The organism is Streptomyces sp. GbtcB6, from assembly GCF_019091475.1.
Lineage (GTDB): Bacteria > Actinomycetota > Actinomycetes > Streptomycetales > Streptomycetaceae > Streptomyces > Streptomyces hyaluromycini.
This window is the reverse complement of the sequence record NZ_JAGXJL010000028.1, coordinates 1-56,814: the sequence shown is the minus strand read 5'-3', so window position 1 is coordinate 56,814 and position 56,814 is coordinate 1. Positions and strand designations below refer to the sequence as shown.

53 protein-coding genes and 1 pseudogene (1 of these 54 only partly in view) are annotated in these 56,814 nt (G+C 72.2%); 29 read left to right on the top strand and 25 right to left on the bottom strand.

What is annotated here, in order from left to right:
- The 7 genes from KVT45_RS36200 to KVT45_RS36175 all read left to right on the top strand — a co-directional run.
- On the top strand, positions 1–492 hold the final stretch of the coding sequence (locus KVT45_RS36200) for an ABC transporter substrate-binding protein (protein WP_217553407.1). Its footprint begins 531 nt before the window's first position; 492 of the gene's 1,023 nt are visible here — the last part of the coding sequence; its start codon lies off the left edge, out of view; its stop codon occupies positions 490–492.
- Positions 493–539: 47 nt separating this feature from the next.
- Complete coding sequence (locus tag KVT45_RS36195) at positions 540–1,286, top strand: GNAT family N-acetyltransferase (protein WP_217553406.1); 747 nt, start codon at positions 540–542, stop codon at positions 1,284–1,286.
- A gap of 43 nt (positions 1,287–1,329) precedes the next feature.
- Positions 1,330–1,425 carry a putative leader peptide gene (locus tag KVT45_RS58510; RefSeq protein ID WP_350785419.1) on the top strand — a complete coding sequence of 32 codons (96 nt, stop codon included), beginning with the start codon at positions 1,330–1,332 and terminating at the stop codon, positions 1,423–1,425.
- A 67-nt stretch (positions 1,426–1,492) separates the two neighbouring features.
- A complete protein-coding gene (locus KVT45_RS36190; RefSeq protein ID WP_217553405.1) occupies positions 1,493–2,707 on the top strand; it encodes an LLM class flavin-dependent oxidoreductase in 1,215 nt (404 codons plus the stop codon).
- A gap of 21 nt (positions 2,708–2,728) precedes the next feature.
- The gene (locus KVT45_RS36185; protein WP_217553404.1) at positions 2,729–4,102 is read left to right on the top strand and encodes an NtaA/DmoA family FMN-dependent monooxygenase; all 1,374 of its coding nucleotides are present in this window, start codon (positions 2,729–2,731) and stop codon (positions 4,100–4,102) included.
- A complete protein-coding gene (locus tag KVT45_RS36180) occupies positions 4,099–5,181 on the top strand; it encodes an LLM class flavin-dependent oxidoreductase (protein WP_217553403.1) in 1,083 nt (360 codons plus the stop codon). Before KVT45_RS36185 ends, KVT45_RS36180 begins: the two co-directional genes overlap by 4 nt.
- Positions 5,174–6,298 (top strand): MsnO8 family LLM class oxidoreductase, encoded by a 1,125-nt coding sequence (locus KVT45_RS36175; RefSeq protein WP_217553402.1) that lies wholly within the window; start codon positions 5,174–5,176, stop codon positions 6,296–6,298. Before KVT45_RS36180 ends, KVT45_RS36175 begins: the two co-directional genes overlap by 8 nt.
- Positions 6,299–6,301: 3 nt before the next feature.
- Here the strand turns inward: KVT45_RS36175 and KVT45_RS36170 are convergent, their stop codons facing one another.
- The 5 genes from KVT45_RS36170 to KVT45_RS36150 form a co-directional block, all read right to left on the bottom strand.
- Positions 6,302–7,372, bottom strand: coding sequence for a phosphotransferase (locus KVT45_RS36170; RefSeq protein ID WP_217553401.1), 1,071 nt, complete (start codon positions 7,370–7,372; stop codon positions 6,302–6,304).
- Entirely contained in the window at positions 7,369–8,130 is a 762-nt protein-coding gene (locus KVT45_RS36165; protein WP_217553400.1) for an ABC transporter ATP-binding protein, read from the bottom strand. Before KVT45_RS36165 ends, KVT45_RS36170 begins: the two co-directional genes overlap by 4 nt.
- Positions 8,127–8,879, bottom strand: a complete 753-nt coding sequence (locus KVT45_RS36160; protein ID WP_308310966.1) for an ABC transporter permease — start codon at positions 8,877–8,879, stop codon at positions 8,127–8,129. Before KVT45_RS36160 ends, KVT45_RS36165 begins: the two co-directional genes overlap by 4 nt.
- A gap of 5 nt (positions 8,880–8,884) precedes the next feature.
- Positions 8,885–9,922: an ABC transporter substrate-binding protein gene (locus KVT45_RS36155; RefSeq protein ID WP_217553398.1), complete on the bottom strand. Its 1,038-nt coding sequence runs from the start codon at positions 9,920–9,922 to the stop codon at positions 8,885–8,887.
- Between the two features lie 117 nt (positions 9,923–10,039).
- Positions 10,040–10,960, bottom strand: a complete 921-nt coding sequence (locus KVT45_RS36150; RefSeq protein ID WP_217553397.1) for an ABC transporter substrate-binding protein — start codon at positions 10,958–10,960, stop codon at positions 10,040–10,042.
- Between the two features lie 403 nt (positions 10,961–11,363).
- Here KVT45_RS36150 and KVT45_RS36145 point away from each other — a divergent pair, with 403 nt between their 5' ends.
- Positions 11,364–12,236 (top strand): sulfurtransferase, encoded by an 873-nt coding sequence (locus KVT45_RS36145; RefSeq protein ID WP_217553396.1) that lies wholly within the window; start codon positions 11,364–11,366, stop codon positions 12,234–12,236.
- Between the two features lie 251 nt (positions 12,237–12,487).
- Here the strand turns inward: KVT45_RS36145 and KVT45_RS36140 are convergent, their stop codons facing one another.
- On the bottom strand, positions 12,488–12,934 hold the full coding sequence (locus tag KVT45_RS36140) for a DUF1772 domain-containing protein (protein WP_217553474.1): 447 nt from the start codon (positions 12,932–12,934) through the stop codon (positions 12,488–12,490).
- A 91-nt stretch (positions 12,935–13,025) separates the two neighbouring features.
- On the opposite strand from KVT45_RS36140, the gene KVT45_RS36135 reads away from it, so the two are divergent.
- Positions 13,026–13,604 carry a TetR/AcrR family transcriptional regulator gene (locus KVT45_RS36135; protein ID WP_217553395.1) on the top strand — a complete coding sequence of 193 codons (579 nt, stop codon included), beginning with the start codon at positions 13,026–13,028 and terminating at the stop codon, positions 13,602–13,604.
- A gap of 226 nt (positions 13,605–13,830) precedes the next feature.
- On the opposite strand, the gene KVT45_RS36130 is transcribed toward KVT45_RS36135, so the two are convergent.
- The gene (locus tag KVT45_RS36130; RefSeq protein WP_217553394.1) at positions 13,831–14,910 is read right to left on the bottom strand and encodes a M12 family metallopeptidase; all 1,080 of its coding nucleotides are present in this window, start codon (positions 14,908–14,910) and stop codon (positions 13,831–13,833) included.
- Positions 14,911–15,004: 94 nt separating this feature from the next.
- On the opposite strand from KVT45_RS36130, the gene KVT45_RS36125 reads away from it, so the two are divergent.
- The gene (locus tag KVT45_RS36125) at positions 15,005–16,741 is read left to right on the top strand and encodes a LuxR C-terminal-related transcriptional regulator (protein WP_217553393.1); all 1,737 of its coding nucleotides are present in this window, start codon (positions 15,005–15,007) and stop codon (positions 16,739–16,741) included.
- A gap of 90 nt (positions 16,742–16,831) precedes the next feature.
- On the opposite strand, the gene KVT45_RS36120 is transcribed toward KVT45_RS36125, so the two are convergent.
- The gene (locus KVT45_RS36120) at positions 16,832–19,396 is read right to left on the bottom strand and encodes a CHAT domain-containing protein (RefSeq protein WP_217553473.1); all 2,565 of its coding nucleotides are present in this window, start codon (positions 19,394–19,396) and stop codon (positions 16,832–16,834) included.
- A gap of 149 nt (positions 19,397–19,545) precedes the next feature.
- Here KVT45_RS36120 and KVT45_RS36115 point away from each other — a divergent pair, with 149 nt between their 5' ends.
- From KVT45_RS36115 to KVT45_RS36105, 3 genes are read left to right on the top strand one after another with little or no spacing between them, the layout of a single operon-like run.
- Positions 19,546–20,988, top strand: a complete 1,443-nt coding sequence (locus KVT45_RS36115; RefSeq protein WP_217553392.1) for a S8/S53 family peptidase — start codon at positions 19,546–19,548, stop codon at positions 20,986–20,988.
- Between the two features lie 47 nt (positions 20,989–21,035).
- On the top strand, positions 21,036–21,635 hold the full coding sequence (locus KVT45_RS36110) for an RNA polymerase sigma factor (protein ID WP_217553391.1): 600 nt from the start codon (positions 21,036–21,038) through the stop codon (positions 21,633–21,635).
- Positions 21,632–22,111 carry a hypothetical protein gene (locus tag KVT45_RS36105; RefSeq protein ID WP_217553390.1) on the top strand — a complete coding sequence of 160 codons (480 nt, stop codon included), beginning with the start codon at positions 21,632–21,634 and terminating at the stop codon, positions 22,109–22,111. Before KVT45_RS36110 ends, KVT45_RS36105 begins: the two co-directional genes overlap by 4 nt.
- A 168-nt stretch (positions 22,112–22,279) precedes the next feature.
- Here the strand turns inward: KVT45_RS36105 and KVT45_RS36100 are convergent, their stop codons facing one another.
- The 4 genes from KVT45_RS36100 to KVT45_RS36085 all read right to left on the bottom strand — a co-directional run bounded on the left by KVT45_RS36100 (position 22,280) and on the right by KVT45_RS36085 (position 27,062).
- On the bottom strand, positions 22,280–23,554 hold the full coding sequence (locus KVT45_RS36100) for a cytochrome P450 (protein WP_217553389.1): 1,275 nt from the start codon (positions 23,552–23,554) through the stop codon (positions 22,280–22,282).
- Between the two features lie 58 nt (positions 23,555–23,612).
- A complete protein-coding gene (locus tag KVT45_RS36095) occupies positions 23,613–24,404 on the bottom strand; it encodes an N-formylglutamate amidohydrolase (protein ID WP_217553388.1) in 792 nt (263 codons plus the stop codon).
- Positions 24,405–24,549: 145 nt separating this feature from the next.
- Entirely contained in the window at positions 24,550–25,701 is a 1,152-nt protein-coding gene (locus KVT45_RS36090) for a homoserine O-acetyltransferase (protein WP_217553472.1), read from the bottom strand.
- Positions 25,698–27,062: a bifunctional o-acetylhomoserine/o-acetylserine sulfhydrylase gene (locus KVT45_RS36085; RefSeq protein WP_217553387.1), complete on the bottom strand. Its 1,365-nt coding sequence runs from the start codon at positions 27,060–27,062 to the stop codon at positions 25,698–25,700. The genes KVT45_RS36090 and KVT45_RS36085 overlap by 4 nt, the downstream gene beginning before the upstream one ends.
- 620 nt (positions 27,063–27,682) lie before the next feature.
- Between KVT45_RS36085 and KVT45_RS36080 the strand changes: the two genes are divergently transcribed.
- Entirely contained in the window at positions 27,683–28,207 is a 525-nt protein-coding gene (locus KVT45_RS36080) for a hypothetical protein (protein ID WP_217553386.1), read from the top strand.
- Here the strand turns inward: KVT45_RS36080 and KVT45_RS36075 are convergent.
- The 4 genes from KVT45_RS36075 to KVT45_RS36060 form a co-directional block, all read right to left on the bottom strand.
- Positions 28,174–28,518 carry a hypothetical protein gene (locus tag KVT45_RS36075; RefSeq protein WP_217553385.1) on the bottom strand — a complete coding sequence of 115 codons (345 nt, stop codon included), beginning with the start codon at positions 28,516–28,518 and terminating at the stop codon, positions 28,174–28,176. The genes KVT45_RS36080 and KVT45_RS36075 overlap by 34 nt on opposite strands.
- Positions 28,519–28,552: 34 nt before the next feature.
- Entirely contained in the window at positions 28,553–29,017 is a 465-nt protein-coding gene (locus KVT45_RS36070; protein ID WP_308310965.1) for a hypothetical protein, read from the bottom strand.
- A gap of 273 nt (positions 29,018–29,290) precedes the next feature.
- Entirely contained in the window at positions 29,291–29,605 is a 315-nt protein-coding gene (locus KVT45_RS36065; protein ID WP_217553383.1) for a hypothetical protein, read from the bottom strand.
- A 336-nt stretch (positions 29,606–29,941) separates the two neighbouring features.
- A complete protein-coding gene (locus tag KVT45_RS36060) occupies positions 29,942–32,158 on the bottom strand; it encodes an NADP-dependent isocitrate dehydrogenase (RefSeq protein WP_217553382.1) in 2,217 nt (738 codons plus the stop codon).
- A 225-nt stretch (positions 32,159–32,383) separates the two neighbouring features.
- Here KVT45_RS36060 and KVT45_RS36055 point away from each other — a divergent pair, with 225 nt between their 5' ends.
- Positions 32,384–33,967 (top strand): M1 family metallopeptidase, encoded by a 1,584-nt coding sequence (locus KVT45_RS36055; protein WP_217553381.1) that lies wholly within the window; start codon positions 32,384–32,386, stop codon positions 33,965–33,967.
- Between the two features lie 203 nt (positions 33,968–34,170).
- Here the strand turns inward: KVT45_RS36055 and KVT45_RS36050 are convergent, their stop codons facing one another.
- The gene (locus tag KVT45_RS36050; RefSeq protein ID WP_217553380.1) at positions 34,171–35,262 is read right to left on the bottom strand and encodes a mechanosensitive ion channel family protein; all 1,092 of its coding nucleotides are present in this window, start codon (positions 35,260–35,262) and stop codon (positions 34,171–34,173) included.
- A gap of 140 nt (positions 35,263–35,402) precedes the next feature.
- Between KVT45_RS36050 and KVT45_RS36045 the strand changes: the two genes are divergently transcribed.
- The 3 genes and pseudogenes from KVT45_RS36045 to KVT45_RS36035 all read left to right on the top strand — a co-directional run.
- Positions 35,403–36,854 carry an FGGY family carbohydrate kinase gene (locus KVT45_RS36045; protein WP_217553379.1) on the top strand — a complete coding sequence of 484 codons (1,452 nt, stop codon included), beginning with the start codon at positions 35,403–35,405 and terminating at the stop codon, positions 36,852–36,854.
- Positions 36,851–38,233, top strand: a complete 1,383-nt coding sequence (locus tag KVT45_RS36040; protein WP_217553378.1) for an FAD-dependent oxidoreductase — start codon at positions 36,851–36,853, stop codon at positions 38,231–38,233. Before KVT45_RS36045 ends, KVT45_RS36040 begins: the two co-directional genes overlap by 4 nt.
- Positions 38,230–39,243: pseudogene (locus tag KVT45_RS36035) on the top strand (FAD-dependent oxidoreductase); the annotation flags it as partial. The gene KVT45_RS36040 and the pseudogene KVT45_RS36035, both read left to right, overlap by 4 nt.
- 1 nt (position 39,244) lies before the next feature.
- Here KVT45_RS36035 and KVT45_RS36030 read toward each other — a convergent pair.
- Both KVT45_RS36030 and KVT45_RS36025 read right to left on the bottom strand, forming a co-directional pair.
- Positions 39,245–40,009, bottom strand: a complete 765-nt coding sequence (locus KVT45_RS36030) for a crotonase/enoyl-CoA hydratase family protein (RefSeq protein WP_217553376.1) — start codon at positions 40,007–40,009, stop codon at positions 39,245–39,247.
- A 31-nt stretch (positions 40,010–40,040) separates the two neighbouring features.
- Positions 40,041–41,024, bottom strand: coding sequence for a lysylphosphatidylglycerol synthase transmembrane domain-containing protein (locus KVT45_RS36025; RefSeq protein ID WP_308310964.1), 984 nt, complete (start codon positions 41,022–41,024; stop codon positions 40,041–40,043).
- Between the two features lie 164 nt (positions 41,025–41,188).
- Here KVT45_RS36025 and KVT45_RS36020 point away from each other — a divergent pair, with 164 nt between their 5' ends.
- From KVT45_RS36020 to KVT45_RS36010, 3 genes are all read left to right on the top strand, one after another.
- On the top strand, positions 41,189–43,054 hold the full coding sequence (locus tag KVT45_RS36020; RefSeq protein ID WP_217553471.1) for an ABC transporter ATP-binding protein: 1,866 nt from the start codon (positions 41,189–41,191) through the stop codon (positions 43,052–43,054).
- 193 nt (positions 43,055–43,247) lie between these two features.
- A complete protein-coding gene (locus KVT45_RS36015) occupies positions 43,248–44,609 on the top strand; it encodes a lectin (protein WP_217553374.1) in 1,362 nt (453 codons plus the stop codon).
- 38 nt (positions 44,610–44,647) lie between these two features.
- Positions 44,648–46,834, top strand: a complete 2,187-nt coding sequence (locus KVT45_RS36010; protein ID WP_217553373.1) for an RICIN domain-containing protein — start codon at positions 44,648–44,650, stop codon at positions 46,832–46,834.
- A 62-nt stretch (positions 46,835–46,896) separates the two neighbouring features.
- On the opposite strand, the gene KVT45_RS36005 is transcribed toward KVT45_RS36010, so the two are convergent.
- The 6 genes from KVT45_RS36005 to KVT45_RS35980 form a co-directional block, all read right to left on the bottom strand.
- Complete coding sequence (locus KVT45_RS36005) at positions 46,897–48,648, bottom strand: MFS transporter (RefSeq protein ID WP_217553470.1); 1,752 nt, start codon at positions 48,646–48,648, stop codon at positions 46,897–46,899.
- 23 nt (positions 48,649–48,671) lie between these two features.
- A complete protein-coding gene (locus KVT45_RS36000) occupies positions 48,672–49,139 on the bottom strand; it encodes a MarR family transcriptional regulator (protein WP_308310963.1) in 468 nt (155 codons plus the stop codon).
- Between the two features lie 115 nt (positions 49,140–49,254).
- The gene (locus KVT45_RS35995) at positions 49,255–49,527 is read right to left on the bottom strand and encodes a hypothetical protein (RefSeq protein ID WP_217553372.1); all 273 of its coding nucleotides are present in this window, start codon (positions 49,525–49,527) and stop codon (positions 49,255–49,257) included.
- A gap of 23 nt (positions 49,528–49,550) precedes the next feature.
- Complete coding sequence (locus KVT45_RS35990) at positions 49,551–49,955, bottom strand: hypothetical protein (RefSeq protein ID WP_217553371.1); 405 nt, start codon at positions 49,953–49,955, stop codon at positions 49,551–49,553.
- Positions 49,952–50,974, bottom strand: a complete 1,023-nt coding sequence (locus KVT45_RS35985) for a metallophosphoesterase (RefSeq protein ID WP_217553370.1) — start codon at positions 50,972–50,974, stop codon at positions 49,952–49,954. The genes KVT45_RS35990 and KVT45_RS35985 overlap by 4 nt, the downstream gene beginning before the upstream one ends.
- On the bottom strand, positions 50,971–51,267 hold the full coding sequence (locus tag KVT45_RS35980; RefSeq protein WP_217553369.1) for a plastocyanin/azurin family copper-binding protein: 297 nt from the start codon (positions 51,265–51,267) through the stop codon (positions 50,971–50,973). Before KVT45_RS35980 ends, KVT45_RS35985 begins: the two co-directional genes overlap by 4 nt.
- A 587-nt stretch (positions 51,268–51,854) precedes the next feature.
- Here KVT45_RS35980 and KVT45_RS35975 point away from each other — a divergent pair.
- The 8 genes from KVT45_RS35975 to KVT45_RS35940 all read left to right on the top strand — a co-directional run bounded on the left by KVT45_RS35975 (position 51,855) and on the right by KVT45_RS35940 (position 56,538).
- On the top strand, positions 51,855–52,457 hold the full coding sequence (locus KVT45_RS35975; protein WP_217553368.1) for a sigma-70 family RNA polymerase sigma factor: 603 nt from the start codon (positions 51,855–51,857) through the stop codon (positions 52,455–52,457).
- A gap of 25 nt (positions 52,458–52,482) precedes the next feature.
- Complete coding sequence (locus tag KVT45_RS35970; protein WP_217553367.1) at positions 52,483–53,271, top strand: anti-sigma factor; 789 nt, start codon at positions 52,483–52,485, stop codon at positions 53,269–53,271.
- 217 nt (positions 53,272–53,488) lie between these two features.
- Positions 53,489–53,638 (top strand): hypothetical protein, encoded by a 150-nt coding sequence (locus KVT45_RS35965; RefSeq protein WP_217553366.1) that lies wholly within the window; start codon positions 53,489–53,491, stop codon positions 53,636–53,638.
- Between the two features lie 93 nt (positions 53,639–53,731).
- Positions 53,732–54,166 (top strand): ATP-binding protein, encoded by a 435-nt coding sequence (locus tag KVT45_RS35960; RefSeq protein WP_217553365.1) that lies wholly within the window; start codon positions 53,732–53,734, stop codon positions 54,164–54,166.
- A 286-nt stretch (positions 54,167–54,452) separates the two neighbouring features.
- On the top strand, positions 54,453–54,869 hold the full coding sequence (locus KVT45_RS35955; RefSeq protein ID WP_217553364.1) for a hypothetical protein: 417 nt from the start codon (positions 54,453–54,455) through the stop codon (positions 54,867–54,869).
- A gap of 208 nt (positions 54,870–55,077) precedes the next feature.
- Positions 55,078–55,497: an aspartate 1-decarboxylase gene (panD, locus tag KVT45_RS35950; RefSeq protein WP_217553363.1), complete on the top strand. Its 420-nt coding sequence runs from the start codon at positions 55,078–55,080 to the stop codon at positions 55,495–55,497.
- 21 nt (positions 55,498–55,518) lie between these two features.
- A complete protein-coding gene (locus KVT45_RS35945; RefSeq protein WP_217553362.1) occupies positions 55,519–55,863 on the top strand; it encodes a GNAT family N-acetyltransferase in 345 nt (114 codons plus the stop codon).
- 15 nt (positions 55,864–55,878) lie between these two features.
- Positions 55,879–56,538, top strand: a complete 660-nt coding sequence (locus KVT45_RS35940) for an aspartate/glutamate racemase family protein (protein WP_217553361.1) — start codon at positions 55,879–55,881, stop codon at positions 56,536–56,538.
- Positions 56,539–56,814 lie beyond the last annotated feature (276 nt).

Genomic DNA, 56,814 nt, shown 5'->3' with positions numbered 1-56,814 from the left:
CCGAAGAAGAGCACCTGGAACTTCGACGGCAACTACGAGAACCTCGCCGGCAAGACCGTCTCCGTGAGCGCCGGCACCAACCAGGAGAAGATCCTCCTGGAGTGGAAGAAGAAGCTGGAGAGCGAGGGCAAGAAGCTCACCGTCAAGTACTTCCAGGACAGCAACAGCGTCTACCTGGCCCTGTCCAGCGGCAAGATCGACGCCTACCTCGGCCCCAACCCCGGCATCGCGTACCACAACAAGCAGACCGCGAACACGCCCAACGCCACCCGCACCGCGGGCACCTACTCCGGCGCGGGCGCCAGCCTCCAGGGCCTGATCGCGGCCACCGCCAAGAAGGACAGCGGCCTCGCCAAGCCGCTCGCCGACGCCATCAACTACCTGATCAAGAACGGTCAGTACGCCGAGTGGCTCAAGGCCTACAACCTCTCCAACGAGGCCGTCGCCAAGTCCGAGGTCAACCCGCCCGGACTGCCCCTCGACAACTCCTGATCCCTGTCAAAGAGCAAACCTGTCGGTTGAGAAAGGACTTCGCCTCCGTGACTCTCCGGACCGGCCTTCGCGGAGGCGGAGCCCCTCTCGCTCCACGCACGTCCCCGCTCGACAACGCCGTCTGGTCGGCCCTCGCCGGCCCGCACGCCCACCTCGCGGAGCGGGTCGGCCGGGCGGCCCGCTACCCCGACGACGTCTACGCCTACGCCGCCCTCGCCGACCCCACCGACCCGGCAGCCTGGGCCGACCTGCGCACGCTCGTCGGCCCGGGAACGACCGTGAAGATCAAGCCGGTCGAGGAGGCGCCGCCCGGCTGGGAGGTGGTCGGCGGCGGGACGGGCGTCCAGTTCGTGGACACGGCACTCCGGGCCGAGGCCGCCCCCGAGGCGGTACGGCTCGGGCCGGACGACGTGCCCGAGATCCTGGACCTGGTCGCCCGCACCGAGCCCGGCCCGTTCCGCACCCGGACCGTCGAGATGGGCACCTACCTCGGCATCCGGCACCGCGGCCGGCTGATCGCCATGGCGGGGGAGCGGCTGCGGCTCCCCGGCTGGACGGAGATCAGCGCCGTCTGCACCGACCCGGAACACCAGGGCCGGGGCCTGGCCACCCGGCTGGTCCGCGCGGTCGCCGCCGGTATCCGGGAGCGCGGCGACACCCCGTTCCTGCACGCGGCCCCGGGCAACGCGAACGCGATCCGGCTGTACGAGTCGATCGGCTTCACCGAGCGGCTGCGCACCCGCACCCTGCTGGTGCGCAGCCCGGGAACAACCACGGAAACCGGTCTGTTGTGACTCACGACGAGATGTACGCGGAGCAGACCGGGAGGTGCGGGACGTGACACGTGTCCTCAGTCCCAGCCGCCGTACCGTCCTGCACTCCCGGCCGCACATCGACCTCCAGCGCGTGGCCGGCGCGCTCTGTTGTTCCTGACCTGTTGTCCCCGCCGCGCCCTTCTCTTCGGCGCGCTCTCGCACGGACCCCTCAGGAAGGCACCCCTGTGTCCTCATCTCCCGCTTCCCACCTGCACCTCGCCGTCGCCCTGGACGGCACCGGCTGGCACCCCGCCTCCTGGCGCGAGCCGGTCGCCCGCCCCCGTGAGCTGTTCACCGCCGGCTACTGGGCCGACCTGGTCGCCGAGGCCGAGCGCGGTCTCATCGACTTCGTCACCATCGAGGACGGCCTCGGCCTGCAGTCCTCGCACTACGGCGAACTCGACGGCCGCACCGACCAGGTCCGCGGCCGCCTCGACGCCGTCCTGATCGCGTCCCGGATCGCGCCCCTGTCCAGCCACATCGGCCTCGTGCCGACGGTGATCACCACCCACACCGAGCCGTTCCACATCTCCAAGGCGATCGCCACCCTGGACTACGTCAGCACCGGCCGCGCCGGGCTGCGCGTGCAGATATCCGCCCGCCCGCACGAGGCGGACCACTTCGGCCGGCGCGCCTTCCCGCCGATCGACCTGGCGGAACTGCAGTCCCCGGCCGGGCAGGAGCGGCTCACCGAGCACTTCGACGAGGCCGCCGACCACGTCGAGGCCGTGCGCCGGCTCTGGGACAGCTGGGAGGACGACGCCGAGATCCGGGACGCCGCCACCGGCCGCTTCATCGACCGCGACAAGCTGCACTACATCGACTTCGAGGGCCGGCACTTCAGCGTCATGGGCCCCTCCATCACCCCGCGCCCGCCGCAGGGCCAGCCGCTCGTCACCGCCCTCGGCCACCAGACCGTCCCCTACCGGCTGATCGCCCGCCAGGCCGACGTCGGCTACGTCACCCCGCAGGACAGCGCCGACGCCCGCGCGATCGTCGCCGAGATCCGCGCCGAGCAGGAGGCCGCCGGACGGGCCGGCGACACCGTGCACGTCTTCGGCGACCTCGTGGTCTTCCTCGACGACGACCAGGCCACGGCCGCCGCCCGCAAGGCGCGCCTCGACGCCCTCGACGGCGGCGCGTACACGAGCGACACGCGGATCTTCACCGGGTCGGCAGCCGAACTCGCCGACCTCCTTGAGGAGTTCGCCGCCGAGGGTCTCTCCGGCTTCCGGCTGCGGCCCGCCGTACTCGGCCACGACCTGCCGCGCATCACCGGGGACCTGGTCCCCGAACTCCAGCGCCGCGGCCGCTTCCGCACCGCCTACGAGGCGGACACCCTGCGCGGCCTGCTCGGGCTCGCCCGCCCCGCCAACCGCTACGCCGCCGCGACCGCCTGAGCCGGAAGGACCGCACCCGACATGAGCAAGCCCCTGAAGCAGATCCACCTGGCCGCGCACTTCCCCGGCGTCAACAACACCACCGTGTGGAGCGACCCGGCCGCCGGCAGCCACATCGAGTTCAGCTCCTTCGCCCACTTCGCGAAGACCGCCGAACGCGCCAGGTTCGACTTCCTGTTCCTCGCCGAGGGCCTCAGGCTGCGCGAACAGGGCGGGAAAATATACGACCTGGACGTCGTCGGCCGCCCCGACACCTTCACCGTCCTGGCCGCGCTGGCCGCCGTCACCGAGCACCTCGGCCTGACCGGCACCATCAACTCCACCTTCAACGAGCCCTACGAGGTGGCCCGCCAGTTCGCCAGCCTCGACCACCTCTCCGGCGGCCGGGCCGCATGGAACGTGGTCACCTCCTGGGACGCCTTCACCGGCGAGAACTTCCGGCGCGGCGGCTTCCTGCCGCAGGACGAGCGCTACTCCCGCGCCAAGGAGTTCCTCGCCACCGCGAACGAGCTCTTCGACTCCTGGCACGGCGACGAGATCCTCGCCGACCAGGCCACCGGCGCCTTCCTGAGCGACGCCAGGGCCGGCTCCTTCGTGCACAAGGGCGCCCAGTTCGACATCCACGGCCAGTTCAACGTGCCGCGCTCCCCGCAGGGCCGCCCGGTGATCTTCCAGGCCGGCGAGTCCGACGAGGGCCGCGAGTTCGCCGCCTCCGGTGCCGACGCGATCTTCAGCCGGTACGCCACCCTCGACGCCGGCCAGGCCTTCTACACCGACGTGAAGTCCCGCCTCGCCAAGTACGGCCGCCGCCCCGACGAACTGCTGATCCTGCCGGCCGCCAGCTTCGTCCTCGGCGACACCGACGCGGAGGCCCAGGAGATCGCCCACCAGGTGCGCCGCCAGCAGGTCAGCGGGGCGACCGCCCTCAAGCACCTGGAGTTCGTCTGGAACCGGGACCTGTCGTCGTACGACCCGGAGGGACCGCTGCCCGACGTCGACCCGCTGGTCGGCGAGGAGCACATCTCCCGGGGCCGCGCCCAGGTCAGGATGTACCGCGACCCGATCGCCATCGCCCGCGAGTGGCGAGAGCTCGCCGAGGCCAACAAGTGGTCCATCCGCGACCTCGTGATCAACACCGGCAACCGGCAGACCTTCGTCGGCTCCCCGGCCACCGTCGCCCGCACCATCAACGACTTCGTGCAGGCCGACGTCTCCGACGGCTTCATCCTGGTCCCGCACATCACCCCCGGCGGCCTCGACGCCTTCGCCGACACGGTCGTCCCGCTCCTCCAGGAGCAGGGCGTCTTCCGCACCGAGTACGAGGGCACCACCCTGCGCGACCACCTGGGCCTCGCCCACCCGGACGAGAAGCGGAGCGAGCGGGTGGCGTCGTGAAGTTCCTGGCGATCACCCTGATCGTGCACCGGCCGGATCCGGTCACGGGGAGACAGAAGTCCACCCACGAGCGGTTCCGCGAGGTCCTCGACAACGCCGTGCTCGCCGAGGACCTGGGCTTCGACGGCTTCGGGGTGGGGGAGCGGCACGAGCGCCCGTTCATCTCCTCCTCGCCCACCGTGGTGCTCAGCCATGTCGCCGCGCTCACCCGGCGCATCCGGCTCTTCACCGCGGTGACCACGCTGAGCCTGCTGGACCCCGTCCGGGCGTACGAGGACTACGCGACCCTCGACCACCTCTCCGAGGGCCGCCTCGACCTGATCATCGGCAAGGGGAACGGCTCCGCCCAGCGCGAGCTGTTCCATGTCACGCCCGAGGACCAGTGGGACCGCAACGCCGAGAGCTACGAGGTGTTCCGGCAGCTGTGGCGGCAGGACAAGGTGACGGCCAGGACCCGGTTCCGGCCGGAGCTGACCGACGCCGAGGTCTGGCCGCGCCCCTACCAGCGGCCGGTCCGCGTCTGGCACGGCAGCGCCACCAGCAAGGAGTCCGTCGACCTCGCGGCCCGCTACGGCGACCCGCTGTTCTCCGCGAACGTCACCAACCCCGTCGAGCCGTACGCCGAGTTGGTCCGCTACTACCGGGAACGCTGGGAGCACTACGGCCACGACCCGGCGGACATCGCGGTCGGCGCGGGTACCGCGGGCCTCCTGGTGGCGCCCACCACCCAGGAGGCGCTGGCCGCCTACCGCCCGGTGTTCGAGGCGAACCTGGCCTTCTTCCGCCGGGCGGGACTGCCGGTCGTCTTCGAGACCCTGGAGGACTTCGCCGAGCGCAGCTCGGCGCTGATCGGCAGCCCGCAGCAGGTCATCGAGAAAGTGCACCGCTACCACGAGCAGTTGGGGCACACGGTCCTGCATCTGCACGCCGACGCCAGCGGGCTGACGGATGCTCAGCACCGCGACTCGCTGGAGCTGTTCCAGTCGGCGGTGGCCCCGGTCCTGCGCAAGGACATCCCCGACCCGCCGTTCCCGTGGGCACCCGTACACCCGGCCGCCGAGGAGCCCGCACATGTCTGACATCCCGCTCGGCGTCCTCGACCTGGTGCCGGTCCCGAGCGGTGCCACCGCCGCCGACGCCCTGCGCAACTCCGTCGAACTCGCGCAGCTCACCGAGGAGTTCGGCTACGCCCGCTACTGGTTCGCCGAGCACCACCTCAACCCGGGGGTGGCCGGCACCTCCCCCGCGGTGGTCCTGGCACTGACCGCCGCCGCGACCTCCACGATCCGGCTCGGCTCCGGCGCAGTACAGCTCGGACACCGCACCGCGCTGTCCACGGTCGAGGAGTTCGGCCTCCTCGACGCCCTCTACCCGGGCCGCCTCGACCTGGGCCTGGGCCGCTCCGGCGGCCGCCCGCCCGCGGAGAAGACGGAGAGCCCGACGACGACCCCGGTGGTCGACGGCCGGGCACCCAATGGCTTGGTCATCCCGCCCCGCTTCTCCTTCGCCCGCCTCCTCGGCTCCCCGCGGGTCGCGCTCCACCGCAAGCTGCTCCTGCTGCCGAACGCCGAGTCCCAGGACTACGCCGAACAGATCGACGACATCCTCGCGCTGCTCGCCGGGACCTACCGCACCGAGGACGGCGTCGAGGCCCACGTCGTCCCCGGCGAGGGCGCCGAGGTCGAGGTGTGGATCCTGGGCAGCAGCGGAGGCGAGAGCGCCCAGGTCGCGGGCGAGCGGGGCCTGCGCTTCGCCGCCAACTACCACGTCAGCCCGGGCACGGTCCTGGAGGCGGTGGACGGCTACCGCGCGTACTTCCAGCCCTCGGACGTCCTCGACAAGCCGTACGTCAGCGTCTCGGCCGACGTCGTGGTCGCCGAGGACGACGCCGCCGCCCGTGAACTCGCCACCGGCTACGGCGCCTGGGTCCGCAGCATCCGTACCGCCGAGGGGGCCATCCCCTTCCCCACCCCCGCGGAGGCGCGGGCGCACGTCTGGACGGACGAGGACCGGGAGCTGGTCCAGGACCGCCTCGACACCCAGTTCGTGGGCAGCCCGCAGCATGTCGCCGACCGTCTGGAACAGCTCCAGGAGGCCACCGGAGCCGACGAGTTGCTCATCACGACGATCACCCACGACCAGGCCGACCGGGTCCGCTCGTACGAACTCCTCGCGGCGGAATGGCGTCGGCGCTGAGGCTCACACCTGCGCGGCCACCAGCTCCAGCAGCCGGTGGCCCGCCCCGCCCGAGAACCACTCGGCATGGCGGACGTAGTACTCGTACGCCAGCCGGGCGTTCTCCCGTGACCGGGTGACCCCGTGGAAGTAGTCCAGCTCGGACAGGGCGAACTCGGCGTGCACGAGGGGCAGGAGGACGGGCAGGGCAGCCGATTCGGCGGCGGTGAGCGGGCGCACCGACTGGTATCCCCGCAGCAGTTCGATCGCGTGCTTCTCCTGGACCGGGCGGTCGGGGTCCAGCCACTGCACGGTGTTGCGTTCCAGGGCCGTGGCCAGGTCGTGCACCGCGGTGGTGCGGTCGCTCATCCCGAAGTCCAGGACCGTGGCGACCCGGCCGTCCTCGTCCCAGAGGAGGTTGGAGGCATGCCAGTCGTTGTGGGTCCACAGGGGAGTGAGACCCGGGAGGTGCGGGGCCAGGCGCTCGTGGAGCGGGAGCAGCACGCGATGGGTGTCCTCCCGCCAGGGGAAGTCCGCCAGCGCCCTTTCCAGCCGCGGGCGTTCGGCCAGGTAGGTCCGCAGTGCCGGCCAGGGGTCCGGGGCCGCGAACACCGTGAAGGAGGCGACCAGCGGCTGCGGCGAGCGGCGCGGTGCGGCGAAGCCCTCCGCCGCCAGGTGCAGCCGGGCCAGCGCCTCGCCGGCCGCCCGGGCATGGGCCGTATCCAGGAACGGCGACCAGGACAGCGCGTCCCGGTACAGGTCCGTGCCGGTCCCGGCCGAGTGGACCTCGTACGTCCACTCGCCGTGCTCCGCCAGGTCCAGGACCTCCACCACGGGCGCCCCGCGTTCGCGCAGATGGCGCAGGAAGGCGTGCTCCTCCGCGAGACCCTTCGGGGTGCGTACGGTGACATGGTGCCGTTTCACGAACAGCCGCCGTCCGTCCCGCTCCACGACGGCCGCCGCCGACAGCGGGCGCGGGCTGCGCCACACCACCCGGGCCGGACCGGTCACGGCCGTGACCTCGGCGTCGGTCAGCGGCGGCCAGTCCGGCTCGACCGGCTCGGTGCCCAGGCCGTGGGCGAGATGTGAACTCACGGCGTGCTCACCGCCGTCGTGCCGCGCAGGGAGTCCAGGATCCGGCGTTCCGTCGCCGCGAACCCGGGTGCCGTGAAGTCGTCGGCGCCTCGTGGCCGGGGCAGCGGGACCTCGACCCGGTCCACCACCGTGGCCGGGCGCGGGGACAGGACGTGGACGGTGTCGGCGAGCAGCACCGCCTCCCGGATGTCATGGGTGACCAGGACGACCGTCCAGCGGTGCCGCTGCCACATGCCGGCCAGCCACAGCTGCATCTCCGTGCGGGTCAGCGAGTCCAGTGCGCCGAACGGCTCGTCAAGCAGCAGCACCGGCCGCTCCAGGACCACCGTGCGCAGCAGCGCGGCCCGCTGCCGCATGCCTCCGCTGAGCTGGGAGGGGTACGCCTTCTGGAAGCCGTCGAGGCCGAAGTCGGCGAAGAGCGCGCCGGCCCGCGCCCGCGCCTCCTTCTTCCGCACGCCCTGTGCCTCCAGGCCCAGTGCGGTGTTGTCCAGGACCGTCCGCCAGGGGAACAGCAGGTCCTTCTGCGGCATGTAGGCGACCTTGCCGGAGGCCACCCCGGCCGGCTCGCCCTCCACCAGTACCCGTCCGGAGGTCGGCAGGTCGAGCCCGGACACCAGGTTGAACAGGGTGCTCTTGCCGCTGCCGCTGGGGCCGATGACGGCGGCGAACTCGCCTGGTTCCACGGTGAGGTCGAGGTCCCGCAGGACCTCCAGCGAACCGAAGGACTTGCCCACGCCCGCGATGCGCAGACTGCTCATTTCCCGGCCTTCCGTTCCCAGGGCAGCACCAGCCGCTGCAGCAGATAGGTGGCCCCGAACAGAGCGATGCTCAGCGCGGCGGTCACGGCCACCGCCGCGAACACCAGGTCGGTCCGGAACGCGCTCTTCTGGGCCTGCATGTAGATCCCGAGCCCCGACTCGGCGCCCGCGTACTCGGCGAACACCGCGCCGACCACGGCATAGGTGATGCTCACGCGCAGCCCCGCGAAGAAGTACGGCATCGCGCTCGGCACCCGCACCAGCCGGAACGCCCGCCAGCGCCCGGCGCCGAGTGAGCGCAGCAGCCGCATGGCCTCCCGGTCGGTCGCCGCGAAGCCCGCGGCCAGGTTGGCGGCCAGCGGGAAGAACGTCGTCAGCGTCACCACCAGCATCTTGGGCAGCAGCCCGAAGCCGAACCAGATGATCAGCAGCGGGGCGACGGCCACGATCGGGATCGTCTGCGAGGCGACCAGGAGCGGGTACAGGCCCCGGCGGGCGGCGGCTGAGAAGTCCAGCACCACCGCCACCAGCCAGGCCGCCGCGAACGACAGCGCGAAACCGAGCAGCGTCTCCTGGAGCGTGGGCAGCGTCTGGTCCCACAGGTCCTGGCGGTTCAGCCAGCCCTGCTCCGCCACCCGGGCGGGGGAGGGCAGCGTGGTCGGGTCGACGCCGGCCGCCGTCACGTACAGCTGCCAGCCGCCGACGAGCACGGCGAGCACCAGCAGGGGCGGCCACAACGACCGCAGCACGGGCTTCACTTGGCGGCCGGGAGGTAGGCGTTGGTGAAGAATGCCGCGGTGTCCGGCGCCTTGGTCAGCTTCTTGCCGTTCGCGTCGACGAGCAGCCCGGCGCCGTACTCGAAGTCGGCGAACGCCTTCCAGCGAGCCGCGCTCTGGGTGCCGACGGAGCCGTCGGCGCCCTTGTAGTACTCCTTGGCCAGCAGCTCCGAACTCTCCTTCACCAGCTTGGTGTTGGTGAGCACGCTCTTGTTGGCGGCGATGAGCAGGTCGGCGGCCCGGTCGGGGTTCTCGGCCGCGTAGCGGTACCCCTTGTCGACGGCCGCGAGGAACTTCTTCGCCACCACCGGGTTCTTCTTCAGGAACTGGTCGGAGGACGCGATCAGCGTGGAGTAGATCGCCGGGAAGCCGTAGTCGGAGAGCTGGAAGTCCTTCAGCGGCTTCCCGCTGAGCTTCGCCTCCAGGCCCTCCCAGGTCGGCATCGGCATCGCGAAGTCCGCCTTGCCGGCGTACAGCGCGGCGTACGCCGAGGTGTTGAGGGTGACCTGCTTGAAGTCGCCCTGGCCGCCCGCGTTCTTGATCACCTTCTGCAGCAGCGGCTTCTCGTACGGGGCGCCGAACCCGGCGTACGTCTCGCCGTCGAGGTCCTTCGGCGAGCTGATGTCGGTGCGGTCGGCGCGCACCGAGACGGTCACGTCCGTCTTCTGCGTGACGGCGTAGACGGAGGTGATGTCCTGGCCGGCCGCGCGGGCCGTGGTGACACCCTCCTGGTAGGAGATGCCGAAGTCGGCCTTGTGGCTCGCGATCAGGGTCTCGGGCGCGGTCGAGCCGTAGGGCACGATCTTCAGATCGATCCCGGCGTCCTTGAACCAGCCCTTGGCCTGGGCGACGTAGATGCCGGTGTGGTTGGTGTTGGGGGTCCAGTCCAGGGCCAGGGTGACGGTGGTGGTGCCGTCCTTGGCGGCCGCCGTGGAGTCGGCGTCGGCCGAGCAGGCGGTGGTGACGGCGAGGAGGGCCAGGGCGGCGAGGGCCGGCAGCGCGGTGCGGCGGAGCATGGTGGAGGGTCCTTCGTACGGGGGAGGGGAGTCGGGCGGCGGTGCGGGGCGGTCAGGCCCGACACAGCGCGCTGTCCACCCGCTTGAAGTCGACGGCGAGCCGCCGGGTGAGCAGGGTCATGCGGTCACGTCCAGCAGGCTGTTGGTGAAGGACCGGTTCCAGTCGTGGTCGTGCGCGATGGCGCCGTTCTCGGCGAGCCAGTGCGCGTAGGGGCCCATCCGGCCCTCGTCGATCACGCCCCAACGGCCCTGCGGGTCCGTCCACGTCGGCGCGATCAGGGCGAGGGAGCGGGCGATGAGCGGACGCGGGAAGTACGGGATGACCCGCTCCAGCATCTCCAGCGTGGCGTCGGGCTCGTGGGCGGCGGTGGCGTATCCGCGGGCCGTCACGGCCAGGAAGTCCCGCACCAGGGAAGGCTGTTCGTCGAGCAGTCGCTCGCTCGTGCCCAGCAGATAGCTGTGGTAGCGGGGTGCGCCTATCTCGTCGACCGGCCAGGTCAGCCGGCTGTGCTCGGGCAGGTCGCCGCGCAGGGCGTCCCAGGACCAGTAGTTGCCGAAGGTCGCGTCCGCCTCGCCCGCCTCGATGTCGTCCACCGTGAGCTCGCGGCTGCCCGCGTCGACGGTGATCACCGTGTCCGGGTCGCCGCCGTCCGCCGCCACGAGATGGCGGACCATGGCCCGGCCGCGCGGGGTCGGGTTGTAGGCGAGACGGCGGCCCGCCAGGTCGCGGGGGCGGGTGATACCGGTCGAGGTCGTGGTCTGGATCGCCTCCAGACCGCGGTGGTTGACCGCGGCGACGGCCACCAGCGGCTGGCCCAGCGCCGCCCGGCGGGCGAGCAGCCGGTTCGGCGGGAAGATCCCGAAGTCCACCTCGCCCCGGGCCAGGTACTCCAGCGTGTCCCCGCGCCCCGGGTCCTGCACCACCAGCTCGACGTCCAGGCCCGCGGCCTCGTACCCGTCGCGGGCACGGGCGACGTACAGACCGGCAGAATTCGGCCATGGATGGAAATAGTCGAGCATGACCCGGATATGCGGCATGGGGGAACTCCGAAAGCGGTGCGCGGAGACGCGCGGAGGCGAGCGGGGTGGAGGAGGTGAGGGGGGCGGCGGTCAGCGGGACCGGCGACAGCACGTGCGACGACAACAGGAGCGGGCGGCGTGCTGGAACACAAGGGGCCGCGGCTCGACTGCTGTGGACACGTGAACTCCTACGCGGGGCGCATGGCGCTGCTGGTGCGGTCGGCGTCCCCATGGGGACCGTGTCCGCCGGCGCGGCGCACGGATCCCAGACGCCCTCTCAGCCCGGTCGGGGAGGGGCTCCCGCGTAGATGGCCGAAACCATAACCGCAGCTCCCGCATCCTGTGCAAGTGGCATCCGGAATGTGGGACGAGACTGCCCGATCAGTGAGACGTGAAGGTCACGGGCGTACGATCGCCCGCCATGACCACCCTGCTGCCCGGCCCCCTCGTCGACGACACCTGGCTCGCGACCCACCTGGACGACCCCCGGCTGGCCATCCTCGACGCCACCGCGCTGCTGCCCTCGCCCCGCCATGACGGTGACCACCGCTCCGCCTCCGGCCGCGCCGGCTGGGCCGAGCGCCACGTCCCCGGCTCCCGCCATGCCGACCTCACCGGTGAGCTCTCCGACCCCGGTGCGCCGTACCACTTCGCCGTCCCGGCGCCGGACGCGCTCGCCGCCGCGCTGGCCCGGCTCGGCGTGGGGGAGGGGACCGAGGTCGTCGTCTACGACACCGGCGGCGGAATCTGGGCCGCCCGGCTGTGGTGGATGCTGCGCGCGATCTCGGTTCCGGCCGCGGTGCTGGACGGCGGCCTGGCGGCGTGGGAGGCGGCGGGGCGGCCGGTGACCGCGGGGGACCGCGTCCCCGGGCCCGCCGCCGTGCCGGTGACACCGGTGCCGAGGCCCGGGCTCTGGTCGGACATCGAGGAGGTGGCGGCGATCGGCCGGGGGGAGCGGCCGGGGGTGCTGGTGTGCGCGTTGCCCTCCGGGGGGTACGCCGGGACCGTGCCGGGCCGGTACAGCCGGCGGGGGCACATACCGGGGAGTGCCAGCCTGCCCGGGCGGGAGCTGCTGGACGATGCGGGGCGGGTGCTGCCGGTGGGCGAACTCGCCGAGAAGGCGCGGGCGTTGGGGGACGTCTCGCCTGTGGTCCTGTACTGCGGCGGGGGGATCTCGGCGGCGGGGGCGGCGCTTGCGCTCACGCTGCTGGGCCGCGAGGACGTGTCCGTGTACGACGGTTCGCTTGAGGAATGGTCCAAGGACCCTTCGCGACCGCTGGAGTTGGGCGGCTAGCGGGCGGGGTGACTCGGTGCACTGCCGGGTGCGGGTGCGTCGTGGCCGGTCGCGCAGCTCCCCGCGCCCCTGGGGCGCGTCTTGCCTGGCACGTGCGCAACTGACCGATGTGGAGTGGGAGTTCATCGAGTCGTGCCTGCAGGTCGGCAAACATGGCCCTACCCGGTGCGGCTGCGGCAGCGGTTTCGGTGGCCCGCTGCCGCCCGGGGAGTGGGGATGGTGCGCCACCGGCGCGGCGTCGGCCCGCGGGCTCAGGCGAGGGCGGCGGCCAGCAGGGCGAAGGCGGCGATGATGACGGTGACGCGGACGTAGTGGAAGCGGTCCCAGCGGTTCATCTGCTCCTTCCAGTCCTCGGGCCGGTTCTCGGGGGTCCACGTCTTGCCCCGGTTGTTGATCGGGACGAGCAGCAGGATCGACATGATCACGCTCACGATCAGCAACGCGGCGGCGGTGACGACGAGGCCGGCGCCGGGGTGGTGCCATCCGGCGACGGCCCAGACCGCGCTCAGGACGAGCGAGCCGATGTACCAGAACGGCATCACGGCGCCGAGCATCCGGCCCCCGTGGGCGCGGCCGAGTTGGCCACTGTCCTCGGGGAGGGCGTTGAAGATCCGGTTCATGACGAAGGCGACGGAGAACTCCACCCCCACCATCACGCCGACGACCACGGTGGTGAAGACCTCAAGTGCGGTGAGCATCATGACCCTCCCTGGGTTCTAGCGTTGCTAGCTGATGAGGCAACGCTAGTGCTACTGACGCTCGGATGTCTAGCGGTGCTAGGATCGAATCATGTCGGTACAGGAACGCAAGGAGCGCGAACGGGCGGGGCGCGAGCGCCTCATCTTGGCGACGGCCCGCGAACTCGCCGAGCAGCAGGGCTGGGACGCGGTCACCACCCGCAGGCTCGCCGAGCGCATCGAGTACAGCCAGCCCGTCCTCTACAGCCACTTTCGCGGCAAGCGCGAGATCATCGGCGCCGTCGCCCTCGAGGGCGCCGCCGAGATGGCCGCGGCGCTGCGGGCCGCGGCCTCCGCCGCGGACGGTCCGCGCGCCCGGGTCACCGCCCTCGCCCGCGCCTACCTCGACTTCGCCGAACGCAACCCGGCGGTCTACGACGCCATGTTCCAGCTCGACGGCGGCCTGGCGTTCGCGCAGGAGGACACCCCGGAGCCCCTGAAGGACGCCTTCGCCGCCCTGCTGGAGAACCTCGGCGAGGTCGCCGGGGACGGCGTCCACCCGGGACTGTTCACCGAGGTGTTCTGGGCGGCCCTGCACGGGCTGGCGACCCTGACCCGGGCGGGACGGCTGCCGCCGGGGGACGCCGAGCGGAGGACGGAGCTGCTGGTGGACCGGCTCGCCGTGGTCTGACACACGGCGCGGCCGCAGATCGCCGAGCCCCGTACCTCGGACGGGGCGCCCGCCCCGGAAGCTGCGGTGCTCATTGATCACGACCCGATACGGGCCCTGGGTGGGTATGTGCGGCGTTTCCGGTACGGCCGCGGCACGTATCCCTCCCCCGAAGGTTACGTGCCGCGACCGCTTCCCCCGGCGCCGGACAGTGGTCCGACCTCCGCGTCGCGGTCGTGTGCCGGTGTCACCAGCACATGACCGCTGTCTCCCCCGATCCCCACGTGGAGTGGAGACGGACGCGGACGAAGTAGCGGCGGCCCTTGACGAGCCGGACCCTGATCCTGGTGTTGTGCGGGGTGCCCCCGTCGTCGTGGCCGGCGAGGTAGCGCGGTTCCCCGTCGCGCTCCTCGAAGACCACGACGACGGAGTCGCTCTCTCCGAAGGTGCCCACGCTGTAGACGCGGGTCTCCGGCGGCTCCACGGCGAAGTCGGCCTGCCCGCCCGGCCCCAGGCTGAGCGGCGCCGAACGGAACGGCACCAGCACGGCCGGCGGATCGGCGGGCGGGTACCAGCGGAGCACGAACTCCTTGTCGGCCGGGGACAGCGACCCCGGCGGGTAGAGACCGCTGTGGTAGTGCTCCGGCTCCAGGATCAGCCCCGGGCCGAAGGGGTACTGCATCACGGACTGCGGGTCCCACACCGAACCGTTGGACTCGGCCGGGTCCAGCCTGCGCAGGATGTTGAAGTCCGTGCGGTCCCGGCTCCAGTGGTTCGGCGGTCCGGCGAGGTCGGCGTAGACCGCCTCGTCGTCCCAGTGGACGCCCGCGAACGGGCTCTGGTGCTCGTGCTGCATCCCGAGCGCGTGCCCGATCTCGTGCAGGGCCGTCCAGCGCCCGCCGGGCTCGGTCAGGTCCCAGCCCAGGTTCATCGTGCGGTCGCCCGCACCCACCGAGAGCGCGTCCCGGCCCACCGCCGACCAGGATCCGTCACCCAGCTGGAAACCGACCCGCAGCTCCGCCTCGCGCCGGTCGAAGACCTCGGCGAACATCACCCCGATGCCGAGGTCCTGCCACTCCCGGAAGCACTCGCGCACCACGTCCCGCTGCTCCTCGGCACCGGCCCACGGCACCCGGCGGGTCTCCCCGGTCCCCGGGACCGGGATCACCGAGGCGTCGGTGCCGGCGTCGAAGAAGTAGTAGTGCAGAGCCGTGCCGTTGACCCACATCCGCCGCCCGCCGACGAGCGCGCCGAGCCGCTCGGCGGCCAGTCCCGGCGCGAACGCGGGGGCCGACTGCCGCGGAAGCGAGCAGTAGCGTCGGGTCATGCGCCCAGACTGCCGTTCGACCCGACCGGACGCCTGAGTCGGAAGCTACTCAAGTCCCCCTGTATCAGAGCTGAGTAACGCGACTCATACTCACGTGACGACTTACGAACGGGATGCGCGAACCCTCGAACTGCCCTGGTCGTTCACCGGCCGGGAGGACGAACTGGAGCTGGTCAGGCGGTCGTCGGTGGCAGGACGGCAGGGTGTCGTGGTGACCGGCCCGGCCGGCATCGGCAAGACCCGGCTGATCACCGAGGCCGTCGGGGGCACCGACTGCGTCCGGGTGACCGGCACCCCCGAGACCAGCACCCTCCCGTTCGCGGCGTTCGCGCATCTGCTCTCCGACCGCGTCTCACTGCCCGGCGCGGTCCGGCACCTGTCCGGGGTACGGCTCCTGGTCGTCGACGACGCCCACCTTCTCGACGAGGCCTCGGCCGCCCTCGTCCACCAGCTCGCCGTGCACGGCCGCACCCGGCTCGTGGTGGCCGCCGCCGACCCGGCACCCCTGCCCGGCGCCGTCGCCCGGCTGCGGACCGGCGAACTCCTCACCCACCTCGCCCTGGAACCGCTGCCGTACGACGAGACCGACCGGCTGCTCGCCGGCGGCGGCCTGGAACCGCTCACCGTGCGCAGGCTGCACCGGGTGTGCCGGGGCGATCTGCGGCTGCTGCGCGACCTGCTCGGCGCGCTGCGCGAGTCCGGTCCGCTGACCCGGGTCCCGGACACCGGCGAGTGGGCCTGGCGCGGCCCGCTGCCGCTCACCGCGACCGTACGGGACCGCATCGCACCCCTGCTGGACCGGCGGGGCCCGGGAGAGCGCGACACCCTCGAACGCCTCGCCTTCGCCGAGCCGTTGCCGCTCCACCTCGACGACGGCCTCGATCTCGCCGTTCTCGAACGGCTGGAGACCGACGGCCTGATCCACGTCGACGACCGGGGCGCGGTCCGCCTCGCCCATCCTCTGCACGGCCCCGGGCTGCGCGCCTCGGCGGGCCGGCTGCGGGCCCGCCGGCTGGCCCGCACCCCTGACCAGTGCGAGCCCGCCCTGAAGGACGAGCAGGAGCAACTGGAAGAACGCATCGAGCTGTTGGACGTACGGGAGGTGCCGGCCCCGGTGGGGGAGTGGCTGGCGTCGGGAGGCCTGCCCGTACCGGCTGGGTACGCGGCCGTGCGTGCCCGGTACTCGTGGCTTCGGGGGGAGCTGCGAGAGGCGGCGGCGTGGGCGAGGGAGGGACTGCGGGCGGCGCCGGGCGACGCCGCCTGCCGTACCGAACTCGCCCGTGCCGCCGCTGAGTCGGGGGAAGGTGCCGTAGTGCGCGGGGACGGGGGTCTCGCGCACTACGGCACCGTACGGCTCGGGGAGCCCGAGGGGGCCGCGGGAGCCGTGCGGCGGCTGGACGGCGTGCTCGCGCGGCACGCCGAGGCCCTCGCCCGCGGCGACGGACCCGCCCTCGACCGGGCGGCCGAGGCGCTGGCGGAGCGCGGCCTGCTGCTGTTCGCGGCTGAGGCCCACGCCCAGGCCGTCCGCGCCCACCGCGACCCGCGCGCCGCGCGGATGTCCCGCACCCGCGCGGTCGCCCTCGCCCGCCGCTGCCAGGGCGCCCGCCCCCCGGCCCTGGCCGGCCTGGTGCTCGGCGAACTCACCGCCCGCCAGCGCCAGATCGTCACCCTCGCCGCCTCGGGCCTCAGCAACCGGCAGATCGCCGAGCAACTGACCCTGTCCGTACGGACGGTGGGCAACCACCTCTACAGCGCCTACACTCGCCTCGGCGCGAGCGACCGCGCGGCCCTGCCGTGGCTGGTGGAACAGCCGGACCGGCAGTCGGCCTGAGCGCTCCGCTGGAAGCGCCGCGATGTGCCGTCTGCCGTCTGCGGCGCCGTTGTGGCTGGTCGCGCAGTTCCCCGCGCCCCTTCGGGGCGCTCAGGCCGCCCCGAACGCGGCGAACGCCCAGCCCGTCGCCTGGTGGAGTGCGTCGCCCGGCAGGGCGGCCCGGGCGTCGCGCAGCGCCTCCGCCAGTGACAGCCCGGCGCCCAGCCCCTTGTGCAGGGCCAGCATCAGCGGGACCACGGCCGCGTCGTTGACGGGCGCGCTGCTCGCCACCACCCCGGCCGTGCCCAGCGGCAGCAACGCCGTGACCAGGCCGAGGAGTTCATCGGCGCCCACCGAGGCCAGCCGGGCCGTGTCGCAGCTGGAGAGGATGATCCGGTAGGGGCTGCGGGCGAGGCGTTCGAAGTCGTGCACGATCAGCGGGCCGTCGGCCATCCGCAGCGAGGAGAAGAGCGGGCTGTCCGCCCGGAACGTGCCGTGCGCGGCGATGTGGGCCAGCGCGGCGCCGTCCAACTCCTCCAGTACGCGCGGGACCTGGGCGTCGTCGTGCTCCAGGATCCGCGCCGCCGCGTACTGGCCCGCCACCTCGGGCACCTCCGCGCCCCCGGTCGCCAGCCCCGGCCCGCGGACCAGCACATGGCGGCCGCCCGGCGGCGGCTCGGTCTCCCGGGCCCGCAGCCAGCTCCCCGCCGACGGCGACACGCTGAGCACCCGCTCCCGAAGGGAGGGAAGCAGCGCCCAGGGCACCCGGTGCAGCGCACCCGGCGGGACGATCACCACCGGCCCGGAGCCGAGCTGGTCCGCCGCCGCACCCAGCAGCAGCTCCTCCAGCCGCTTCCCGGCGGCCTCGACCACCGGCAGCCGCCCCTCCGCCCCCGGGTGCGCGAGCCGTCGCAGCCCCGCCTGGACGTGCTCCGCCTCGCCGACCGCCTCCGCCAGCCGGCCGCCCACGAAGCGCCGTACCCGGCCCTGTCCGCACAGCAGGATGTGCACCCGGCCGTCCAGGACGGCGAGTTCGACCAGCCGGGCGTTGCCGAGCCGGTCCAGGAGACGGGCCGGGTCGAAGCGGTCGCCGCCGCCGGGGGCGTCACCCCGGGTGTGGTGGGTGCGGGAGCGGATCTCCCGTTCCAGGCGCCGCTGCTCACGCTCCAGGGCGGGCACCGGACGCCGCTCCCGGCGGGCCTCCTCCGCGCGCGAGGCGATCTCCCGGAACGCGGTGAGCGAGGCGAGCAGGGCCGGGTCCGCGGGCGGCCGGGTCGGGGGAGTGGACAGCACCGTGGCCCGCCAGCGCTCGCTCCACTCCAGCAGGCGGCGCGGCCCGCCGTGCACGAGGCTCGCCTGCTGGGCCAGCGCGGCCAGTTCGGCGCCCTGCGCGGTGGCCCGCGCCCGCAGCTCCGAGGCGCCCAGCGTCATCCGGTGGTCGTCCAGGACGTCGAGGCCGCGCCGGCACGCCTCCAGGACACCCCGGCCCGAACCGGCCGCCCGGGCCCGCAGCGCCTGTGCGGCCCAGCCGGTCATCCGGGCCAGCGGCGGTCCGCCGTGCCTGCTGCGCGCGGCCACCGCGAGATGCCGTTCCGCGTCCGCCGTCCAGCCCAGCGCCAGCGCGATCCGCCCGGCGAGCAGCGAGGCCTCCGGCGCGGCCGGCGCACCGAAGGACGCCAGCTGGTCGGCGACCGCCGCCGCGTCCTGCACCAGCCGCCCGGACGCGGCCCCGCCCGCCACCCGCGCCTCTATCAGCACCAGCCGCGCATGCGTCTCCCACCAGCTCCGCCGCTGCCCCGAGAACAGCCGTACGGCGACGGCGGCACGGGCGATCGCGGTCTGCGCGTCCCCGGTCGACAGCGCGGAGCGGGCGGCGGTCAGCAGCAGTTCGGCCTTGCGGGTGGACTGCCCGCCGATCCGGTCCAGGGCGGCGATCGCCGCGTCCGCCTCGGCCAGCGCCTCCGGGGCCAGCCCGGCCGCCATCAGCACGTCGCAGCGCGCGATGTACAGCATGAACGGCGGGGTGCCCAGCTCGTCGTACCGCTCCTTGGCCTCGGCCAGCAGCCGCAGCGCCGCCGGGATGTCGCCGGACCGGTACGCGGCCAGGCCCCGGTTCTCCACGGCGACTGCCTTGTCGTGCTCCTGGCCCGTCGTCTCCCACAGCCGCTCCGCCGCCGTGAAGTCCGCGTCCGCCCGCTCCACCGCGCCCATCGCCAGATGCACGGTGGCCCGCACGCTCAGCGCCCGCGCGGTCCAGATGACGTCGTCGGCCTGCCGCAGTACCGGTATCGCCCGCCGCAGGTCCTCCAGGGCCTCCTGGTGCCGGCCCAGCACCCACGAGGCGAACGCCCGCCGGTACAGCACCCGGGCCCGGGTGTGCCCGTTGCCCCGGGCCACCCCGCGGTCCAGCGCGGCCAGTCCCTGCCGGGTGCGCCCCGCATGCACCAGGGCGACTCCGAGAGCGGCGAGGACGTCCGCCTCCCGGTCCGCCGAGTCCGCCCGGGCCGCGAAGTCCCGGGCGCGCCGCAGATGGTCGAGGGCCACGGCAAGGTCCCCGAAGTCCCGCTGCCAGATGCCGATGACCTGGTGGGCGACGGACGCGTCCAGTGGCGTCGGATCTGACCGAAGGACCTGCTCCGCCCGCGCCAGGGCCTCGCCGGGGGCGGCGAACACCATCGGCAGCAGTTCCGTAACCGAATCGCTTCGCGCAGTCACCCCTCGGATGGTACTGGCCTGGGCATACATGCCCCACTGGTTTGGCGCTGTATCAAGCGGCGGGCCCGTGACTCTGACTGAAGAACGCCGTTACCGGGGGAGGACAGGCCATGGCACCTCAGCGATTCCATGAGCAGTTCGAACAGATCCAGCGCTCCATGCCGGACGTTCCACTGGCGATGGGGCCGGACGACGCCGCCGAGTTCCTGTACGAGAAGGGGGTCGTCCTCGCCCGCGACGGCGAGGAGGCACGGATCGTCGAGGACACCGTGCGTGCCCACTTCACCGCGACCACCGGACTGGTCGCCGACCAGGTGCGCAGGGCAGGACCGGAGGCCAACCGCACCGGGGTCACCCGCATCCAGGTCGGTGACCCGAACCACGGCGACCGCACCGGCGACCGTGCCGTCGGGCACGCGCTGCGCGCCCTGCGGGAGGCGGAGGGCCGCACCGGGCGCCGCCTGGTCAGCCGCAACCACGTGGTGTCCACCACCCCGAACGCCAACTCCTGCAACCCCTGCGAACCGCTCCCCGCCCTGCTCACCCAGATCCCCAACCCGCAGCCCGTGGCGGGGAGTTACGACCCGGACACCGCCGTCAGCGTGCTGGTGATGGACACCGGTCTTGTGCACGACTACCGCTCCTACCCGCTGCTCGACCGCGTCAAGGGCGACCCGCAGCTCACCGAGACCGACGCCGACGGCATCCTCCAGCAGTACGTCGGCCACGGCACGTTCATCGCCGGTCTCATCGCCGCCCTCGCCCCGAACACGGACATCACCGTCACCAACACCCTGAACGACGCGGGTGCCATCCTGGAGTCCGAGTTCGGCGCCAAGCTGTTCGAGGCGGTCGACCAGCACGGCTGGCCGGACGTCATCAGCCTCTCCGCCGGCACCTCGAACGGCAGCGCCGACGGACTGCTCGCCGTCGAGGCCTTCATGGACGCCCTGCGCGACCAGTCCACCCTGCTCGTCGCCGCCGCCGGCAACAACGGCAGCGCCACCAACTTCTGGCCCGCCGCCTGCGCCGGCCTGTCCGGCTACGAGAACACCGTTCTCTCGGTCGGCGCGTTGCGCAGCGACGGCGAGTACGGCGCCTGCTTCACCAACCACGGCAGCTGGGTGAACGTCTACGCCCCCGGTGAGCAACTCATCGGTGCCATGGCCGGCTTCGACGCACCCGTGCCGTACGTGTACCAGCACACCACCTACGACGCCTGCCGGTTCGGGTTCACCTACGCCTGCACCTGCCAGTACCCGCGCCACACCGGCGTGTTGACCGACACCGGGACGACCGGCCCCGGCAAACCGGACCAAGTGATGTTCGAAGGGTTCGCACAGTGGAGCGGAACATCGTTCGCCACCCCCATCGTGGCCGGCCTCGTCGCCGACCGGATGAGCACCAGCAAGGAGCCCGACCCGCGCATCGCGCGCACCCAACTCCTGGAGAACATCACGGAGTACGCCGAGGTGCGCGGTGCCCATGTACCGGCGCTCCGCCCGGCCAGCTGGCAGCCGGTACCGGTCGTAAGGCTGGCTACGACGGCCTGAGTTCCGGCCCGGGTTCCGGAACACTCCCCTCCACGGCGTACGATGACTTGCCGTACACGAGGGGTGGGACCGTGGACCGAGCAGAGGTCGGCGCGTTGGTCCAGTCCGCCGTCGACGGCGACGCGGCGGCCTGGAAGGCGCTCGTGGAGGGGCTGAGCCCACTGGTGTGGTCCGTGGTGCGCGCGCACCGGCTCTCCGACGCCGACGGGCACGAGGTGTACCAGACCGTGTGGTTCCGGTTCGCCCAGCACCTGGGCCGGATCCGGGAGCCCGACAAGGCGGGCTCCTGGCTGGCGAGCACGGCGCGCAACGAGTGCCTGAAGGTGATCCGGGGACTGACCCGGCTGCTGCCGACCGACGATCCCCAGGTCCTGGACCGGGTCAGCGAGGACCGTACGCCCGAACAGTCCCTGATCGACGCGGAGGACGAGGCGGACGAGGCGGAGCGGATCCGCCTCGTCTGGCAGGAGTTCGAGGAACTCGGCGACCGCTGCAGGCAGTTGCTGCGTGTCCTGATGGCCTCGCCGCCGCCCAGCTATGTCGAGGTGTCCGTCGCGCTGGGCATCGCCGTGGGCAGCATCGGCCCGCTGCGCCAGCGCTGTCTGCGCCGGCTGCGGGCCCGGCTCGACGCGAGGGGTGCGGTGTGAGCGACCACGACTTCCCGGCCGACGAGGGCTTCGACGACGCCGAGTTCGACGCGGACCTCCTGGAGGAGGAACTGCGTCGCGCGGCCGCCGTCCTCGACCCGCTCCCGGCCGAGCTGCTGCAACTGGCCATGGACGCCTACGCGCTGCACGACCTGGAGGCCCGGGTCGCCGAGCTGACCTTCGACTCCCTGGTCGACGCCATCCCCGTCAGAGGTGTCGAGGACCCGCCCCGGATGCTGACCTTCCGGGCGGGCGAACTGACCGTGGACGTCGAGGTCACCGGCGACGGGCTGCTCGGCCAGTTGCTGCCCCCGCAGTCCGCGCGGATCGAGGTGCTCGGCGGTCCGGCGGCGGCCCGCCCGCTCACCGTCGACGGCATGGGCCGCTTCGCCTGCGACACCCCGCCCGCCGGGCCGTTCGCGCTCCGGCTGCGCACGGGCGGGGACGTGATCGTGACGGAGTGGCTGCGGGCGTGAAGCCGCGCCCGCGTGCACGACCTCGCCCTGAACCGGCGGCGGGAAGCCCCGCTGCCGGCCCGCGGCCCACGCCCGGACTTCCCGGCCGCAGCGGGACTTCATACGGTTGCGGAGCGGCCGGACGGTCGGTGTGACGGGCTCGGCGGTCTGTTCCGGTCCGGCCGCCGGTCACCAGGTGACGGGCAGCGTCCGCGGCCCCCGGATCATCGTCTTGCGGCGCCACTCCACCCCCTCGGCCGGCACCGCGAGCCGCAGCCCCGGCAGCCGGTCGAGGAGGGTGTCGACCAGCAGTTCGGTCTGCAGCCGGGCCAGGACCGCGCCCGTGCAGTAGTGCGCACCGTGGCCGAAGGCGAGGTGCGGGTTGGGGTCGCGGTCCGGGTCGATACGGTCCGGGCCGGGGAAGACGGCCGGGTCGCGGTTGGCGGCGAGGTAGGAGACGTACACCGGGTCGCCGGCCGTGATCCGGGTGCCGTCGCCCAGCTCGACGTCCTCCAGGGCGATCCGGGCGAGCCCCACCGTGCTGCGGTGCGGGATCCAGCGCAGCAGCTCGTCCAGGACCGGCCCGCGCTCCGCCGGCCGCTCCCGCATCCGCGCCATCAGCTCCGGCCGCGTCAGCATCAGGAACAGCATCTGCCCGCAGTTGTGGGTGACCGCCTCGCCGCCGATCTGCAGCGGACCGGCCAGCCCGACGGCCTCCTCCTCGCCGATCTCGCCGCGGGCCACCGCGACCCCGAGCAGCGAGTACACGTCGTCACCCGGACTGTCGGCACGCGCGCGTACCGCCTCGGTGATCCACCCGTACAGCCCCTGCTTCGCCGCGCCGGCGGCCTCGACCCCGCCCGAGGTGGAGATGATCTGCCGGGTCCAGGCGTGCACCCGGTCCCGGTCCGCCTCCGGCACCCCCATCACCTCGCTGACCACGGTGATCGGGAACGGCTCCAGCACCCGCTCGACCAGATCGGCGGGCGGCCCGTCCCGTACGACCCCGTCGACCAGTTCGTCGAGGATCTCCTGCGCCCGGGGCCGCAGCCGCTTCATCGCACCGACCGTGAAGGCACCGGCGAGCGGCTTGCGCAGCCGGTTGTGGTCGGGCTGGTCCGCCCAGGCCAGCGAGCCCGGCCGGGGCTTGAAGTGCGGGGCCAGCCGGGTCACCTGGCGCCGGGTGACCTCGGCACGGCTGAACCGCGGATCGTTGGTGACGGTCCTGACGTCCTCGTACCGGGTCGCGAGCCACGCCCAGCCCTCGCCGTACGGCAGCCGGATCCGGGTGACCGGCCCCTCCGTCATCAGGGCGGCGAGGACCGGGTCGAAGTCCGTGCCCTCCAGCTCGAGCGCGGGCCAGTCCCGCACCGGCGGCGCGGCCTCGCAGACGGGCGGAAGCGGCTCAGCCGTCGCGGGCGCGGTCGTCTCCGTGGCCGTCGGCGCGGTGATCTCCGTGGTCATGTCTCCACGGTCGTACGGCCCTCACCCCGTGTCCTGCCGGAATGCTCCAGCCGGAGGGTCAGCGGCCGGCGGCGTCCACCAGCGCGGCGAGGGCGGCGGCGAGCCGGTCCGCTCCCGGGCCCGCCGGACCGCCGGGCTCGGTCATGTAGAGGTCCCGCCGGATCTCCACCATCAGTGCGGAGACCCGCGCGTCCGTCCCGTAGAACTCCAGCGGCACGTAGGTGCCGCCGAACGGGCTGTCCAGCCCCGTCTCCCCGCACCCCGCGAAGGCCGTGCGGGCCGCCTCCGTCAGCCCGGCCGGGGTGTGGAAGGCGTCCGTGCCCAGGCACACCGGCGGCCGCGGCCCCGCCCCGTGCAGCTCGTAGGGCAGCGCCCGGCTCGGATAGGAGTGCACGTCGATCACCACGGCCCGCCCGGTCGCGGCCAGCCGCCCGGCGACGGCCTCCGTCATCGCCCGGGCGTACGGCCGGAAGTACCGCTCGACCAACGGCCCGGGGTCGGACGACTCGTCCCGCAGCACACCCCGGTGCGTGGTCCGCGTGTACACGGCCCCCATCCCGACGGCGAGCATCTCCTCCCGCTCGTCCGGGAACCGCTCAGGGTCGACGACCAGCCGGGACAGCCGGTTGACGAACCGCCAGGGGGTCACCCCGGCCAGCTCGGCCGCGGCCTGAGCGAGCTCCGCCGTGTGCGCGTCCGTGATGTGGTCCAGCTCCCGCTCCAGCGCGGCGTCGTCGAGCACGATGCCGGCCCGTACCCCGGCCGGGATCGTCCGCGCCGAGTGCGGCACGTGCAGGATCACGGGCGACCCGGCGGCGCCGGGCAGGAGTGCGTACGACGGCTGGGACACGGGCGGCTCCCGGGGCGTTGGCAGTGGCAGGTGCGGGATCAAGGTGTCACATCGACGACGGACGGGGCGGGGCAGGGCGGTTCCTCGTCCGGCTCCGCGAGCGCATCGAGGCGGCCCGCCCCGCCGGCCGGCCCGTGCTGAGCCCTCAGCCGAGCAGCTCCCGCACCAGCGCGCCCACCTGTTCCGTCTCGATCAGGAAGCCGTCGTGGCCGTACGGCGACTCGATCACCCGGAGCCGGTCCGCGGCCGGGATCAGCGCCGCCAACTCGGCCTGCTGGGCCGGGGGATAGAGACGGTCGGAGTCCACGCCCGCCACCAGGGTGCGGGCCGTGACCCGGCCGAGTGCGGCCCGCACCCCGCCCCGGGCGCGGCCGACGTCATGGGCGTTCATCGCCTCCGACAGCACCACGTAACTGCCCGCGTCGAACCGTCTCACCAGCTTGGCGGCATGGTGGTCGAGGTACGACTCGACCTGGTAGCGGCCGCCGTCGAAGGGGTTCTCGGCGCCCTGCGGGGTCCGGCCGAAGCGGATCGCGAGCTCGGGTTCGCTGCGGTAGGTGACATGGGCGATCCGGCGGGCCTGGCCCAGGCCGGTGTGCGGGGCGCGTCCGGTGCCGTGGTAGTCGCCGCCCTGCCAGTCGGGGTCGGTGCGGATCGCGGTGAGCTGGACGGCCGACCACGCGATCTGCTCCGCGCTCGCCGCGGCCGTCGTGGCGAGCAGCAGCAGGGCCGCGGCCCGCTCCGGGTACGTCACCGCCCACTCCACGGCCCGCATCCCGCCCATCGAGCCGCCGACGACCAGCGCCCACCGCTCGATGCCCAGGACGTCGGCCAGCCCGGCCTCGGCGGCGACCTGGTCGCGCTGGGTCAGGAAGGGAAAGGCACCGCCCCAGGACCCGCGCCCGTCGGCCCGCTCCGCGGCCGGTCCGGTGCTGCCCTGGCAGCCGCCCAGCACGTTCGGGGCGACGACGAACCAGCGGTCGGTGTCCAGCGCCAGCCCCGGCCCGATCACGCCCTCCCACCAGCCAGGGGTCGGATGCCCCGGCCCGGCGGGCCCGGCGACATGGCTGTCCCCGGTGAGCGCGTGCAGCACGAGCACGGCGTTGGCGGCATCGGGGGCGAGCCGGCCCCAGGTCTCGAACGCCAGCCGTACGCCGGGAAGTTCACCGCCCGCCTCCAGCGGCAGCGGCTTCTCCGCCGCGTACCACTGCCGACGACCCGGCGGATCCCCCTCCCGCCAGGCCCCGCGGACCGGCGGAAGGGGGAGGGGAACCTCGGGATGCGGTACGGCGTTCAGGACGCCGCGCCCTTGGCGGCGCGGAATCCGGCCTCCAGGTCGGCCTTGAGATCGGCGAGGTTCTCGATGCCGACCGACAGGCGAACCAGGCCCGGCGCGGTCCCGGTCGCCGTCAGCTGCTCCTCGTCCAGCTGGCTGTGGGTGGTGGACGCCGGGTGGATGATCAGGCTCCGGACGTCACCGATGTTGGCGAGGTGGCTGAACAGCTCGACCGCGTCCACGAACCGCTTGCCCGCCTCGATGCCGTCCCGCAGTTCGAAGGAGACGATCGCGCCGGCGCCGCGCGGCAGGTACTTCTGCCCCGCCTCGTACCAGCGGCTGGACGGCAGGCCCGGGTAGTGGACGGCGGCGACCTCGTCGCGCTGCTCCAGCCACTCGGCCAGCGCCTGGGCGTTGGCCGAGTGCCGCTCCAGCCGCAGGCTCAGCGTCTCCACGCCCTGCAGCAGCAGGAACGCCGAGTGCGGGGAGAGCGCCGGGCCGAGGTCGCGCAGCAGCTGCACCCGCAGCTTGATCGCGTACGCGCCCGGGCCGAGCGCCGGCCAGTAGCGCAGGCCGTGGTAGCTGGGGTCGGGCTCGGTGAAGTCGGGGAAGCGGTCGGAGTGCGCGCCGAAGTCGAAGCTGCCGCCGTCGACGACCACGCCCGCGATCGTCGTGCCGTGCCCGCCGAGGAACTTGGTCGCCGAGTGCACCACGATGTCCGCACCGTGCTCGAGGGGCCGCAGCAGGTAGGGAGTCGGGACCGTGTTGTCCACGATCAGCGGTACGCCCGCCGTGTGCGCCACGTCCGCGACCGCCCGCACGTCGAGCACGTTGCCGCGGGGGTTGCCCAGCGTCTCCGCGAACAGCGCCTTGGTGTTCGGGCGGACCGCCGCCCGCCAGGCCTCGGCGTCGTCCGGGTCGTCCACGAAGGACACCTCGATGCCGAACCTCGGCAGCGTGTGCCGGAACAGGTTGTAGGTGCCGCCGTAGAGGGACGTGCTCGACACGATGTGGTCGCCCGCGCCCGCCAGCGTCAGGATCGCCAGGGTCTCCGCGGCCTGTCCGGACGACAGCGCGACCGCCGCGACCCCGCCTTCCAGGGCGGCGATCCGCTGCTCGAAGACGTCCTGGGTGGGGTTGTGGATGCGGGTGTAGATGTTCCCGGGTTCGGCGAGCGAGAACAGGTCGGCGGCGTGCTGCGTGTCCCGGAACACGAACGACGTCGTCTGGTAGATCGGCGTCGCCCGGGCGCCGGTCGTCGGATCCGGCGCGGCCCCGGCGTGGACCTGCCGGGTCTCGAACGACCAGGCCGAGGTGTCGGGCCCGGCGGGCGCCTCCTCGGGTGTGTGACCGGCGGTGACGGAGTCGATGGGCTGGCTCATGGTGCTGCTCCTCGTGCGGGAAGGCAGGACGGCGTGCGCGTACGGGCACGCGTCGGCAGAACTCGGCAGAACAGGGGAACGGGAGAGGGCGTGGGAAGGGCCGGAGCGGGGCGTCAGCTCTCGGCGCGACACCCTGTGGTGGTGACACGCACGTGGTCGACTTGACGTCGGGTCACAAGCACCGTCATGGGTCGAGCGAACCACAGCGGGTCACCGCGGACCAGCCACGCGACACGCGTGACACGCAGACTTCACGAACGACATACGTGTGTCACGCCGGGCGCCCCGTGTGGCCGGTGTGACGGCGGCGAGGACGTCTCACGAGGTCCACGTCCATGTCGTCGAGGATGTCGGCCACAAGGGCTGCCGGCCTTGGACGCGTTCCTGACGCTCGGTCGGGAAACGGCGGTCCGGGCGTACCGCCCCTCCGGCGTGATCGTTGCGATCGGCCTGGTCTTTCGCCTGTGGATACCCGATCCGCGGCCCGGCAACGGACGATCAAGCGGGGTGGGGCGCATGGCCGGGGTGGACGACGGGGCGGGCGGCTTGCCGAGGCGCGCACGGTGTGCATAGTGAGTGCTGTGTCCGTCCCGGGCGGGCGCGGGCGGAGGGGGAAAGCCGTGGTGCGCTACGTTCACCATCAATTGACAACCGTCGTCGAGGCGGGGGTCGCCATGGCCGTCACCGCGCCTGTGGTCCTGGGCGTGCGCGGGCTGCCGCAGGTCGACACCTTCAAGGTGGCTCTCTTGCTGTACTTTGCAGGGGCCAGCGCGTTCTTCGGCCTGCTGGCGGTTTCGACCGGGTCAAGGTGGCTGGGCGGAGAGAAGCGCGATTTCGAGAGCGCAGTCCCCCTGGCCGACCCCGAGGCGGTACTCCCCGCCTCGCGTGAGTCCTGGCGCCGCAGTTTTGACGGAGTCTTCGCTGTCCTCGTCGGACTGCCGTCCCTGGTTTTCGGCCTGATCTGGAGTCCCTGGGCCATCGGTTGGGCGGTCTTCTTCGTGCCGGAGCGGATCGTCAAGGGCGTGTACGTGTTCCTCTGGGAGCGGCGCCACGGCGTACTCCTGTGGCGTGGCCAGGTCGAGGAACAGCCCCTGGGCAAGGACCAGTTCCTCTATTCCTCACCGCGGATCGCGACGCCCGGGTGACTTCGCTCTGCGCGGCGGGGGCTGAGGGCGCCGTCCGTGCCGTAGAAGTGGCCCTGGTCGCACAGGGTGTCGATCTCGGCGTTTTCTTCCTCGCTCAGTTGTGCATCCAGCGCGACGCTGAGGACGCGTCGGGCGCGGGCCAATCGCCGAGCGACATCCCAGTCGGCGACGAATCTGCCGACGGTGTGCTCGTCGGCGGTTCCGGATGCCTGGCGGGATCCGAGTCGGTCGAGGGAGACGACGAACTCGTTCAGGTCCTGCAGCACTGCGACGACCTCGCTGAGGGGCACGCGGATCTCTCGGGAGGACATGTCCATCAGCCGATTCAACACGACCGTCGACGCCTCAGTCGGCACCGCCGGCCGGAGCCTCCTGCCATCCGGGCAGGGTGAGTTCGTCGTCGCGAAGCGACCACGCCGGGGAGTGGCCGGACGGCGGGCCGGCGAGGACCCGCAGCTGCTGCGGCCGGTAGTCGTCGTGCGCGTCCTCGACGCGGAAGCCCGCCGAGGCCAAGACCGCGGCCATCGCCTGCATCATCGCGGCTCCGACCGCACTGGCATGCCGCAGGACCGGCTCGTCCAGTTGCTTCAGCCTGAAGGCGCGCATCGCGCAGGCCCGCAGGCGAGGGCTTGCCTGCCAGGCCACGAATACGCCGCCCGCCGCGTCGGCACCGTCGTCGATGTCCACCTCGGCACCGCCGGCCAGGACCGGGTCCAGCCCCGGCGCGACCACGGGCAGGCCCGCGGCCGCCAGCTCGTTGCGGACCTTCCAGGCGAGCGCGTCCAGGGCCGCGGACTGTTCAGTACCCACTCGTTCGAACACTCGATCAATCTAGCCAACCGCAGCACGGAACCCCTGATGACTGTTCTGACGCGGCGCCCGAAGCCGTCCGAGCGCTCCTGGCCGAGGAGGCCGCCGGCCGGGATGGGGCAGACATCCGCACCGGCGTACCCGGGCGGCCTTCCCGACCGGAAAGACCTTCCACATCTGTGAGGAGGGACCGTTGCCCGGTTCACCGCCGAGGACCTCGACGCGTCGGTGCGACGACACCGCGTCGAACAGGGGGAGATCCAGCCCTCGACGTCAGACTGAAGGGCGGGGTCGGGAGTCGAGCTCGGCCGCGCGTGTCCGCAGCTCGCTCAAGGCCGCTACGGCATGGAGCGCGAACGGTTCGCCGTCGTCCGACTCCAGCCGGCGCTCGACGGCGATTCTGAAGGCGAGCATCCCCACTTCCGCCCCCAGCCGGGCGGTCAGCTCGTCCGTGCCGCGTGCGCGCAGGGCGGCGCTGACCGCCCCGGCGATCCTGGCGTGCTTGAGCAGTCCCCGCTCCTGCACTTCGGTGTTGGCCGCGACCACCAGCACGCGCTGGGCGGTCCTGGCCCGCTGCTGCGGGGTCATCGCGGCCTCGGCGGCCGCGAACGCGGCCTGCAGGCACTCGGCGGGCGTCGCATCCGGCGAGGCACCACGGATGGCGTCCCCGAACAGCCCGGCCAGACCGGCTGGTCGGAAAGCTCGACGCCACCGCCGACCGGACGGCCGGGCGGCTGCGGGTCGACGCCGTCCACCAGGACGTGCCGTTCACCAAGGCCATGAGCGCCGAGATCGGCCGGGAGATCGAGGACCTGGCGCGATGGCTGGAGCTGGAGACGCCGCCGGGGTGACGGGGCCGGACAGGGCTCCGCCCCGGCGGGCGGGGTGCCTGCCGGGGCGGAGACTTCGAGAGGCGGCTTCGGCTCAGAGGGCCGCGAGCGCCGCGTTCCAGGTGGCCGACGGGCGCATGACCGCGTCCGCCTTGGCCTTCTCGGGCTGGTAGTAGCCGCCGATGTCGGCCGGGGAGCCCTGGACGGCGAGCAGCTCGTCGACGATCTGCTGCTCGTCGGCGGCGAGCGACTCGGCGAACGGCGCGAACGCCTTGGCCAGGTCGGCGTCGTCGGTCTGGGCGGCCAGCTCCTGCGCCCAGTACAGGGACAGGTAGAAGTGGCTGCCGCGGTTGTCGATGCCGCCGACGCGACGGGTCGGGGACTTGTCCTCGTTGAGGAAGGTCGCCGTGGCGCGGTCGAGGGTGTCGGCGAGGACCTTGGCGCGGGCGTTGCCGGTGAAGTCGGCGTACTGCTCGAAGGACGGCACCAGGGCGAAGAACTCGCCGAGGGAGTCCCAGCGCAGGTAGTTCTCCTTGACCAGCTGCTGGACGTGCTTCGGCGCGGAACCGCCGGCGCCCGTCTCGAACAGGCCGCCGCCCGCCATCAGCGGGACGACCGACAGCATCTTGGCGCTGGTGCCCAGCTCCAGGATCGGGAAGAGGTCGGTCAGGTAGTCACGGAGCACGTTGCCGGTGACGGAGATGGTGTCCTCGCCGCGGCGGATGCGCTCCACGGACAGCTTGGTCGCCTCGACGGGGGAGAGGATCCGGATGTCCAGGCCCTCGGTGTCGTGCTCCGCCAGGTACTGCTCGACCTTGGCGATCAGCTGCGCGTCGTGCGCACGGCCCTCGTCCAGCCAGAAGACGGCCGGGTCGCCGGTGGCGCGGGCGCGGGTGACGGCCAGCTTCACCCAGTCCTTGATCGGCGCGTCCTTGGTCTGGCAGGCGCGGAAGATGTCGCCGGCGGCGACCGGCTGCTCGATCACGACGTTGCCGGCCGCGTCGACCAGGCGGACCGTGCCGGCGGTGGCGATCTCGAAGGTCTTGTCGTGGGAGCCGTACTCCTCGGCCTTCTGCGCCATCAGGCCCACGTTCGGGACCGAGCCCATGGTGGACGGGTCGAAGGCGCCGTGGGCCCGGCAGTCCTCGATCACGGCCTGGTAGACACCGGCGTAGGAGGAGTCCGGGATGACCGCGAGGGTGTCGGCCTCCTGGCCCTCCGGGCCCCACATGTGGCCGGAGGTGCGGATCATGGCCGGCATCGAGGCGTCGATGATGACGTCGGAGGGCACGTGCAGGTTGGTGATGCCCTTGTCCGAGTCGACCATCGCGAGGGCCGGGCCCTCGGCGATCTCGGCGTCGAAGGAGGCCTTGATCTCGGCGCCCTCGGGCAGGTTCTCCAGGCCCTTGAGGATGCCGCCCAGACCGTCGTTCGGGGACAGACCGGCCGCCTTGAGCGTCTCGCCGTGCTTCGCGAACGTCTTCGGGAAGAAGACGCGCACCACGTGACCGAAGATGATCGGGTCGGAGACCTTCATCATCGTGGCCTTCAGGTGCACGGAGAACAGGACGCCCTCCTCCTTGGCCCGCGCGACCTGCGCGGCCAGGAAGGCGTTGAGCTGCGCCACGTGCAGCACGGAGGCGTCGACGACCTCGCCCGCGAGGACCGGTACGGACTCCTTGAGGACGGTGGTGGTGCCGTCCTCGGCGACCAGCTCGATCTTCAGCTTGCCGGCCTCGGAGATCACGGCGGACTTCTCGGTGGAGCGGAAGTCGTTCTCGCCCATGGTCACCACGTTGGTCTTGGACTCGGAGGTCCAGGCGCCCATGCGGTGCGGGTGGGTCTTGGCGTAGTTCTTGACCGAGGCGGGGGCGCGGCGGTCCGAGTTGCCCTCACGCAGGACCGGGTTCACGGCGGAACCCTTGATCTTGTCGTAGCGGGCGCGGATCTCGCGCTCCTCGTCGGACTTCGGGTCGTCCGGGTAGTCCGGCAGCGCGTAGCCCTTGCCCTGGAGCTCGGCGACGGCGGCCTTCAGCTGCGGGATCGACGCCGAGATGTTCGGCAGCTTGACGATGTTGGCCTCGGGCGTCTTGGCCAGCTCGCCGAGCTCGGCCAGGGCGTCCGGGATGCGCTGGTCCTCGTTCAGGTACTCGGGGAAGACGGCGATGATGCGGCCGGCCAGCGAGATGTCGCGGGTGTCCACGGCGACACCGGCCTGCGAGGCGTACGCCTGGATCACCGGCAGGAACGAGTGCGTCGCGAGGGCCGGGGCCTCGTCTGTGTAGGTGTAGATGATGGTCGAGTCAGTCACCGGGTGCTCCGCTCCACGTCTGCAACATTGCTCGACATCAAGATATCTCGTGATCGACCCATGCTCGACAGGGGTCCGCGACTCGGAAGATCCGGTTGTCCGGTTGTCGTACGGCGGGCAACCGGATCGGTCAAAAGGGTGGTCATGACAAACGAGCCACCACACGAGCCACCACCGACCCGGCGGCCGGACCGACCACCCGGCCCGCCCGAGCGAAAGCGGACCATGAGATATCGCACCAGAGTGACGGCCCCGGCGGCCGCCCTGCTCGGCACGGCGACCGTCCTGGCCACGGGGGCCCCGGCCCTCGCGCGTCCCTTCTCCGCGGGGGAGAAAAGCGGCGCCGCGAGGGCCGGGGGCAGCACACCGGCCCCGGGCCCGGAAACCCTCGGCGACCCCGTCTACCCGGCCCTCGGCAACGACGGCTACCGGGTCCTCGCCTACGACCTCGACCTCGCGTACGACGCCACGACCCTGCTGGTCGACGCCACCGCGACCCTGCGCATCCGCACCATCCAGGACCTGTCCCGCTTCTCCCTGGACGCCCTGGGCCTGGACGTGTCCGCCGTACGGGTGGACGGCCGGGACGCCGCCTTCGAGCAGGCGGACGAGAAGCTGCGGATCACCCCGGCCCGGCCGTTGTGCGAGCGGGACGACGTCACCGTGTGCGTGACCTACACGGCCGACCCGCGCCGCACCCTCCCGCACACCGCGTGGGTGCCCACCCCGGACGGCTTCGCGATCTGCCCGCAGCCGAACTCCGCGCACACCGTCTTCCCGTGCAACGACCACCCCTCGGACAAGGCGGACTTCACCTTCCGCGTCACCGTCCCGAGCGGTCTGCGCGGCGTCGCGAACGGCCTGCTCACCTGTGTCGAGAACCTCCCGGGCGACCGGACGGCGTACTCGTACCGCTCCCGCTCGCCGATCGCCACCGAACTCGTCCAGATCACCGTCGGCGACTACGTGGTCAAGGACCGGCCGGGCCCGCACGGCCTGTCGCTGCGGGACGTCGTCCCCACGGCCCGCGCCGCCGCCCTGGAGCCGGCGCTCGCCCTCACCGCCGGCCAGGTCGCCTGGCTGGAGGACCGGCTCGGCGCCGCCTTCCCGTTCGAGACGTACGGCCTGCTGCCCTGCAACTCCGACGACCCGAACGCCTTCGACTTCACAGGACTGGAGACCCAGACTCTGACCTTGTACAAACCGAACTTCCTGCTCCAGGCGGAGCCGAAGATCGGCTCGCACATGATGCACGAGCTGGTCCACTCCTACTTCGGCAACCTGGTCTCCCCCGCCACCTGGGCCGACCTCTGGCTGAACGAGGGCCACGCCGACTTCTACGGGCTGCTCTACCGCTACGAACGCGGCTGGCCGGACTCGCTGGGCCTGACCACCATGGAGGCCCGGATGAAGGACACCTACGCCCGCGGCGACCAGTGGCGCCACGACTCGGGCCCGGTCGCCGCCCCGAACGAGGTCGACCTCTTCGACAGCCAGCGCTACCTCGGCGGCGTCCTGGTCCTGTACGCCTTCCGCGAGCTGGTCGGCGAGGACGCCTTCCACACGGTCGAGCGCACTTTCCTGGACCGCTTCCGGCGCCGCTCGGCCTCGACGGAGGACTACATCGCGGTGGCCGGCGAGGTCACCGGCCAGGACCAGTCGGGCTTCCTCCGCGACTGGCTCTACGGCACGACGACCCCGCGCATGCCCGGCCACCCCGACTGGACGGTCACCCCGGTGACCCCGGCCCTCGCCACCCCGCACAGCCTGCGCGGCGGCCACCACCACGAGAACTCGGCCACGCTGTAGGCGCGACCGGCAGGGGGCTAGGGCCTGTCGTTTGGATCAGGTCGGCCTGACTCACGATGCCTTGCCGACCGACCCGAGCGGGGCGTGGTGCGTGCAGCTGCAAGGCGGAGGAGGGCGGCGACGCGGAGCGTCGACAACCGACGACAACGCCGCAGATGTGCGTGCCACGCCCCGCGACGCCGGCATGATCCAAACGACAGGCCCTAGTCGATGCGCGGCGGACCCGCGGGCATCTCGTCCGTGACGCGCTGCTGCGGGATCACCACGGCCCCCTGCTGGAGCGCCACCGTGCGGGCCGGAGCGGGGATGCGGATGCCCTCCTCGCGGTAGCGGCGGTGCAGGCGCTTGATGAACTCGTGCTTGATCCGGAACTGGTCGCTGAACTCGCCGACGCCCAGGATCACCGTGAAGCCGATCCGCGAGTCCCCGAAGGTGTGGAAGCGGATGGCCGGCTCATGGTCCGGGACCGCGCCGGTGATCTCGGTCATGGTCTCGGCGATGACCTCGTGCGTGACCCGCTCGACATGGTCCAGGTCGCTGTCGTAGCCCACACCCACCTGCACCAGGACCGTCAACTGCTGCTCGGGACGCGTGTAGTTGGTCATGTTGGTCTTCGCCAGCTGGCCGTTGGGGATGACCACCAGGTTGTTGGAGAGCTGGCGGACGGTCGTCTGGCGCCAGTTGATGTCCACGACATAGCCCTCCTCGCCGCTGCTCAGCTGGATGTAGTCGCCCGGCTGGACGGTCTTGGAGGCGAGGATGTGGACGCCCGCGAAGAGGTTGGCCAGGGTGTCCTGGAGGGCGAGCGCGACCGCGAGACCGCCCACGCCCAGGGCGGTGAGCAGGGGCGCTATGGAGATGCCCAGCGTCTGGAGCATCACCAGGAAGCCGATCGCCAGGACCAGCACCCGGGTGATGTTCACGAAGATCGTGGCCGAACCGGCGACCCCGGAGCGGGACTGGGTGACCGACTGCACCAGCCCGGCGATCACCCGTGCCGCCGACACCGTGACCGCGAAGATGAGCAGCACCTTCAGGCACTGGTCGGTGTGGTGCTGGACCGTCCTCGTCAGCGGCAGCACCGCCGCCGCGGCCGCCGCGCCGCCCGCGATCGCCGCCCACGGGACCACCGTGCGCAGCGCGTCCACGACGACGTCGTCACCGCTCCAGCGGGTCCGCTTGGCGTGCTTGGCCAGCCAGCGCAGCATCCCGCGCGACAGAAAGGCCAGCAGCAGGCCCGCCGCGAGGGCGATTCCGGCCAGGACCAGGTCATCGACGGTGAGCGCTCGGTTCACCGGTTACCTCCCATTCGATTGTGCAACCGCTCATCCTGCCGTATCCGTACGGAGGTTCGTACCGGCTGCACCCGGGTGCGCTTGTGCTGCCCCTCGCCACTGCGGCAGGCTGTCGCGCAGTGATCGTCAGGGGAGGCTCGATGACAGGTCCGGTGCTCGCCGTCGACCAGGGCACGTCCGGCACCAAGGCCCTGGTGATCTGCCCCGAACGGGGCGTCATCGGCACCGGATTCGTCGCCGTACGGACCCGGCATCTGCCCGGCGGCCTGGTGGAGGCCGACCCCGTGGAGCTCTACGACTCGGTGCTCGTCGCCGGCCGCCGGGCGCTCGCCGAGGCCGCCGAACCGGTGACCGCGCTCGGACTGGCCAACCAGGGCGAGACCGTCCTCGCCTGGGACCCCGGCACCGGGCGTCCGCTCACCGACGCCATCGTCTGGCAGGACCGCCGGGCCGAGTCCGTCTGCACCGGACTCGCTGAGCACGCCGAGGAGTTACGCGCCCTCACCGGCCTCCCGCTCGACCCCTACTTCGCCGCGCCGAAGATGGCCTGGATCCGCCGGCACCTCACCACCGAGGGAGTCGTCACCACCACCGACGCCTGGCTGGTCCACCGGCTCACCGGCGCCTACGTCACCGACGCCGCCACCGCCGGCCGCACCCACCTCCTCGACCTGGACCGGGTGCAGTGGTCGTCCCGCGCCCTCGACCTCTACGGGCTGTCCGCCGAACACCTCCCCGAGATCGTCGACAACGCCCAACTCGTCGGCACCACGAAGGAGTTCGGGGACAAGATCCCGATCACCGGCCTCGCCGTGGACCAGCAGGCCGCCCTTCTCGCCCAGCGCATCACCGGGCCCGGCGGCGCCAAGTGCACCTACGGCACCGGGGCCTTCCTGCTCGCACACACCGGTGACACACCCCGGCACAGCACCTCCGGACTGGTCAGCTGCGTCGCCTGGCGCCTCGCCGGAGAGCCCGGCTACTGCCTGGACGGCCAGGTGTACACCGCCGCCTCCGCCGTGCGCTGGCTCACCGACCTCGGCGTGATCTCCGGCCCTGCCGACCTGGACCGGGTGGGCGGCACCGTCCCCGACACCGGCGGGGTCACCTTCGTCCCCGCGCTGGCCGGGCTCGCCGCCCCCTGGTGGCGCGGCGACCTGCGCGGCTCCCTCACCGGGCTCGGCCTCGACACCGGCCCCGGGCATCTGGCGCGCGCCCTGTGCGAGGGCCTCGCCGCGCAGGTGGCGGAGCTCACCGAAGCCGCCGAGACCGACCTCGGCACCCCGCTGACCGCCCTGCGCGTCGACGGCGGGCTGACCCGCTCGGCCCTGCTCATGCAGACCCAGGCCGACCTGCTGCAACGCCCCGTCGAGGTGTCCACACTGCCCGATGCCACCGCCCTGGGCGTGGGCGCGCTGGCCCACCTCGGCAGTGACCCCGTCGACTTCCTGCCGGACGGCAGACCCTCCGCCGTCTACGAGCCGCGCATCTCGGCCGCCGAGGCCGCCGACCGCCTGGGCGTCTTCCGGGCCGCCGTCGCCACCCTGCTCGACGGGCCGGTGGCCGGATTCGGCTCCGGAGCGCCCGCGTGACGGTCACCGCCGAGGGGCCGCTGCCTTCCGCGCCGTACGACGTGACGGTCGTCGGCGCCGGGGTCGTCGGCAGCGCGATCGCCCGCGAACTCGCCCGCCACCCGCACCTCAGGGTCGCTCTGGTGGAGGCCCAGGACGACGTCGGCCAGGGCACCTCGAAGGCCAACACCGCCATCCTGCACACCGGGTTCGACGCCCACCCCGGCACCCTGGAGGCCCGCCTCGTCCGCGAGGGCTCCCGCCTGCTCGCCGCGTACGCCGCCGAGTCCGGCATCCCGGTCGAGCCGGTCGGCGCGCTGCTGGTCGCCTGGGACCGGGAGCAACTGGCCGCCCTGCCGGACCTCGCGCGCAAGGCCGTACGCAACGACTGCCACGACACCGGGCAGCTGGGCGCCGACGAGCTGTACGCCCGCGAACCCCACCTCGGCCCCGGCGCCCTCGGCGCGCTGCACGTGCCCGGCGAGAGCATCGTCTGCCCCTGGAGCACCACCCTGGCCTACGCCACCCAGGCGGTGCGGGGCGGTGTCGATCTCCACCTCAACTCACCTGTCACAGCGGTGAGCCGAAGCGACGGCATCCACACCCTCACCACCTCGCGCGGCCCGCTGCACACCCGCCACCTGGTCAACGCGGCCGGCCTGCACGCCGACACCCTCGACAGCCTCCTCGGCCACCGCGCCTTCACCGTCACCCCGCGCCGGGGCCAGCTGATCGTCTACGACCGGCTCGCCCGCGCCCTCGTCCGGCACATCCTGCTGCCGGTCCCCACCGCTCTCGGCAAGGGCGTCCTGGTCGCCCCCACGGTCTACGGCAACGTCCTGCTGGGCCCGACCGCGGAGGACCTGGACGACAGGACCGCCACCCAGTCCACCGCGCAGGGACTCGCGCTGCTCCGCGAGAAGGGCCGCCGGATCCTGCCCGCGCTCGTAGACGAGGAGGTCACCGCCGTATACGCCGGGCTGCGCGCCGCCACCGAACACGACGACTACCGCATCTCCGCCCACCCCGGCCAGGCGTACGTCACCGTCGGCGGCATCCGTTCCACGGGCCTCACCGCGTCGCTCGCGATCGCCTCCCATGTCACCGGACTGCTGGGGGACGCGGGGCTGGACCTGAAGAACCCCGTCGACCTGGAACCGGTGCGCATGCCGAACCTCGGTACCGCCTTCCCCCGCCCCTACCAGCTGGGTGGTGACACCGTCGTCTGCCACTGCGAGCACGTCACCCTCGGCGAGATCCGGGACGCCCTCGCCGCCACGATCCCGCCACGCGGCCTGCCGGGCCTGCGCCGCCGTACCCGGGCCGGTGCGGGCCGCTGCCAGGGCTTCCACTGCGGGGCGACGGTGCGGGAGCTGTTCGAGAGGGCGGGCAGACCGTGACGGCCGAACGCCACGTCGACGTACTCGTCGTCGGTGCCGGTCCAGCCGGTCTCGCGGCCGCCGCCCGGCTCGCCGCCGCCGGAGCCGGCCGGGTCGACGTACTGGAGCGGGAACCGGAGGCAGGGGGAGTGCCCCGCTACTGCGCCCACGGCGGATTCGGCACCTGGACCCGGCCGCTGACCGGTCCGGCCTGCGCCCGGCTGCTCGTCGAGGCGGCCGCGCGGGCGGGAGCGGTGGTCCGTACGGGGGTGACCGTGCTGGACTGGGCCGGTTCGACAGCGTCCTTCCGGGCGCTGGGGGTCCCCCCGGCCGAAGGCTGGGGGAGGAACTGCGCGACCAGCCACGACGGCGCCGCAGTCGGCACACGGCAAGCGGAGCGCTTGGGCCTCGCCACGATCGGCGTGCGCGGCCCGGAGACGGTCACGGCCCGGGCGGTGGTCCTCGCCACCGGCGCCTACGAACGCCCGCGCGCGGCACGGCTGATCCCGGGCACCCGGCCCGCCGGGATCCACACCGGGGGAGAGCTTCTGCAGGCCGTGCACCGCTACCGCCAGCCGATCGGCGAGCGGGCGGTGGTGGTCGGGGCCGAGGACGTGTCGTACGCGGCGGCCGGGACCGTACGCGCGGCGGGTGCCGAGGTGGTCGCGATGGTCACCGACCGGCCGCGCGCCGGATCCGTCCGTGCCCTGGACGCCCGGCTCCGCTCCCGCGTCCCGCTGCTCACCGGTACGAAGGTCACCGAGATCCTCGGGCACGGGCGGCTGTCCGGCGTACGGATCCGGCACCTCGACGGGCGTACCGGCGTCCTCGCCTGCGACACCGTCGTCTTCACCGGGGACTTCGCCGCCGAGGACGAACTCGCCCGGCGGGCCCGGATCGCCCTCGCCCACGGGCCGTACACCGACCGCCCGGGGGTCTTCGCCGTCGGCGGTCTGCGGCACCCGGGACTGGACGTCCGGGCGGCGACCCGGGAGGGGGTCGAGGCGGGGCGGGCGGTGCTGGAGTGGCTGGTCAGCCGCCCGTGAAGGACCCGTGCCGGCCCGCCCCCGACGCGAACCGCGCGGCCCCTTCCAGGCCGTCCGCCAACACGCCCATCCCGTGACGGATCTCGGCGCCCATCGCCGCCGTCTCGGCCAGCCCCTCCTGGTCCAGCACCGACGCGCGGTCACTGCGCAGGCAGGCCTGCGGGAAACCCGCGATGGACGCGGCGAGTTCCTCGGCGGCCGCACGGGAGCGGCCGGCGGGGACGACCCGGTTGGCCAGGCCCATCTCGTACGCCTCGGGGGCCGGGACCGGGCGGCCGGTGAGGATCAGGTCCATCGCCCGGCTGGTGCCGATCAGCCGGGGCAGCCGTACCGTGCCGCCGTCGATCAGCGGCACGCCCCAGCGGCGGCAGAAGACGCCGAACACCGCGTCCTCCTCGGCGACCCGCAGATCGCACCACAGGGCCAGCTCCAGGCCCCCGGCCACGGCGTGCCCGGCGATCGCCGCGATCACCGGCTTGGACAGGCGCAGCCGGGTCGGGCCCATCGGGCCGTCGCCGTCCTCCGCCACCCGGTTGCTGCGCTCGCCGCCCATCGCCTTGAGGTCCGCGCCCGCGCAGAACGTGCCGCCCTCACCCCACAGCACCGCCACCCGGGCCTCGTCGTCCGCCTCGAACTCCCGGAAGGCGGCGACCAGTTCGGCCGCCGTCGGCCCGTCCACCGCGTTGCGCACCTCGGGCCGGGAGAGCACGACCGTGGTGACAGGACCCTTGCGTTCGAGGCGGACCGGCATGCGTTTCCCTCCCTGGGAAGGCCACCCCGTGTCAGATGACCTTGAGTCGTACCAGCGCTCCCAGTGTCAGGGCTCCCGGCAGCAACGGCACCCACACGGTGATGATCCGGTACGCGAGGACGACGGCCGTGGCCACCGCCACCGGGCCGCCGGCCGCCACCAGCGCCACGATCAGCGCCGCCTCCACCGAACCCAGGCCGCCCGGCGTGGGGATGAGGGCGACGGCGACCGTGGCCGCCAGGTACGCCAGCGCCATGTGCGCGGGCGGCACGTCGAGGCCCAGGGCCTGCCCCACCGCCACCAGACCGGCCGCCTGGAGCGCGGGGAAGGCCAGCGAGCCGCCCCACAGCGCCAGCGCCCGGGACGGACGCGTGTGCACCGAGCGGGCCTCGCCCAGGGCGCTGCGCACGAAGCGGAACACCGGCTCGCGCACCCGTCGTACGAGGAACAGCGCGGCCAGCGCCATGGTCACCAGCGCGCCGGTGACGGCGAGGACCGGTCCGACGTCACCGTCGGGGAGCAGGCCGTCGAGCCGCAGCGCGTCGGGGAAGGCGACGAAGAACACGGCCATCAGGCCCACCCGGGCGATCGACTCGGCGAGCAGGTAGAGGGCCAGCGCGGCGGAGGAGGTGGCGAGCGGCACCCCGCACACGGTCATGAACCGCAGGTTGACCGCGCCGGAGCCGAGCCCCGTCGGCAGCAGATGGTTGGCCGAGCCCGCCGCGAGCTGGGTGGCCAGCAGCCGCCAGCGGGGCAGCCGCTGGACGACGGCACCCTGCCGGGTGAAGGCGGCGGCCACCCAGGTCAGGCAGGTGGCACCACCGGCCGCCAGCAGCCAGGGCCAGGAGGCGTTGCGTAGGTGGCCGAAGCCCTCGACGAGGACCGGCCAGTGCTGCACCGCGATGACCGCGACCAGCACGAGCGGAATCAGGGTGAGGATGTGCCGCCAGGGGATGCGGCGGGCGAGCCGGGGGAGACGGCTCTCACGGAAGTCGGGGATTCTTACCGCTGTCACACCGGGAGAGGTTTTCCGCGCCGTCCCAACTGCGGGTGGCGGCAGAGGAGACACCGGATGACAGACGGGAAGCGGGTGAGGACTCATCGGGTCCTTCGTGCGGAGAACGGCGAGCGGACATTGACCTCAACGAAGCTTTAGGTCCTACGTTCTCCCTCATGAGTATGGAGACCACCGCCTGGATGCAGCTGCACAGTGTGATGACCGCCCAGCAGGAGCGGCGCCCGTTCGACCGGGCCACGCTGCGCCGCATCGCCGCCTTCGCCCGCCCGTACCGGGGCGGCATTGTCCGTTTCGTCCTGCTCGGGGTGGTCACCGCCCTGCTCGCCGTCGCGACCCCGGTGCTCGCCGGCCACGTCGTCGACGCGATCGTGTCGGGGCACGACACCGGCACGATCGAACGGCTGTCGCTGCTGATCGCGCTGGTCGCGGTCGTGGAGGCGGCGCTCGGGGTACTCGGGCGGCGGCTCTCGGCGACGCTCGGGGAGGGCCTCATCCTCGACCTGCGCACGGCCGTGTTCGATCATGTGCAGCGCATGCCCGTCGCGTTCTTCACACGTACCCGTACGGGAGCGCTGGTCAGCCGTCTCAACAACGACGTGATCGGTGCCCAGCGGGCCTTCGCCGGCACCCTCTCCGGTGTGGTCAGCAACCTGGTCACGCTGCTGCTCACGCTCGCGGTCATGCTCACCCTGTCCTGGCAGATCACCCTGCTCGCGCTGGTGCTGCTGCCGGTGTTCGTGGTGCCCGCCCGCCGGATGGGCGGCCGGATGGCCCGGATGCAGCGGGAGGCCGCCGCGCTCAACGCGGACATGGGCACCCGGATGACCGAGCGGTTCTCCGCGCCGGGCGCCACGCTGATCAAGCTCTTCGGCCGCCCCGAGGAGGAGTCGGCGGAATTCACCGCCCGCGCCGCCCGGGTCCGGGACATCGGCGTGCGCACCGCCACCGCCCAGTCGGTGTTCATGACCGCGCTGACCCTGGTCTCCTCGCTGGCGCTCGCCCTGGTCTACGGCCTCGGTGGCTGGTTCGCGCTGCGCGGCACCCTGGAACCGGGCGCGGTGGTCTCCCTGGCCCTGCTGCTGACCCGGCTCTACGCCCCGCTCACCGCGCTCGCCGGCGCCCGCGTCGAGGTGATGAGCGCGCTGGTCAGCTTCGAGCGGGTCTTCGAAGTCCTCGACCTGAAGCCCCTGATCGAGGAGAAACCGGACGCCCGCGAGGTCCCCGAAGGCCCGGTGGCCGTCGAGTTCGAGGACGTCCGCTTCGCCTACCCGGCCGCCGACCAGGTCTCCCTCGCCTCCCTCGAAGAGGTCGCGGTCCTCGACTCGCGCGGTGGCAGCGAGGTCCTGCACGGCATCTCCTTCCGCGCCGAACCCGGCCAGACCGTCGCCCTCGTCGGCTCCTCCGGCGCCGGCAAGTCCACCATCGCCCAGCTGCTGCCGCGCCTGTACGACGTCGACGAGGGCACCGTCCGCATCGGCGGCACCGACGTCCGCGACCTGACCGCCGGCTCCCTGCGCGCCACTCTCGGCATGGTCACCCAGGACGGCCACCTCTTCCACGACACCGTCCGCGCCAACCTGCTGCTCGCCCGGCCCGCCGCCACGGACGAGGAGTTGTGGGACGCCCTCGGCCGCGCCCGGCTCGGCGAGGTCGTACGGTCGCTGCCCGACGGCCTGGACACGGTGGTCGGCGAGCGCGGCTACCGCCTCTCCGGCGGCGAGCGGCAGCGGATGACCATCGCCCGGCTGCTGCTGGCCCGCCAGCGCGTGGTCATCCTCGACGAGGCCACCGCCCATCTCGACAACACCTCGGAGGCGGCGGTCCAGGAGGCCCTCGCCGAGGCACTGGCGGGACGCACCGCCGTCGTCATCGCCCACCGGCTGTCCACCATCAGGGCCGCCGACCAGATCCTGGTGGTCGAGGCCGGCCAGATCGTGGAGCGCGGCACCCACGACGAACTCCTCGCGGCGGACGGCCGATACGCCGAACTGCACCGCACCCAGTTCACAGAAGTGACGACGCCCTGACAGAGCGTTCACCTCACCGTCACGTTTTCCTATGAGTCGAGGAGGGGAGCGCTCCCCTACTTGACGACTGTGGTCCGGACCTTTAGTTTCACGCCTTAAATAAAGCTCACGTGTGTAGCCAACACCCACCTGACCAAAGGGTGTTGGGACACATCGTGCTGCCACCCCCCGCGTGAAAGGCCACCCCCCGCATATGGCCAGACCACTCCCCACGGCTGTCTCCATAGCCGCGCTGACGCTCTCCGCAGGCCTGCTCACCGCCGCTCCGGCGCAGGCCGCCACCGGCACCATCACCGGCCTCGCCGGCAAGTGCCTCGACGTCGCCGGAGCCAGCTCCGCCGACGGCACCGCCGTCCAGCTCTACGACTGCAACGGGACCTCTGCCCAGCAGTGGACACGCGGCAGCGACGGCACCCTCCGCGCCCTCGGCAAGTGTCTCGACGTGACCGGCAATTCGACCGCCGACGGCGCCAAGCTGCAACTGTGGACCTGTAGTGGCGGCGCCAACCAGCAGTGGACCGTCTCGTCCGCGAACGACATCGTCAATCCGCAGGCGAACAAGTGCATGGACGTCACCGGCAACACCTCCGCCAACGGCACCCGGATACAGATCTGGACCTGCGCGGGCACCGCCAACCAGAAGTGGACCGCCCCGGCGGCCGACGGCGGCACCACCCCGTCCTCGCCGATGGCCGTGGCGCCGTACCTGTACAACGGCTGGGGCGACCCGCCGAGCCCGACCACGATCACCAACGCGACCGGCGTGAAGTACTACACGCTCGCCTTCGTCCTCAGCAACGGCTACTGCAACCCGCAGTGGGACGGCAGCCGGGCGCTGACCGGCGGGGTCGACCAGAGCACCATCAACACCGTGCGCGCCAACGGCGGTGACGTGATCCCGTCCTTCGGCGGCTACAGCGGCAACAAGCTGGAGAGCTCCTGCTCCAGCGCGAGCGAGCTGGCGGCGGCGTACCAGAAGGTCATCAACGCCTACGGCGGTCTCAAGGCGATCGACATCGACCTGGAGGCCGACGCCTACAGCAACGGGACCGTGCAGCAGCGGGTCGTGGACGCGCTGAAGACGGTGAAGGCCAACAACTCCGGCCTGAAGGTGTACATCACCATCGGCACCGGCCAGAGCGGTCCGGACACCAGCCTGATCAACCGGGCCGCGTCCTCCGGGCTGACCGTCGACGCCTGGGCCATCATGCCGTTCGACTTCGGCGGCGCGGGCCAGAACATGGGCAACCTCACCACCCAGGCGGCCGAGGGGCTCAAGAACGCGCTGAAGAACGCCTACGGCTACAGCGACGACACCGCCTACCGGGACATGGGCATCTCGTCGATGAACGGCATCACCGACAACAGCGAGACCGTCACGGTGGCCGACTTCCGCACCATCCTCGCCTACGCCCAGCAGCACCACCTGGCCCGGCTCACCTTCTGGTCCGCCAACCGCGACCGGCCCTGCACCGGCGGCTCAGCCGACAGCTGCTCCGGCGTGAGCCAGTCGAACTGGGACTACACGCGCGTCTTCGCCGGATACACCGGCTGACCCCGCACTCCTCGCGTTTTTCTGAATTAGGAGAACTTGTGCTTCGCCTTCCCCGGCGCCGCAGATCAACGGCCGCCGCAGCGGTGGCCGTTGTCGCCGCCTCGCTGCTCACCGCGGCGGGCGCCTCCTCGCCCGCGTCCGCCGCCACGCTGCCCACCGGCAACACCACCCTGCTCAACGCGGCCAGCGGCAAGTGCGTGGACGCCAAGGCGGCCGCCACCGCCGACGGCACCGTCGTCCAGCAGTACGCCTGCAACAACTCCACCGCCCAGCAGTGGAGTTTCACCACCACCAGCGACGGCTACGTCCGCATCAACAACGGGAACAACGCCAACGAGGTCCTGGACGTCACCGGCGTCTCGACGGCCGACAACGCGCTCGTCCAGATGTGGACCTACGGCGGCGGCAACAACCAGCAGTGGCTGCCCGTCGACGACGGCGGCGGCGCCTACCACTTCGTCAACCGCAACAGCGGCAAGTGCCTCGACGACCCCTCCGCCTCGACCGCCGACAGCGTGCAGTTCGTGCAGTACACCTGCAACGGCACGGCGGCCCAGCGTTTCCAGGTCGTCCCGGTGACCCAGTCGAGCAACCCGGACCTCGGCTCCAACGTGGTCATCTTCGACCCGTCGATGTCCGCGTCGACCATCCAGAGCAAGCTGGACTCGATCTTCGCGCAGCAGCAGACCAACCAGTTCGGCTCCCAGCGCTACGCGGTGATGTTCAAGCCCGGCGCCTACAGCGCGGACGTCAACGTCGGCTTCTACACGCAGGTGCTCGGCCTGGGCCTGTCGCCCGACGCGGTCTCGATCAACGGCGCGGTGCACGCGGAGGCCGACTGGTTCCAGGGCAACGCCACCCAGAACTTCTGGCGCGGCGCCGAGAACCTCTCCGTCAACCCGACCAGCGGCAGCGACCGCTGGGCGGTCTCGCAGGCGTCCGCCTACCGCCGGGTGCACCTGCGCGGCAACCTCGCCCTGGACGACGGCGGCTGGTCCAGCGGTGGCCTGATCGCCGACAGCCAGATCAACGGCCAGGTCAACTCCGGTACCCAGCAGCAGTGGCTGACCCGCAACTCCCAGCTCGGCAGCTGGACCGGCTCCAACTGGAACATGGTCTTCGTGGGCAGCACGGGTGTGCCGTCCACGACCTTCCCGAGCCCGCCGGACACCACGGTCGCGCAGAGCCCGGTGACCCGTGAGAAGCCGTTCCTGTACGTCGACGGCTCCGGCAACTACCAGGTGTTCGTGCCGTCCACGCGCACCAACACCTCCGGCACCAGCTGGAGTTCCGGCTCCGCCGCCGGTACCTCGCTCTCGCTGGACAGCTTCTACGTCGTGAAGCCGGGCGCCACCGCGTCCCAGATCAACGCGGCCCTCACGGCGGGCAAGAACCTCCTGGTCACCCCGGGTGTCTACCACCTCGACCAGACCCTGCAGATCAACCGCGCCGACACCGTCGTCCTCGGCCTCGGCCTCGCCACCTTCGTCCCGGACAACGGCATCACCGCCATGAAGGTCGCCGACGTCGACGGCGTCAACATCGCGGGCCTGCTCTTCGACGCCGGCACCACCAACTCCTCCACGCTGGTGGAGGTCGGCCCGAGCGGTTCCTCGGCCTCGCACGCGAGCGACCCGACGTCCCTGCACGACGTGTACTTCCGCGTCGGCGGCGCGGGCGTCGGCAAGGCGACCACCAGCCTGGTCGTCAACAGCGACAACGTCATCGGCGATCACATGTGGATCTGGCGCGCCGACCACGGCACCGGCGTCGGCTGGACCACCAACACCGCCGACACCGGCCTGGTGGTCAACGGCGACAACGTGACGATGTACGGCCTGTTCGTCGAGCACTTCCAGAAGTACCAGACCATCTGGAACGGCAACGGCGGCAAGACGTACTTCTACCAGAACGAGATGCCGTACGACCCGCCGAACCAGTCGTCCTGGATGAACGGCTCGACCAAGGGCTACGCGGCCTACAAGGTCGCCGACTCGGTCACCAGCCACCAGGTGTACGGACTCGGCAGCTACTGCTACTTCAGCACCAACTCGAGCGTCGTCGCCGATCACGCGATCGAGGCACCGACCAACTCGAACGTCAAGTTCACCAGCATGGTGACGGTCTCCCTCGGCGGCACCGGCACCATCACCCACGTCATCAACAACAGCGGAGGACCGTCGAACTCGTCCACCAACGTGGCCAACCTCAACTCGTATCCGTGACCGTCGCCCGGTGAGCGGACAGCGGGTGCCCCGGCGGATCTCCGCCGGGGCACCCGCGCTTTTCACGACGGCGCGTTGTGCCGGGACTGCGTCGTACGCGCCGCGGGCCGGTCCTTCGGCTCCTGCTGGTCCGGTCCCGGCCGGTGGCCGCCGCGCAGTGCGGAGGCCACCGCGGAGACCAGGGCCATGCCGGCGGCCACGCCGAAGACGATGGCCAGGCCGTGGTGGAAGGGACCGGACACCAGCTGCGGGAAGAAGGTGTGCCCGGTCAGCACCGACCGCTGGGCCTTGGTGACATGGTCCAGGACGCCCTCGGAGGCGAGCAGGTGCTCGATGGGGTTGTTGCCGAGGAACGTCGCGAACAGCGTGCTCACCGGCGGCAGCGCCGCGGCGTGCGCGGCGGAGGCGGCCGGCACGCCGTGCGCCATGAGGCCGCTCTTCAGCGTCGCCGGGAGCGAGGAGGCGAGCCCGGACACCATCAGCGAGAAGAAGACACCGATGGACAGCGCCGTACCGGAGTTCTGGAAGGTCGAGCGCATGCCCGAGGCGACACCCCGGTACTCGGCCGGCACACTGCCCATGATCGACGAGGTGTTGGGTGCCGAGAACATGCCCTGACCCAGGCCGTTGAGCAGCAGCAGCGCCGCGAACAGCCCGTAGTCGAAGTCGACGGGCAGCGCGAGCAGGCCGAAGAAGGACGCCATGACGACCACCAGCCCCGCGGTGGAGAAGAACCGGGCGCCGAACCGGTCCGACAGGTACCCGGACACCGGTCCCGCGATCAGGAAGCCCAGCGTCAGCGGGAGCATGAAGATGCCGGCCCACAGCGGGGTGTCCTCGAAGTCGTAGCCGTGCAGCGGCAGCCAGATGCCCTGCAGCCAGATGATCAGCATGAACTGCAGGCCGCCGCGCGCGATCGAGGTCAGCAGGGCGGCCACGTTGCCCGCGGCGAACGCCCTGTTCCTGAAGAGCGCCAGGTCGAACATGGGCTCGGCGACCCGGGTCTCGATGACGCAGAAGGCCAGTAGCAGGGCGGCGCCACCGATCAGGCCGGTCAGCACCCACGGGTTCCCCCAGCCGGTGGCGCTGTCGCCGTAGGGCTGGATCCCGTAGGTGATCCCGGCCAGCAGGATGCCGGCGCCGGCCGCGAAGGTGAGGTTGCCCAGCCAGTCGATCCGGCCGGGCCGGCCCGCCGAGGTCTCGCGCAGGCTCAGGTACGACCAGATCGTGCCGGTGATGCTGACCGGGACGCTCACCCAGAACACGGCACGCCAGTCGACGACGGCGAGCAGACCGCCCGCGAGCAGACCGAGGAACTGGCCCGCGAGCGCGGTGATCTGGTTGATGCCGAGGGCCATACCGCGCTGCCGGGCCGGGAAGGCGTCGGTGAGGATGGCCGCCGAGTTGGCGGTGAGCATGGACCCGCCGAAGGCCTGCACGATCCGCCACAGGATCAGCCACAGGGCACCGGCCCCGGCGCGGAACGGATCGAGCGACAGCGCGACCGAGGCACACGCGAAGATCAGGAAGCCGAGGTTGTAGATCTTCACCCGCCCGAACATGTCGCCGAGCCGCCCGAGCACGACGACCAGTACGGCTGACACCAGCAGGTAGCCGAGGATCATCCAGAGCAGATAGCCGATGTTGCCCGGCGCGAGCGGATCGAGCCCGATGCCGCGGAAGATCGCCGGCAGCGAGATGATCACGATCGACGCGTCCATCGTGGCGATCAGCACGCCGAGCGTGGTGTTCGACAGCGCGACCCACTTGTAGCCGGGCCCGGCCGGGGTGTCCTTGCGGCGGGCCGAGCGCAGGGCGCCGGACCACCCGCGGCCGCTCACAGCCGCTCCGCCAGCCGGTCGAGGAGGGGCACGGCGGAGGCGAGTGTGACCCGCTCCTCGGCCGTGAAGTCGTCGAGGACGGCCGCGAGGCGCTGCACCGACTCCGAGCGCCGCTCGGCCAGCATGGCCCGCCCGTCCGCGGTGACCTCCAGGATGCTCCGCCGCCCGTCCGTGGCGTCGGGGGTACGGCGGACCAGCGCGCGTTGTTCGAGCTGGGCGAGGATGCTGGCCATGGCCTGCGGGCGTACCCGTTCCAGTTCGGCGAGGGACGTCGGCGAGTCGGGCCCGTCGGCGGCGAGCCGCGCCAGTACGGACACCCCGGACAGGGACACGTCTCCCACGGCGTGCGCCTGGCGCAGCCGCCGCGTCAGACGGCCCACCGCGAGCCGGAGACCGGATGCGAGGCGGGTGGTGTCGCCCGGCTCGTGGATGTGACCGCCACCAGCGGCTATGTCAGTCTTCACAAGTACTAACACTAGGTTTATCAGTCCGGACTGATAAACCAATCGTCAGTAAATCCGCGATCGGGCCCGAACGGGAGCGGGGGCAGCTTTCAGCGGTGGACGGGACGGGTTCCGGTCAGCTCGGCCGGTGGTCGAGCAGGGTGGTCCGTAGCTCGTTCTCGGTGATCTGCTCGGCGGGGCGGTGGAGCGTCCAGCGGTGGGCCTCGCCGTCCATGGGCAGCACCCCGACGACGGTCTCCAGAGATGGGCGGCCGACTTCGCCGCAGATGAGCTGGCGGATTATGACGGCGGTGTCGTCGTCCAGACCGAGCAGGGCGCGCACGGCATCCTTCAGTTCGCGGAGGTGCGGGCTCGGCCAGGCGATTCCCGGGCGCGGTTCCAGGTACATGGGGGCACTCCTTGGTTCCGGAACTAGGGGCGGGCGGCGTGGGTTTGTCTGGTCACGGTCACCTGCCAGATGGCGAGGAGCAGCAGCGTGCCGGTTTCGGCGAGGAGGCTGAGGACGGCTTGCGGCTGGGGCTGCAGACCGTGCTCGGTGAAACCGAACACTCCTACGGTGCGCGAAGCGGTGAAACCGCCCAGAGCGCCGAGCGCGGTGCCTGCCGCGGCGGCCCTCAGCGGCAGGGGCGGTGTCCCGATCAGCAGTACGGCGGCGAGGGCGAAGGACGTGCTGGCCTGGAGCAGGAACAGTGGGCCGACGACGTGGACGAAGCGATACCCGTCGAGGTAGAGCTGCGCGTGGATGTATCCGCCGGCGGCGAGGGTCGCGGCGGTCATCGACCGCAGGGCGGGGGCGAGCAGTCTTCGGGTGTTCATGCCAGCCTCTGGTCCTTGACGGCCAGCTCGCGGTCGCCTTGGCGGTAGCCGACGCTGCGGATGCCGAGTGCCTCATGGAGCTGCCGGGCGGGGACGACCTGCGGGGTGGGAGCGGGGGCGCGGCCCGGTTTGGGCAGGGGGTAGGCGGTGGTGGTGGCGGAGTGGAAGGTGATGTTGCCGTCTGTCTTGGTGAACAACTGGTGGACGTGCCCGTTGAGGCAGGTGACGGAGGAGAAGCGGCGCAGCAGGGCGATGACCTTGAGGGCGTCGTCGGTGCTCCAGCCCCACTTCGGGTACATGGCGAACAGCGGGATGTGGCTGAAGACCACGACGGGGGTGTCCGACGACAGCCCTGCGAGGTCCTTGCGAACGAAGTCGATCTGGTCGGTGCCGAGGTGGCCGAGCTTCTCCAGGCTCAGGGTGTTGACCAGGGCGATGAAGTGCACGCCGTGGGTGTCGAAGCTGTACCAGCCCTCGCCGAGCGTGCCCATGCCGAAGGTGCGCCGGTAGGCACGGCCCGCATCGCCGATGGAGTCGTGCTCGCCCGGCACGGTGAAGACGCGGTCTGTCCTCATTCCGGTCATCATCTGCTTGACCTGGTCGAACTGCCCGGCCGTGGACAGGTGGGTCAGATCGCCGCTGTGCATGACGAAGTCGGGCCTGAAGCCGAGCGAGTTGACCTGCTTGATCGCCTCGCCGAAGGAGCCGACCACGTTCGTGTTCGCCGGGCCCTGGAACCCGATATGGCTGTCGGAGACCTGCACGAACCGCAGCGGGCCGCTTCCCACCACGGCGGCCGCGGCCGCGGCCCCGGTCGTGCCCCCGGCGTTGGCGTCCTGGGAACCGGCGATATGGCTCATCACCTCTCCACCGGCCACGGTCAGCACCACTGCGCCGCCGAACCATCCCGCGTGTCGCATGAGTTGACGTCGAGTCATACCGTGTTCGGTATCGGGCTCGCCGGCGGGCCGGGCGTCGTCGGCCGGGGCTCCGTCGTGACTGTCGTAGTAGCCGGTCATCGGGTCACCTCCACGGTGGCGGTCATGAACGGATGGATGGTGCAGAGGTAGGCATAGGTGCCGGGCTTGGTGAACGTGTAGCTGTAGGTGGCATGGGTGGCCAGGGCGGCCGAATGCAACGGGCCGCCCGATCCGGTGCTGGTGACGGTGTGGGCGTCGCTGTCCTGATTGGTCCACGTCACCTTCGTGCCCGCTTTGACCTTCAGCGTGGCCGGGAAGAACGCGAAGTTCCTGATCGCCACCGCGTTCCCGGTCACCGCCGCGGCCTGCGTGCTCGCACCCGAAGGGCTCATCGGCATGGTCATACCGGGCATCGGCGGGGCGCCGGGAGCGGAGCCCTTCCCCGTCCCCGTGGCGCCGGGCATCCCTGCCGTCCGGTGCTGCCCCGGGCCGGGTGTGAGGGCGCCGGCTCCGCCGGCCGGGGAATGCGACGACTGGCCGCATGCGCTGAGGAGCCCCACCGCGCCGGCGGAGGCGAGAACGGCGACAGCCAGCCCGGCCGCGGCGCGTGACCGCCTGCCAGGAGTGGAAAGTTTCAGGTGCATGGTGTTCGGTCCTCACTGATCGGGCGGACACGGGGACTGCGCCGGCTCGACGCCCGCAACCGCAGGAATATGTGCTGGATGCCGTGTTCACGGGCGTGTGCCCCGCACTGCACATCCGCCCTTGCGGGCCATCGAGTCGGCTCTTGTCCGGTTCCACGGATGGCGGGAGTTCCGCGGTTCGATGGATATGCACTTTTTGTGAAACCTCTTGGCGTCGCCGTCGATCAGCCCGTCAAGGGTCAGCAGGGCAAATCGCCCGCGAGGTGATCGGAGCGTCACATGCGGTGCGCTGGGCGTTACAGGACAAAGCGGTACATGTGCGCGATGATCGGCTTATGCCCTGGAGTTCCAGAAAACGTGGTCCGAGAACGGATCCGAATCGCTCCGCGCACCGTGTCTCTGGTAAAGGGACGCTTTCGACCGCAGATGAGGAACTGCTGCGCACTCTGTATGCGGAGCACGCGGGAGCCCTCTTCCACTACGTGCTGCGACTGACTTCAGGAGACTGGCAATGGGCGGAGGACGTGGTACAGGAGACACTGCTGCGAGCGTGGCAGCATCCCGCCGCCTTCGACCCCGCACGCGGTCCGGCCCGGGCATGGCTGTGTACGGTCGCCCGGCGCCTGGTCATCGACGCCCACCGGGCCCGGCAAGCCAGACCGCCCGAGGCCGGCGGCGAGGCCCTTCAGCGGGCCGCCGAGCAGGCGCCGGGCGAGGACCAGATCGAGCAGGCACTGCAGAGCTGGGCGGTTGCCGACGCCGTCCGGTCGCTGTCCCCGGACCACCGCGCCGTCCTGCTGGAGACCTACTACCGGGGCCGGACCATGGTGGAGGCCGCAAAGGTACTGGGAATCCCGCTGGGCACCGTGAAGTCGCGGACGTACTACGCCCTGCACGCCCTGCGGCTGGCGCTGCAGGAGCGGGGCATCGAGCCATGACCGTGGCGGCCAGGAGGTGGCGACCATGAGTGCGGAGCACGACGCCCTCCGGCTGGCGCTGGGGGGATACGTCCTGGGCACGCTGCCCTCGGCAGAAATGGAACGGGTCCGCATTCATCTCGCGGACTGCGCCGAATGCCGGGCCGAACACGTCCGGCTGGCGGGATTGCCCGCGCTGCTGGCGACGGTGACCGAAGCCGAAGCCTCAGGTCGGGCGGTGCCGACGGCCGACGAGGAACTGGCCGACCGGCTGGTGGCGCGGGCCGCCGAAAGCGCGCCGGGCTCCCTGCTCGAACGGCCCGCCGCGCCCGCGGTGCCGAAGGTGTCGGCAGGGGGCGTGCTGGAGAGGCTGCTCCAGCAGGCCGCGGCCCGGCGCCGCAGGCGCGTGCGTCTGCAACTGGCCGGCGCGGCCGCCTCGTTGACGTTCGTCGCGGCAGCGGTCGGCGGTACATGGCTGGCGGCCGTCGGATCCGTGAGCAGTCAGGCGACCCCGCCTGGGCCGACCGCGCCGACTGCCTGGCGCACCTTCTCCGGAAGCGATCCCACCACCGGCGTCTCCGCCTCGGTGAAGGTCTGGCCCTCTGCCTGGGGCAGTGTCCTGCAGGTCTCCGCCAAGGGGGCGCCCGCCGGAATCACCTGTCGGCTGCAGGCGGTCGGGCCCGGCGGGGTCAGGACTGTCGGCGCCACCTGGAGGGCGGGCGAGTACCCTCCCGGCACCACGATCCCCGGTGCGGTGCCCATGTCCCCGGGAGTCATTGACCACTTCGAGATTCTCGCCGGCAACGGTCAGAAGATGGTCACCATCCAGGCGTGAGACGCGGCAACTGGTGTGGGCGTACGACGGCACAAGAGGCCGAGAGGGTGTCGTCACCGAAGGACCGGACCGTCAGTGGCAAGGGGCCGGGCCGGGATGTCCGCACGCCGAGGGCCGCGGCCGAGCAGAGGCGCGGGCAGAGACGCTCGTCCGGCCCTGCGGCGCGACGTTCCCGCAGGGCTGTCCGGAAGACCGGGCGTGAGGGAACGAGCTGCCGGTGCCCGGTCAGGCCGAGTTCGGCATCGAGCCCCTGGCGGAGGCGAGCGAACTCGGCCGGGCCGCCGGCATCGACGCGACCGGAAAGAAGTGGGGCAAAAGGTGCAAATGGCTTGAACCGTTCGGCTGCGTCACCCGTGGAACTGGATGAGCGCGCCTCTTCAGGATCCGGCTTACCGACAGCCCCCGAAGTCGCTGGTGATCTTCCCCCGTTCCGCTCTCCGCACATCCACAGAAGAGCCACATGACCATGTTTGTGACCGATTCCCCCAGCCCGAGTTCACTGCTCGGCCAGCCCTGCCGCCACGAGGCACTGCTCACCCTGCCCGCGCAGGAGGCGCACGTCTCCGCCGCTCGTCACTTCGCGGCCGATCTGCTGGAGACCTGGAGTGTGCCCGCGAGCGAGCGGGACTCCGCCGTTCTCATCGTCGACGAACTCACCGCCAACGCCGCCCGGTACGGCCGCGAGCGCATGACCCTGCTGCTCGTCCTCGACGACGGCACTCTGCACATTGTGGTCACCGACTCCGGCATGGCGGTGGACCGCCATCGCCCCGACGTCGCCCCCGACGAACACGGCCGCGGCACCGGCATCGTCGAGTACCTCGCCCAGTCGACCGAGGTCCACCAGACATGCGGCGGCCGCGAAGTCCGCGCCTGCCTCAGGTGCTCACCATGACCGGGCCGGACGTTCCGCGTGAACTGTGGCCCCTTTCCGGTGCCGGCACCGCGGCACAGCGGCGGGTCGCCGGTGCCGGCCGCGACGCAGGGTCGCCCGACGGCCCCGCCGAGTGGGCCTTCGCGACCCATAAGCGGTGCCCCGTCGACGGCTGCCCGGGCCCGGCCCGGGCGCCCATGCGGTCCGCGGCGCACCCCTCGGCCCCCGATCACGGCGACCCCGGCCAGGACAGAACGCTGTGTCGACGCTGTGGCGCCGGCCCCTGCGGACCGGCGGAGGTGTGAGCATGGACGTCACCCCGAACGGCGGCGAGGCGACCGGCGCCCCGCCCCCGCACGAGGCGTACGCGAGTGCGCCGGACCTGCGCCGCGAGATGCACCAGGTGCTCGCTCTCGGGGCCGAACGCGACGGCCGCCAGGCCGGGCCCGTCACCGGCCCCCTGGTCGGTGGAAGGGTCGCCGAACGCGCCTGGCTGCTACGACGGGCCGCCCTCATGGACCGGATGGCCCTCGACGCCCCCGGCTCCGGCCCGGTCGCGGCCGCCGCGGAAACCGCCGAGCAGCTCGTCCTGCACGACCGCCGTCATCCCGACCTGGTGACCGGCCCGCACCACCCCGACGCGATCACTCTCGCCCGCAGCCATCGCCTCTACGTCCGCCGGGCGTACGCCGCCTGGACGGCTGCCGGGCGCCCCGGAATGTGAATCGACCCGATTCGGTGGCGCGGACGGCGTCGGCGGCCGTTCCGTGCCGGCCCGCGGCCGACCTTTCTGAGACTCGCCAGGGGGCCGACTCTGGCCAGTCCTCGAACACCTGACCGCAGCTGATCAGGGCTGCGACGCGATGTACTCTCCGGACACCGCCCTTGACCTGCAAACGCGGGCAGGGAGCAGACGAATCGGGAGTTTCCTCATGCTTCGTACAGTATTCAAGTCCAAGATCCATCGGGCCACCGTCACCCAGGCCGACCTGCACTACGTGGGATCGGTGACCATCGACGCCGACCTCCTCGACGCCGCCGACCTGCTCCCGGGCGAGCTGGTCCACATCGTCGACATCACCAACGGCGCCCGGCTGGAGACGTATGTCATCGAGGGCCAGCGGGGCTCCGGGGTCGTCGGGATCAACGGGGCGGCGGCCCATCTCGTCCATCCCGGCGACCTGGTGATCATCATCAGCTACGCTCAGGTCACCGACGCCGAGGCGCGTACGCTTCGGCCGCGGGTCGTGCACGTCGACCACGACAACCGGGTCGTGGCCCTCGGTGCCGACCCGTCCGAGCCGGTACCGGGCTCGGACCAGGAGCGCAGCCCGCAGGCCGTCTCGGCCTGACCGACGGACCAGGAGGGCGACATGAGCGACATCGAGATCCGCGACGACCGGGCGGCGGGCCGTCTGGAGGCGGTCGCCGGCGACGAAGTCGTCGGCCACATCGAGTACTTCGTCCTGGAGTCGCCCTCCCGGGCCCTCGTGCCCGTCCACACCATCGTGGAGCCCGAACACGAGGGGAAGGGCATCGCGGGCTCCCTCGCCCGCGAGCTGTACGCGATCTCCGAGCGCGAGAAGACCCCGGTGGCCCCGCTCTGCCCGTACGTCGTCGTGTGGGCCGAGCGCCACCCCGACGTGGCGCCGGCACCGGACCCCGAGCTGCTGCGCGCGGCGAAGGAGTGGCTGGTCGCCCACCCCGGCCGCTTCTGAAGGGCGGGGCCTCACATGCTCGCCCTCCTGCACACCTCGCCCCTGCACGTCCCCGTCTTCGAGGCCCTGCGCGACGAGCACCACCCGGGCCTGGAGCTGCGCCACTCCGTGGACCCGGGCCTCCTGTCCCGGGCCCGCCGGGAGGGCCCCGAAGCGGTGGCCGAGGACGTCACCGCAGCCCTCCGGCAGGCAGCGGCACACGGCGTACAGGCCGTGCTCTGCACCTGCTCGACGATCGGCGAGGTGGCGGAGCGGGCCGCCGAGGAGGTCGGCGTACCGGTCATCCGCGGTGACCGCCCGATGGCGGCCGCGGCGGTGGCGGCGGGCCCCCGTATCGCCGTACTGGCGACGGTCGACAGCACCCTGCCGCCCACCCTGGCCCTGCTGGACGACGAGGCCCGCCGTGCGGGCCGCCCGATCCACGCCCGCGCCGAGGTCGTACCGGACGCCTGGACCCGCTTCGAGGCCGGCGACATCGAAGGATGCGCCCAGTTGGTGGCGGCCGCGGCAGACGCCGTGACCGACGCCGACGTGATCGTCCTGGCCCAGGCATCCATGACCTCGGCCGCGAAACTCACGACCACGACGGTCCCGATCCTGTCCAGCCCACGCCCGGGCCTGGCGGCGGGTGCGGCAGCGGTCGACTGGGGGATAGCGCGAGCGCCGGTCGGGTAAATGGGGCAGTAGACCCCCAGAGGCGACATCGAGCCACTGGCCGGAGGACACCATGACAAACCCGATCCCCGACCCCGCACCGTCCCCCCACCCTCCGGACCCCTACCCCAGCCCGGTCCCCACCCCCGAACCATCCCCAGCCCCCGCACCACTCCCCCCCCCCGCCCCCCCCCCCCCCCCCCCCCCCACCCCCCCCCCCCCCCCCCCCCCCCCCACCCCGCCCCCCCCCCCCCCACCCCACCGCCCGACCCCCCCCGCGGGGGCGGGGGGCGGGCG

What these genes read in the sequence shown, in the direction of transcription:
- KVT45_RS36185 (WP_217553404.1), top strand. Translation starts at nt 2,729, where the DNA reads ATGAGCAAGCCCCTGAAGCAGATCCACCTGGCCGCGCACTTCCCCGGC.
- KVT45_RS36175 (WP_217553402.1), top strand. Translation starts at nt 5,174, where the DNA reads ATGTCTGACATCCCGCTCGGCGTCCTCGACCTGGTGCCGGTCCCGAGC.
- KVT45_RS36165 (WP_217553400.1), bottom strand. Translation starts at nt 8,130, where the DNA reads ATGAGCAGTCTGCGCATCGCGGGCGTGGGCAAGTCCTTCGGTTCGCTG.
- KVT45_RS36155 (WP_217553398.1), bottom strand. Translation starts at nt 9,922, where the DNA reads ATGCTCCGCCGCACCGCGCTGCCGGCCCTCGCCGCCCTGGCCCTCCTC.
- KVT45_RS36150 (WP_217553397.1), bottom strand. Translation starts at nt 10,960, where the DNA reads ATGCCGCATATCCGGGTCATGCTCGACTATTTCCATCCATGGCCGAAT.
- KVT45_RS36145 (WP_217553396.1), top strand. Translation starts at nt 11,364, where the DNA reads ATGACCACCCTGCTGCCCGGCCCCCTCGTCGACGACACCTGGCTCGCG.
- KVT45_RS36140 (WP_217553474.1), bottom strand. Translation starts at nt 12,934, where the DNA reads ATGCTCACCGCACTTGAGGTCTTCACCACCGTGGTCGTCGGCGTGATG.
- KVT45_RS36135 (WP_217553395.1), top strand. Translation starts at nt 13,026, where the DNA reads ATGTCGGTACAGGAACGCAAGGAGCGCGAACGGGCGGGGCGCGAGCGC.
- KVT45_RS36130 (WP_217553394.1), bottom strand. Translation starts at nt 14,910, where the DNA reads ATGACCCGACGCTACTGCTCGCTTCCGCGGCAGTCGGCCCCCGCGTTC.
- KVT45_RS36120 (WP_217553473.1), bottom strand. Translation starts at nt 19,396, where the DNA reads ATGGTGTTCGCCGCCCCCGGCGAGGCCCTGGCGCGGGCGGAGCAGGTC.
- KVT45_RS36115 (WP_217553392.1), top strand. Translation starts at nt 19,546, where the DNA reads ATGGCACCTCAGCGATTCCATGAGCAGTTCGAACAGATCCAGCGCTCC.
- KVT45_RS36100 (WP_217553389.1), bottom strand. Translation starts at nt 23,554, where the DNA reads ATGACCACGGAGATCACCGCGCCGACGGCCACGGAGACGACCGCGCCC.
- KVT45_RS36085 (WP_217553387.1), bottom strand. Translation starts at nt 27,062, where the DNA reads ATGAGCCAGCCCATCGACTCCGTCACCGCCGGTCACACACCCGAGGAG.
- KVT45_RS36075 (WP_217553385.1), bottom strand. Translation starts at nt 28,518, where the DNA reads ATGTCCTCCCGAGAGATCCGCGTGCCCCTCAGCGAGGTCGTCGCAGTG.
- KVT45_RS36065 (WP_217553383.1), bottom strand. Translation starts at nt 29,605, where the DNA reads ATGACCCCGCAGCAGCGGGCCAGGACCGCCCAGCGCGTGCTGGTGGTC.
- KVT45_RS36055 (WP_217553381.1), top strand. Translation starts at nt 32,384, where the DNA reads ATGAGATATCGCACCAGAGTGACGGCCCCGGCGGCCGCCCTGCTCGGC.
- KVT45_RS36045 (WP_217553379.1), top strand. Translation starts at nt 35,403, where the DNA reads ATGACAGGTCCGGTGCTCGCCGTCGACCAGGGCACGTCCGGCACCAAG.
- KVT45_RS36030 (WP_217553376.1), bottom strand. Translation starts at nt 40,009, where the DNA reads ATGCCGGTCCGCCTCGAACGCAAGGGTCCTGTCACCACGGTCGTGCTC.
- KVT45_RS36020 (WP_217553471.1), top strand. Translation starts at nt 41,189, where the DNA reads ATGGAGACCACCGCCTGGATGCAGCTGCACAGTGTGATGACCGCCCAG.
- KVT45_RS36015 (WP_217553374.1), top strand. Translation starts at nt 43,248, where the DNA reads ATGGCCAGACCACTCCCCACGGCTGTCTCCATAGCCGCGCTGACGCTC.
- KVT45_RS35995 (WP_217553372.1), bottom strand. Translation starts at nt 49,527, where the DNA reads ATGTACCTGGAACCGCGCCCGGGAATCGCCTGGCCGAGCCCGCACCTC.
- KVT45_RS35990 (WP_217553371.1), bottom strand. Translation starts at nt 49,955, where the DNA reads ATGAACACCCGAAGACTGCTCGCCCCCGCCCTGCGGTCGATGACCGCC.
- KVT45_RS35985 (WP_217553370.1), bottom strand. Translation starts at nt 50,974, where the DNA reads ATGACCGGCTACTACGACAGTCACGACGGAGCCCCGGCCGACGACGCC.
- KVT45_RS35980 (WP_217553369.1), bottom strand. Translation starts at nt 51,267, where the DNA reads ATGAGCCCTTCGGGTGCGAGCACGCAGGCCGCGGCGGTGACCGGGAAC.
- KVT45_RS35975 (WP_217553368.1), top strand. Translation starts at nt 51,855, where the DNA reads ATGCCCTGGAGTTCCAGAAAACGTGGTCCGAGAACGGATCCGAATCGC.
- KVT45_RS35970 (WP_217553367.1), top strand. Translation starts at nt 52,483, where the DNA reads ATGAGTGCGGAGCACGACGCCCTCCGGCTGGCGCTGGGGGGATACGTC.
- KVT45_RS35960 (WP_217553365.1), top strand. Translation starts at nt 53,732, where the DNA reads ATGACCATGTTTGTGACCGATTCCCCCAGCCCGAGTTCACTGCTCGGC.
- KVT45_RS35955 (WP_217553364.1), top strand. Translation starts at nt 54,453, where the DNA reads ATGGACGTCACCCCGAACGGCGGCGAGGCGACCGGCGCCCCGCCCCCG.
- panD (WP_217553363.1), top strand. Translation starts at nt 55,078, where the DNA reads ATGCTTCGTACAGTATTCAAGTCCAAGATCCATCGGGCCACCGTCACC.
- KVT45_RS35945 (WP_217553362.1), top strand. Translation starts at nt 55,519, where the DNA reads ATGAGCGACATCGAGATCCGCGACGACCGGGCGGCGGGCCGTCTGGAG.
- KVT45_RS35940 (WP_217553361.1), top strand. Translation starts at nt 55,879, where the DNA reads ATGCTCGCCCTCCTGCACACCTCGCCCCTGCACGTCCCCGTCTTCGAG.